Raw genomic sequence first — 49,527 nt, 5'->3', positions numbered from 1 at the left:
GGATCGGTGAACTTGACCGCTGTCCCCGGATACTTGGCGAGCGCGGCGGCGACCATCGCCGAAGGTGCTGCGCGGATGATGTTTTCCTGGACGGCGACGCGCTTCAAATCGCTATGCACGATCGCATCGATCTCATCGCGGAACAGATAAAGCGCGCCGGTGACGGCGAGCGTGATCATGAAGGGTAGGACAAGCAGGCCTGCATAGAAATGCCAGCGCCAGACGGCGCGATAAAGGTCGGACGCGGATCGCATGGCTGCGCCGCTACTGTCCCGACCGAGGGTCAGATCGGACATGGGAATCTCTCCAAACGTAGGTTCTTGAATGGGAACGGACGTCAGAGAGACAGCGGCGGCGCCCTTGGCTCGCCGATGAGGCCGCGAGGAAATGACCGCTGGACACCGGAAAAGACGGTATCGAGCTTGCCCGCGCCGGAACGAAACACCGCCGGCACGCTGGGCGCGCCATCGAGGATTGCCGGGACAGCGCCCGACGCAATCTGGCAGAGCGAGGCGCAAGGACATTCCGGCGCCTTCTTTTGCGGCTGGCCATCCTGCTCTTCAGCCTGAAGCGCAGCGGCCCCGTCCGTCGTGCAGATGACGTGGAGCGGATCGGCCGCCGAAGCCGCCATGGCGCCCTGAGCCAGCGCACCAAGCAGGCTTTGCAGCACCAGAAGCCACGCAATCAGCAAGGCAAAAGCGCCTGCCGACAGCCTGTCCTTCAAAAGGTGCCGCATATGTTGCATGACCCAGTCTGCCAAATTGTCGCCAGATTGTCAGTGCGTCAAAAGGTGCGTTTGTCTTGATTGACATTTACTGAGCGGACGCAATGTCTTTCATGGTTGATCCGGGCCGGACCATTCCAGAAAATCCTGCATTATCGAGGCGCCATGGACGATCGTCCCACCACTGCCCCTTCCCCAAGCACCGGGCTGGAAGCGCTCCGCAAGCAGCTGCGCTTGCTTTATCACGGCCAGTCGCGCGGCGCCGTGCGTTTTCAATATGCCGTGCTTATCATTGATCTCCTGATCGTCGTCTTTTTCATCACGCATCAGGTCTTCCGCGAACAGCCATCCTTCCTCTGGATAGACTATTCGATCGCAGCGCTCCTAACCCTCGACATTGCTGCACGCGCGTTGGCGTCCACGAACGTTCTACGCTGGCTGCGACAGCCGACCAGCGTCATCGACATATTTATTCTGATCACGCTGCTCTTTCCGCTATGGCTCGCCAATCTGGGCTTCCTGCGCGTCATGCGTCTATGGTCGCTTTCGCGCAGCGGAATGTTCTGGCGGCCATGGGTCCGGCGCGGTTACGGCTCCTGGCGCGAGGTCGTTCAGTCGGTCGTCAACCTGATTACCTTCCTCTTCGTTGTCACCGGCTTCGTCTATACATTCTTCTTCCGGGAACGGCCCGGCCTCACAGGCTATATCGACGCCCTCTATTTCACCGTAACGAGCATGACGACAACCGGTTATGGAGACATCGTGCTGCCGGGACCCTGGGGCAAGCTGACGGCGGTCGTCATCATGCTGGCGGGCGTCACTCTTTTCATTCGGTTGGGACAGGCAATCTTCCGGCCACAGAAAGTCTTATATCCTTGTCCACAATGCGGGCTGCAGCGCCATGATCAGGATGCCGTCCATTGCAAGGCTTGCGGTTACATGCTGAAGATACCAGACATGGACGACTGAAGCCGAGGCTGGGGCGGCGGCTATTCCCTCCCAGCCACTCATATGGGTGGCTTGGATCAATGCGGGCGCGACGCCGCCAGGATAAAACGACGATAAAACAGCGTCCTCAGCTTGTTGCGTAAATCCGCATTCCTGCGCTGCGCCGCGGCAATCGCATCGCGCGGAGGCAACGATATTGCTTCAAAACCGGCCTCCTTCACCAAGGGCACGAGCCTTTCCGCCGTCAATCCGTCACCGAAGGGAAGACGCTTCATGATATCGGCGTGCCGTTCGCTCATCGCCCCATCGTAGTGGGGATCGTGGCCGATGAAGCGTTCCAGCCCGCGAACCGCCAGGGAAGCGAGTTTTCCCAGCGGTGTCAGTTTCGCCCAATCTCCGTCGAAGACGAGCAGCCGGCCGCCCGGCTTCAGCACGCGGAACCAGTCGGCAAGCGCCTGCTCCGGTTCCGTCAGTGTCCAGACGAGATGGCGGCAGACGACCGCGTCATAGGTTTCGTCGGGCTCCATGATGCGTTCGGCATCGGCAAGAATGAAGCACACGCGCTCGTTGCCCGCATGCTTGGCGCGCGCGACCTCGAGCATCGCCTCCGAAAAGTCGAGCGCCGTCACCTCATGGCCGAGGGATAAAAGAACATTGGTCACCTCGCCGGTGCCGCAGGCAAGTTCCAAAACCTTCCGGGGCGCTGGCCCTATCGCATCGCGCACCGCCGCCGCCCAGGCATCCAGTTCCGGTCCCGGTGGGATTCGATGGCCGAATGCCAGATCGAAGGTCTTCGAACGCTTCGACCAGTATTCGCGAATGTCTTCCTTCAGATCATGGTTACGACGATCCATTGCCGTCCCTCATGATAACGCTGAGCACGCCTACGATATTCTCCCGTATCACGTCCAGCATTCTTCCGTATCCTTATCCTTTCCCGGGCGACGGCAGGCAATCGCCTTATGGCTTGCCGCCATCCTCAGGCACATAGATCATCCGTCCGTCATCGAGGCGATAGGTGATACCGGCGCGTGTTCCTTGCCCTTCGCCGATCTTTCCATTGGCCTCATAGCGGGTGAGCTCGCGGCCATCCTTGACGGTGATGCGTATGTCGGCCTCGCCGGGGTTCTCGATAACCGTCACCTTCCCCGACGAGAACGGATTGAGTGGATTGGTGACGATCACGATCATCAAAATACCGATCACCACCAGGAAAAGGTCGATCAGATTGACGACGGAGAGGATCGGATCGTCGGCATCGTCATGGTCGAGGAAGCGCATCAGGCGGCACCTCCGGCGCGTTCGAGCGAGCGCAAATCCTCAAGCAGCCAGCGGCGGCGGATCGTCAGGACGAAGAAGGTGATGCTGGCGGCGACAAGCGCAAGGATCACCGCGGAAAACGCCACGACGAGGTTGTTGCCGACGGAGGCCGCATTGCCCTCCCCCAGCGCCAGCAGCGCCGGTCCCATCGGGATCATCGTGGCGACGAGCCCCAGCATCGGCGTGGTGCGCGAGACGATGCGCAGCCATTCCAGCCGTTTCATGATCCTGAGCTCCAGATCATCGCTGTGGACACCGCCGCTCCCAAGCACGGAGCGATGGCTTCCGCGCCAACGCTGCACGGCTTCCAGCCCGAACATTCCGAGGACGATGAAGGCATAAGCCAGCGCCGCCAGGATCAGGACAAGGACCGGCACGAGAAAGAGACGGGAAATCTCGAACAGACTGAGTTCAAAACTGCTCATAAAGCACCATTTCTTGCGATTAATTATGTCCGGCGCGCATTCGCACGCCATTGCAGGCCAGCGCCGAGAAAGACGAGACCAAGCATGAGAAGAAGCGGCAGCCACTGCCGCCAATCATCGGATGTCTCGCTTTTTTGCGGGACCTGCTCTAGCACCCGCCCCTGTACCGGTTGCGGCGCATTCGCAGCCGGTGACGCATTGCTGTCCGACGCAGATGGGGTGGCGTTCTGTGCTGCCGTGGCCGGAGATGCTGAAAGGCCGAAACCGGCGGCGATTTGCTCGACGAATGCCTTCGTCACCGGCTCGCCGGTGTCTACACCGTGCTTGGCGGCGAGTTCCTGCCAGCGCTCGGCCAGCTGTTTGCGGGTCACATCGGAGGCATCCCAATAGCCTTTGCGGATTGCCTCGGCCATGCGCTCGATGAGCTGGGCCTGCGCGGTCGGGTTATGCTGCTCGAAATAGGCCTTCAGATCGAGATTGCGCGTGTCGGCCACATAGGTATCGAACATCGCCTGCCACTGGTCCGCCCGCACCGTTGAGGGATCGACCACCTGCCAGCCGAACAGATTGTTGGCGGCGCCCAGCATGGCCAGCGTCCCGGCATAGCCCTCCGCCTTCATGCCTTCGATCCAGTGCGGATTCAGATAGCGGACGCGCAACTCGTCCGAGAGGAAGCGCGCGAGCGGCGTGGTCGCCGGAGCTCCATTGCGCAGGTCCGAGACGTAAAGCGACGGGCTCTCGCCACCCAGATGACGGATTGCAAGCGACAGCCCGCCCATGAACTCGAAGGGATGGTCGGTGGAAAGCACGCCATGCAGGTTGGAGGAGCGGGACATGACGACCGCCTGTGCCCCCTTCAACTGCTCGCTCAGGAGATTGGCGCTCTTCGGAGAGATACCCCAAGCCCTCGCGCCATAGGCAAAACGGGTGCCGTCGAGAAAGCGTTCGGCAAGCGTGGAATCATCGTCCCATGTGGCGGAGCGCAGGGCCATATCCGGCAGGCCGGAGCCGTAGCTTCCCGGCGCATTGCTGAAAATACGCAACCGCGCTTGCTCTTGTGCCTCGGCGAGTGGGATGTCCTTAGCCGCAAGGGCGGCGGCGATACGCGCGCTGTTGGCCGCGACAAGATTGTCCTTCTCGTCCAATAGGGCGATCCGGTCGATGGCATCGGCCAGTAGCCGCATGAAACCGTCGAACTGGTCGCGATAGACGCTCGTCACCTGCACCACCACGTCGATGCGCGGACGGCCCAGCTCAGCCGCCGGGATGATCTTCAGCGCGCGCACCCGGCCGCCTTCGTCCCATACCGGTTTCAAGCCCAGCGCATGGAGCACCTGCGCCTCGGTGACACCGAGATGGCGCACCGCCTCCGACGACCACAGGCTGAAGGCGAGCTTCGTGGGCCATGCCCCGCCATGCTCCTTGCGGAAGGCTTCGACAAGCTGACCGAAGGCCTCGCCGCCTGCCTCGTACGCGGCCTTTGCCGGTATCCGGTCCGGCTCGAACGCATGGAGATTGCGGCCGCTCTTCACACCGGGATTGCGGATGGGATCGCCGCCAGCGCCGGGTGCGATGAAGCGTCCTTCCAGCCCCGCCAGCAGCGCCTCGATTTCATCAGGCGCGGCGAGATTGGCGTCCAGCGTGTCGGCGCGCGCAAGCATACCCTTCAGCGGCTCCGCGAGCGAAGCCCGGCCCGCGCCGTCGCGCAGATATGTCCGCAAGGTTTTGAACGGTGGCGTCTCCCTGAGCTTGGCGAAATCATCCACGAACAGCTCGTCGCCGCTTGCGCCCACAGCATCATAAAAGGGTTGGCTGAGCTGCTGCATGACGGTGGCCAACCGGTAATCCGGCTCGGCGGGCTGTCCGAAAGTATGAAGCCCGAGCGGCATCGCCGTTCGCGCAAGCTCGTGAAGATGGTCATGCAGCACCGGAAGGAAGCCGCCGAAATCCTGCCTCACCGCCTCCTGCACCCAGCCGAGATCGGAATGCATGTTCGCCTTGATCGCGGCATCGGCAATTTCCTTCGCAGTCCTGTCACGAACGGCGCCCTCATCAAGCTGGACGTAATCGTGAATCAGGCGGTGGATATCGCGCAGTTCGTCATAGAGGCCGGAGGGTGCGAAGGGCGGGGTCTGGTGGCTGATCGTGACCGCCCTGCCCCGCCGCCGCGCCTGTAGCGCCTCGCCGACATTGTCCTGAATATAGGGATAGAAGACCGGCACATTGCCGACCGCGAGAAACGGGTCGTCATCGGCGGCAAGCCCCCTGTCCTTGCCCGGCAGCCATTCCTGCGTGCCATGCGTGCCCAGATGGATAATGGCGTCGGCTCCGAAGGTCTCGCGCAAATAGAGATAGGCCGCCATATAGAGGTGATCGGGCGGGCTCGCCATGTCGTGGTAATGAGCGCCCATCGTCCCCGCGCGCGGTATTTGCGGCATGATGAGCAGCTTCCCGCGCTTCAAGGCTGGAATAATGAAACTCGGCCGGCCATTCACGACGCGCACGGCCCAATGTTTTTCCGGCTTGCCCCAATGGGAAAAGGCGCGGCGCTTTTCCGGGGTCAGCGTCGCAAGCCAGCGTTCATAGGCCTCGACCGGGAGAGTCACCGCAAGATTGCGCTTGATGAGGTCTTCCAGCGGCACCGTGCGGTAGAGACCGCCCAGCATCGCCTGCCCGGCGGCGATCATCTCCGCTTCCGAAAGCGGCCCGGTATCGTAGCCCGCCTCAGAGAGCCGTGCGGTGATGGCCTCGATGCTCGCGGGCACGTTGAGGTTCGAAGCGGCAAGGTTCTTTTCCCCGGCGGGATAGTTCCAGAAGAGAAGCGCCACATGCTTCATCGCGGCAGGCTTTCGGCGCAGGGCGACGAGACTTTTCAGCTTTCCCACCAGCGCGTCGAGCTGCGCGGGAATCGGCACCTCCGCCCCTTCCTCCACCGCCGTCAGCACCATCGGGTCGATCATGCCCCAGCTTTCGGGACCGGCGAGAAAGACAGCTGCCGTCCGCGCCGGAATGCCCGACTTCGCTGCGGCCCATTCCCGCCTGCCGCCTTCGCGGAAGCCCACCGTCTGGATGACGGGTATGTCGAGGTTGAGGAACTCCGCGCTGCGCGCCGTTCCGTTCTGCATATGGGTGAGATTGACGATAGCGTCCGCCCTTGCCGGCCGCGCCACTTTCGTCAGGCCCTCGGGATCAGCGCCATCGAACCAAAAAACGAGCGGCATCAGCCCGGCGGCCTCGCTGCGCGCGACAAGCGCGTCGATCAGCCCGGTCTGCATGCCGGAAACCGCATTCTCGTGGATGACGAAACCAACCCGGCCCGTCGTGTCCTTCCAACGGTCCGCGCTCCAGGCGAAATAGGCGTCGAGGGTTGGGAAGATATGCGGCGCTGCCGGATGATAGAAGCCGGTTGCCGGGAGCCGTTCCGCCGCCGCGAAACCGTCGAGGTTTCCGCCCCCCTTCCATGTACGGACAAAGGCGAAGAAGTTACGGAAATTCTCCGCGCCGCCGCCCGCATAATAACCGATGAGCGCCGAAGCCTCGCGCGGCGCGAGCCCCTGCCATGCCGGCCTGCCACCACCAATGGTAAGGGACGGAACCCTGGAGGCGGCAAGCCTTTCGCCCAGCGCCTGTTCGACGCGCGCGCGATCATTGGGCCTCGGCACGTCGAGAACGATCAAATCCGCGCCGGACAGCCAATCATCCGGCGAGGTTCTTGCCGTCTCTACATTGACGGATTCGAGCGAGACGCCTGCCTCCTCGGCGATGGGACGCAGCGCATCGAACTTTGAGGGCAGGACGAAACTGTCGGTGAGTACGCGCACGACCGGGCGAGAAGCGCGCGTGGTGTCCTGCGCATGCGCCGCTCCTGCAAAGAGAGCCAGCGCCAAAGAGATGAGGCACAGAATGCGCATGGTCAGAACTTCGCCTTGAGACCTACAAAATACCGCCTGCCCTCGTCGGCGAAGGCATAATCATCGGACTCGTCGGCCAGCCGGACATCGCCGATATTCTCGACGCCCAGCTGAAGGCTGGCATGGTCGTTCACGGCATAATCGCCATAGGCCGAGACCAGCGTATAGGCGGGCTGGCGGCCCGATGCCGCCGTCGTCTTCTGCGATCCGATATAATTGACGCGCAGCGAGGTCTTCAGCTTCTCCACCGGTTCCCAGCTCACCGTAGCATTGGCGGCATGGCGGGAACGGTCGGGCAGGCGTTCGCCCGTCGTTTTGTCTATTGGATCGAGCCAAGTATAATTGGCGTCGAGCCGCATATTCCACGGCAGCTCGACGCCGCCGCCGATCTCGACACCGCGAATGCGCGCTTCATCGACATTCTCATAAGACCAGATCGCGCCGGGTGCGCCCGAGCAGCGGATGACGCAGACCGTCTGGATGAGATTGTCGACATCGTTCTGGAACGCCATGGCGCGGGCCGACCAGATGCCCTCCTGATATTCGAAACCGGCCTCGAAAGAGAGGTTCGTTTCTGGTTCCAGATCAGGATTGCCGACGATGGTGAAACGGCCGCCGCCGGCAATCGCCTCGTATTCCGGCGAAAGCTGCTTCAGGGTCGGCGCCTTGAAGCCTGCGCCCACGCCGCCCTTGAAGGTGAGCGCGTCATTGAGATGATAGAGGAGATAGGCCCGCGGGCTCGCATGCCAGCCGAACGCCTCGTGATGATCGAAACGGCTTCCGGCCACAAACTCCCATTGATCGCCCAGACGGATTTCGTCCTGAATGAAGGCGGCGAAATGCGTCTGCTCCGCGCGCCCGGAATCGTTGACTGTCGGATCGTCAAGCCGCTCCCGGCGGATTTCGCCGCCGACCGTCACCTTGTGGTTCTCGATGGGCGAAAAGTTGACATTGGCATCGCCGGCCGTATCGGTGAATTTCTGCGGACCCGAGACTGGTGCGCCGTCGCTGCGCTCGTTCTCGCGTTCCAGCATGGAGCTGTAGATGCGAACCCGGCTCGCGCCCCAATCCCAATCGCCCTCATGCGACAGCGAGACACGCTGGCGGCGGATATCGTCGTCGGAGCGGTAGAAAGTGGGGAAGCGTCCCGCGCCTTGCGTGTTGCGCCAGCGCTCCTCGTAGCCAGCGCCATAGGAGAGATCGATGCGCTGCTGCGCGTCGGGCGTCCAGGTCAGTGTCGCATTGCCTGTGAAAGCGCCTTCGTCACCCATGGACGACAGCCTTGCATCCTGCGGAGAGGTGAGTTCCTCGCGCCCGCGATATTGGCCCCAGACATTGAGGCCCAGAATGCCCGGAACGAGGGGACCGCCAGCATAACCGCTGATATTATAGCCGTCACCGCCACGGCCATGTTCCGTGAACGAACCGAAGGTAGAGAAAGAGCCGCGCCATTTGTCGGTCGCCTGCCGCGTGATGATATTGACCACGCCACCCAGCGCCTCCGAGCCGTAAAGCGAAGACATCGGTCCGCGCACCACCTCGATCCGCTCGATTGCCTCGGGCGGCACCCATCCCAGTTCGTAATCCGAGTGGGCAATGGCCGAAGCCGAATTGCTGACACGCATGCCGTCGACCAGCACCAGCGTCTGTTCCGGCAGCATGCCGCGGATGGAGATCCCGCGGCGGCCAAGCCCGATGCCGGTGAGCTGGACGCCGGGCGTACCCTCGATTGCCTGCGCGAGGTCCTGGACGGGCCGCTCGCGCAGCTCCTCTCCGGTAACGACCGTGACGCTTGCCGGCGCATCCTTCAGGAACCGTTCGCCCGAGGTCGCCGTCACGACGATGGGTTCAAGCACGATCGCGCCATCTTCGGCTGTCTGGGCGAACACGTCGACCGGACCGGCCGCCGAAATCGCCAAAAGAAATGAGAATTTTCCCAACAGATGATCGCGCATTCGACACCCCCAGCCCCAATTGGTAATATTTGCTGTTATAACGTTTCATTATGTAACGAAATAACAAAACACAAGAGGGAAAGCGAGCGTTTGGGCATGCAATGTGGCGAGATTGGCTTGCGGCTTCCCCAATCCCACTGAGACAAGCCACGTGCCGGCCGCAGAAAGTCCTGTGCCCCTGTCCACAATGCGGGCTGCAGCGCCATGAGCCGGATACCGGCCACTGCAAGGCCTGCGGTTACATGCCGAAAATACCGGATATTGACGATTAAGCCTGCAATGGGACTTGCCGGACACGCTGGCAAGCGCCCGGCAAGTCATCTTTTTTGTCAATGCAAAGAAGCGCTGGCGGCCTGCCGCTCTTCCTTGTCGTGCAGTGCGAACCTGTCGACCATATCGGCGCTCGCCTTGTTGAAGCCGAGCACGCGCACGTCCACGCCCGCCCGCCGGAACTTGATCACGACCTTGTCGAGCGCGCCGACAGCGGTGATATCCCAGAGATGGGCGCCGCTGACGTCGATGACCACCTGCCTGGCGTTATCGGAGAAATCGAACGCGCCTACGAAACTTTCCGCCGACGCGAAGAATATTTGGCCTTCAACGATGTAGGTCATGGTCCCGGCGTCCATATCGGCCCGCCGCGTGACGCTGAAGAGCCTCGCTACCTTGCCCGCGAAGAATATGCCCGACAACAGGACGCCGACGACAACGCCCTTGGCGAGATCGTGCGTCGCGACCACCGTGACAACCGTCGCCAGCATGACCACCGAAGAGGGCAGCGGGTTGCGCCGGAGGTCCAGGATTGAGCGCCATGAGAAGGTTCCGATGGAAACCATGATCATGACCGCAACAAGGGCCGCCATGGGAATGATCCGGACGAGATCGTTGAGGACGACGATCAGGAACAGGAGGAAAGCGCCCGCGACGAATGTGGAAAGCCGGCCACGGCCGCCCGAGGTGACGTTGATCACCGACTGGCCGATCATGGCGCAGCCCCCCATGCCGCCGATAAGGGCGGAGGCGATATTGCCAGCACCCTGGCCGATGCATTCCTGGCTCTTGTTGCTGGGCGTGTCGGTCATGTCGTCGACGATCTGCGCCGTCAGCAGCGATTCCAGCAGTCCCACGGCGGCCAGCGTCACCGAATAGGGAAGGATGATCTGCAATGTCTCCCAGGTGAGCGGCACCTGCGGGAATGTCAGGACGGGCATTGCCGAGGGAAGCTCGCCGAGATCTGCGACCGTGCGCAAGTCCATGCCGGTCCACCAGGCAATAAGAGTCAGCACGGCGATGGCGACGAGCGGCGACGGAATGGCCTTGGTGACGAACGGAAGGAGGTAAATGATCGCGAGGCCAGCCGCGATCATGAAATAGGTCTCGCCCGGCACGCCGATGAGTTCCGGCAATTGCGCCAGGAAGATGAGGATCGCGAGCGCATTGACGAAGCCCGTGATGACCGATCGCGACACAAAGCGCATCAGCCTTCCGAGCTTGAGGAAACCCGCGGCAATTTGGATGAGCCCCATGAGCATAGTTGCAGCAAACAGATATTGAAGGCCGTGCTCCTTGACCAGCGAGACCATGACGACGGCTGTCGCTGCCGTAGCAGCGGAGATCATGCCGGGCCGCCCACCCGTGATCGCCGCGACACAGGCGATGGCGAAGGAAGCATAAAGGCCGACCTTCGGATCGACGCCCGCGATGACGGAAAAACCGATGGCTTCAGGGATGAGGGCGAGCGCGACGACAATGCCCGAGAGCACATCGCCACGGATGTTGGAGAACCACTCCCGGCGGTAGTTGGAAAGAGATGGCATATGGAAGTTTTCACAGTTGAATGCAACGGGCCGGGCTGGAGCCGGTCCTGGAAAGAGAGTTGCGTTGCTGTGTTATCTGGCGGATCGGCGGCCAGAGGAGCCACCCGGAGTTTCACCGGGTCCTTGCGGATGTTCCCTGCCTAGCCGAGAGTTTCGGGGAATGCAACATCCGATGCCAAGCATCACCGCACACATGCCACGCTCGAGTCGCTCCGGTGCCCGTTGGCACGACCTGCCCGAAGATCGCTTCGGCCCGTATCAGGCAGTCAAGACGATTGCCTTTGTCAGCGAGGCATAGCGGAAAATCACCCGCGGCACCATCTTCCGCTGGGCTTCGCGATCTTCCCAGCCCCAGGCCTTGCGCGTGGCCGCCCTCGCGAGCCTGGGGATCGCGCTTCTCCCCTCATTCATTGTCAAGATGGAAATAAATACCGGCAAGCTAGGGGAAGTCTTGCCGGAGAACATTAAGAGCGAAGGCGCCATCCATGCGATCTATCCTAGCCGCCGGCATCTTTCGATCCGCACCCGCAGCTTCATAGAGGGGCTGAGGCGCTTCCTCAGATAACCCTCTGCTACGTCCGTCCAACTCAGCTCAATCACGTGCATCATCACTGGCCTGCTGCGGCTTCGTTTAATAGGAATTTGTATTTTGTGCTGGGGAACTCAATATCATCACCGGTAGTGCTTTGGCGCACCGCATCGTATTGCCCGGTTATTATGGGATGGTATAGCGTAGGAACTGGTTGCGGGGGCGTCCACCCATCTTAGCTTGCGATCATTGCCGCCAGCCGATGATCTCCTAAGCATTCTGCTTACCGGCGACCGCAGCGGTCTATTTCGTACCGCGGCGTAGCTTCCGTCTTCAAGGCGCCGGTCAACTTCTGTTCAACCATCTCCTGAATGAAACTCTCTTCTCGTCACTGACGCATGCTCGATCAGCGCTTTCAGACTGGCGCAGCGATTACAACGATCATCGACCACACTCTGGACTCGGCTGGATGACACCGTCCGAATTCGCTCAGACAATCAACCCGCGACGTGTTGCGGTGTGCCGCAGCCGGAAAGGCTCCGCACCGCAACACGCCACTGCCGCACAAAATATAACATCCGCAAATGACCCTCCCCAGGCAGCATTGGACCAAGCTCCACTCGACCAATCCAATCGAGCGGCTCAACGGCGAAATCAAGCGCCGCACCGAAGTCGTTGACATCTTCCCCAACGGGGACGTCATCCACTCCTCGTCGAGGCGGAAACCTATATCAATGCGCGCGACAACCCTCCCGTCGCTCTGAATTCCTTGAATGCTTCGAGCGCGCGCAATGAGCGGCCATTGTCGATGGCGGCGAGATCAAGGATCACCGCATTGGCAATGGTCATGGGAACCACAAGTGATTGGGATTCTCCGGGATTGCCTCGCGAGATCGAGATTTGATGGTCGGGCGCCGGATCAAAACGCGCGTTATTCAAATCTGTCAGGGCTAGCGTCTTCGCCCTCGTTTTCGCAGCGATTTCGCGCACTTCATGAATCAGGGAAGATGCTTTTCTGAAGGCAAACAGCCAGACCACGTCGTTTTTCGACAGCGTCGTCAGAATTTCCGCTAGCTGGTGCATCTGGCTGGAAAGGTCGACGGCGTCATAACCCGAGCGATTTAGCCGCAGCGCGACAAGCGAGGAAATCGCTCCCGCATGACCGCGCCCCAATACGAAAATCCGTCGACTATCGACCAGGCATTTTGAGAACGCGCGAATATCGGCGTCGGACACGCGCAGCCGAACTTGCTGAAGAGCCGCGATCTCACTGTCCAGCACCGACGCCAGAAGCCCTCCATTTTCGGCTCTTACCAGACGGGCAGCCATTCGTGCTGCGGAACCCTCGAAATCGCCGCCGCCTTCCAGCAGATTGGCTTGGAGAAAGCTCCTGAACTCAGGGTATCCCTTGAATCCGAGCCGACGTGCGAGACGGACAGCGGAAGCTGGATGGACCCCCGCACGCAATGATACGTTTTTTCCATTTTCCATCGCAGCACGGACCGGATCCTCCATCAACACATCGAGCAGGCGCGTATCCGCTTCTGTCAATCGCGTGGAATTGCGGCTGATAAGATCCCCCAGAAACTGCGCGGTCCCCTCCTTGTTTTTCATGCTGGCAGGTTCGTCCTCTGGCTCGCTTCTGTGGGTGCCGGGTGGCTTTGGTCCGTCAGGTCGACGCGATTTCCTGTGTGATTGTCAAAAAACAGCGCCTGGGTCACGTCGTATGTTATCCAGAGATGATCAGTATCATGCGGCATATCCTTGCGCGCGATAATTGCGGTAAGCCGGCCCGCCGGGGTGTCGCAATGCAATGTGGTGCCAGACCCTGTCATTTCCGTAAGCACGACCCGGGCCGGAAGAGCCGGTTCGTTCGGCTTTTCGGTATGCACGCGCATCAGCTCGGGACGCAGGCCGATAGTCAGCCCTCCGTTTCCCGGCCAATCCTGCAATCGCTCGACTGGTAGAAAGTTCATCGCCGGCGTCCCGAGAAAACCAGCAACGAAGCGGTTCTGTGGCCGGTCATAGATCGCATCCGGCGTATCGAACTGCAACAGATGGCCATCCTTCAGAACCGCTATCCGATCGGCAAGAGACAGGGCCTCGGTCTGGTCGTGAGTTACGTAGATGATCGTCGCGCCAAGCCTGCGGTGCAATTCCTTGATCTCCGTGCGCATGGCGACGCGCAAGGCGTTGTCGAGATTCGACAATGGCTCGTCCATCAGAAAAATGGAGCTGTTGCGCGCCATGGCCCGGCCCATGGCCACTCGCTGGCGCTGGCCTCCGGAAAGCGCGCCCGGCTTGCGGTTGAGATAATCGGTGAGCTGGAGCATTGAGGCTACGCTTTCAGCACGCGCGTTCCGTTCCGCTTTAGGGATTCCCCGCAGCTCGAGGCCGAAGGCTATATTTTCGCGCACTGTCATATGGGGATAAAGCGCATAGTTCTGGAATATCATGGCAATGTCCCGGTCCTGCGGCGGGAGGTCGTTGGCGCGCTTGCCGCCAATCGTAATTTCTCCGTGATCGCATTGTTCCAGGCCGGCCAGCAGCCGCAAAAGCGTGGATTTGCCACAGCCCGACGGTCCGACGATGACGATGAACTCACCGGGCTGGATATCCATCGAAATGCCGTGCAATATCTCCGGGCCGCCGGCGTAGGACTTACGAATGTCGCGAAGGATGATACCGCTCATTGATTGACCTCACCGCACATGCGTTTGCGAATTGCGATTGCAAGACTCGGCCGGTCCGTCGTGAAAACCTTCACGCCAAGCATCAGCGCTTTTTCGATCTGCGCCGAGCTATGGGCGGCCCAGCAGCCGAAATCGAGGCCGGCATCTTGCACCATGGCCATCAACGCCGCATTGGCCGTGTCCACGTGGACGCCGATTTCCAGGATCCGATGCGCGCGCGCCAACTCGATCACAGCGCGCGCTCCAAGCTGGTGCAACACCGGCGGGCTGACCAGCCAGAGCCTCGGGCGCTCGCAGGTTTCCGCCAGCTCGTCCTGCGCCTCAACTAGAAAGGACGAAAAGGTGGTCCTGTGCAACATGCCGCAGCGCTCAAGCATGTCGACCACCCGTGGCACGAAATTCCGGTAGGGCGCCCCGCCTGCACCCGGTTTGATCTCGCAGCGGAAGTCCACCTTGCTGTCGGCGTAGAGCGAGCAGAGCTCAGCGAGCGAGAGCGGGTTTCCGCCGCTCCCGTAATTGATGACGGCCGCTCGAACCTCTGCCTCGGTAAGAGCGGCGATCTCGCCCGCTCGGTCGGTTGTGCTGTCGAGGGTCGGGTCATGGTGGACGATGATCGCCCCGTCTGCGGTTGGGTGTACGTCGAACTCGACCTCTTCCAGAGGCATTTTTGCCGTAGCGGCGAATCCTCGGGGCGTGCTGTCGCCAAATTCCAGCGTGCCGCCGCGATGAGAAGCTATGCGTGTCATTTCCATGCTTTCTTTATTTGACGGCGCCCATCGTGATCCCGCGCACGAGATGACGCTCGACGAGCAGGAAGCCGAGAAGCACCGGCAAAAGGGTGATGGTTGAGGCAGCCATGACGAGCGGCCAGTCGACGAGGCCCTCACCAGGATTGATCCGGTATAGCCTCGCAAGCCCCACCTGCAGTGTATAGAGGTCGTCCTTGCCGACGGCCACAAGCGGCCAGATGTAGTTGTTCCACTCGGCGATAAAGATGTAGAGGCCCATGGAGAGGATGGCGGGCCGGGAAATCGGCACGATGACCCGCCACAATACCTGGAGCGGTGACGCGCCATCCATATAGGCGGCTTCGTCCAGGGATTTGGGAATGCCCCGGATATATTGGCGCAGAAAGAAGGCCGCGAAGCCGTTGGAGATTGCGGGCAGCACCAGGCCGGCATAGGTGTCGAGCAGGCCGACCTTGGCGAGCGTCAGGTAATTTGGAATCAGGCTTATGTGGCTGGGGATCATCAGCGTCGCGACGGTTGCCCCGAACAGCAGGTTGCTGCCCTTGAACCTGAACCGGGCAAAGGCAAAGGCGGCCATGGTTGCAAAGGTCAGACCGATGACCATCACCAGGCCAGAGACGATGATGCTGTTCAAAAGATACCGCGCAAAATTATACTGGCCGATTGCGCGCGTATAATTGTCGATGGTGAAGTCGAAGCCGCCTGTGTAGTAGGCGTGGGCTGTCTGAAACGACATCCAGATGGAGTAAAGCACGGGGGATAGGAAAAGGATTCCCGCAAGGAGAAAAAGCCCGGCAACTATCGGATTCTCAGGCTTCATAATGGACCCTCCGGCCAATAACGCGGGACTTTATTATCGACAGCGCGATCAAAAAGATGAAAAGCAGCACGGCGAGCGCCGAACCGGTGCCGATGTCGAACAATACGAAACCGACATGGTAAAGCATGTTGACAAGCATATCGGTTGCGCCAGCCGGGCCGCCCCGCGTCATGACGTTGACGATGGTGAAGATCTGGAAGGCTTCAATGACCGAAACGACCAGCAGGAAATACGTCGTCGGCATGACGAGCGGTACGGTGACGCGGCGGAAGACATGGCGGCGGCGACCGCCATCGATGGCGGCAGCATCATAGAGTTCTTGCGGAATGGCCTGGAGGCCGGCGATATAGATGATTACGTCATAGCCCAGCTGCTTCCAGGTATTGACGAAGATCAGAACCCATAGAGCCAGTTGCGGATCTTGCAGCCAGGGCTGCTTGGCAAAGCCGAGCGCCGTGAGCAGTCCGTTCATCATGCCATAGTCCGTGGAAAATACCCAGGAGAAGACGACGGCGATGGATACTGAGGACGTTACGAAGGGTAGAAACAGGGCGCCGCGCAGAAGACGCGATGCCAATGTGCTGCGAGCCAGATAGTTTGCAATCGCCAGAGCCAACACTAGCCTCAGCGGCACCGAAATGACCGCGAAGATCGTCGTCACGCGCAAGGAGTTCCAGAAGTCGCGGGACTCCAGCAGCCGTATATAATTGTCCAGACCTACAAAGGGCATATCCGGCGAAAGAAAATTCCATTGCCGGACGCTGAGATTGAGGCTCGAAACGATCGGAATGTAGGTGAATACCGCGATAAAGACTATCAGCGGCGCCACAAACAGATAGGGAGTGATCTTGCGAAGCATGGCAATAATCATGTGGCCGATGGGCTCCGTCACGGTCCCACCGGCACTTGTTTGAGGATTCTGGCGCAGGTCCGCCTTTGTGCAACAGTCGCCGCCACAAAACGGGCGGCTGCGTCAATCGGGAGTTCTAGCGGCTTACGCGCGCGGCTTCATCGCGGGTCTGCTTGGCGAACTCTTTCATGGTTTCCTCTACGTTCCGCTGGCCAAGCGCCATGGCTTCCCACATTTTGTATTCCGTGGAACGCATCCATGTGACGACCGTCGTGCGTGCGCGGCCGCGGGCGTGTGGCAGTGAATTGATCGCGATGTCGATGCCGGGCTGGGTGGCCAGCGCTTCGACGGCAACCGGCTGCGCGGCGGCGTGCTTGTTGATGGGCAGATAGCCGGTGGCGGCGAACCAGATGGCATTTGCCTCAGGCGAAGCGGCGTAGCTGATGAATTTGTAGGCAGCGTCCTGCACTTCCTTCGGCGAGCTTGCCAGGATGCCTATACCCGCCCCTCCGATCGGGACCGAACATACCTTGTTGCAAGGCATGGGGCGGACGACGAGATTCTCGCCGATCGCTTTCTTCGCGCCGACATAGTTGCCGGTCGAATTCATCATGATACCCACCTTGCCGGCCAGGAACGCATCAAGGCCGTTATCCTCTTCGGTCACTCCATCGGGGGAGGCGACCTTATGCTCGCGCACGAGCGAAGCCATCCATTGGTAGGCTTCGATCGTGTTGGGGTTGTCGAGCAGGATCTCGCCGGACTTCGAGTCTACCAGATCGCTGTCATTGGCCATGACAAGACCCCAGCGGGCGAACTGGCCGGGGGCGGCGATACCGGTGATGCCTTCCGAGCCGAGTTTCTCGGTGATCGTCTTGGATACGGCGAGGATTTCGTCGAAGGTCTTCAGCGAGGGAGCCTCACTGATACCGGCGCGGGCGAGGATGTCCTTGTTATAATACAGCACCGGAGTGGAGGAGTTGAACGGAACGACATAGTCCTTGCCGTCAATGACGCCGACCTCGCGAGCATAGTCGTAGAGATCGTTCTTCAATGGATCAGCATCCAGATAAGGGGTGAGATCCGTGAGGACACCGCTATTTGCGAAGAGCCCGTAGCGCGTCACTTCAAGGATCACCGCGTCAGGCGCTCGCCTCGCCGGAATGGCGGCCTGCAGCTTCGCGACAATGTCATTGTAGTTGCCAATATATTCACCCTGGACGTCAATGCCCGGATTGGCAGCTTCAAACTTCTCGATGATCTTATCCAGGGCTTCGCCGAAATCCTTGTTGAAGCTGTGCCAGAACTTGACCACCGTAGCGGATTGGGCCGGGGCAACCGCGGCAAACAGGGCAACGATGCTTGCTGCGAGCGTAGTGTGCAATTTGCGCGACATTTCACCTCTCCTTTGCAAAAATAATTGCATGAGGCCCTCTCTAGTTCGGCTGCACGACAATTGCTTGAACCCTGTGCGAAGTTTTGATGACGTCGCCGCCGGCTTCGACCTATGGCGGCGACACAGCTGTCTTTGAATTTGCTGGAGAAAGCATACCGGCGTTTCTGTGAATATTGCGAAGTCATCATCCCAAGCTGCGGGGCGATCGCATCAGCGCGTTGCGCGCATACTGGAAAGCGTGGAACCTAGCGTCGTTCCGGCGGCTCTTACCCCATTTCCTCGGAAAATATCTGCCATGCCCGCCGCACAATGGGGGCCTGCGCCCTGCGTCTGGCAATCATGGCCAGTGACAGGCTCGGCAGCATTGCGTCGTGAATTTCGGCGTAGCGGACGCCTTCGAAGCGGATTTGCCGGATGGACTCAGGCAGCAATGCGGCGCCCAAGCCAGCGGCGACGAGGGAAAGCATGGTCAACGCTCGCGTTGCCTCTTGTACGATCCGGATCTCCACGCCTGCCCGCGTGAACGCATCGATGATTTGAGCATGCAGCACAGGCCCTTGAGCAGCAGGAAACAGGATCAAGCCCAATGCCGCCACTTGCGCCAGCGTGACCCCACCGGTCATGCCGTCATCCGGGAGCACGGCAACGCTTTTTTCAGGCGTGAATTCGACTACATTCAAGCGCTCAGCAGTTCCGAACGGCGGATGAGCGAAGCCGATGTCGATTTCGCCTTCCGCCAGGGCGGTCAGTTGCTCGTTCGTCGACAATTCCAGAAGCTTCGGTTGTATCGCGGGCAAGGTCTGCCGCAACCGGGTCAGCCGTTGCGGCAAATGCTTGTAGAGCGCCGCCGAGACGAAGCCGATGCGGATTTCACCAGCCTCGCCATGCTCCGCGGCTCGCGCAAGGGCGAGCGCGGCATCGGCATGCCGGATCGAGGATCGCGCTTCATCGAGGAAAACGACACCCGCCCTCGTCAAGGTCAACCGCCGGTTTGCCCGGTCGAAAAGGCGTACGCCCAGCTCTTTTTCCAGCCGGGCGATCGACTGGCTGAGCGGCGGTTGCGCCATGCCGAGGCGTTCCGCCGCGCGTCCCATGTGCAGCTCGTCGGCAACAGCCAGAAAATGACGAAGATGGCGAAGTTCCATATCGCAACGATATCAAAAAAATTCGGATACATCATCGATTTGTAGCCCCTCCCCGATCAATCATCCCGGCAAGCTGGTCGGAGAAGATGAAATGAAAAGATTGGTTATCCTGCTTATGGCAGGTGTATTCTTGGGGACGGCCGATGCAACGGCGTCACAGCCGGCGGTCGTCAGAACGGATCGTTTCGTAGAGCTGCAATCCGGCGGACGCCTTTTCGTTAGGGAGGTGCGCCGCTCCGGTGGTCCAGGCGATGTCACCTCGGCGGTCCTTCTGATCCATGGAGCGCGCGTACCCGGCGTTGCATCCTTCGATCTTCAGGTTCCGGGAGGTTCCCTCGCAACCGATCTCGCCCTTGCCGGCCATCTCGTCTATATCCTCGATCTTCGTGGCTATGGCGGATCAAGCCGGCCGGCGGCTATGGCAGCGGCCCCAGGCCAGTCCCCGCCATTGATGCGGACGCAAGACGCAATAGCGGACATTGCTGCCGCGACCGACGCAATCATCGAATGGAGCGGCGACCCGCAGATCGGCATCATGGGTTGGGCGACCGGAGGGCACTGGGCTGCGGCCTATGCCGTGAAATATCCTCGGACGATAGAGCGTCTGGTCCTCTACAACACGCTCTATGGGGGTGCGGACGAACATAAGTCGCTAGGTCGCGGCTCGCCGCTCGAAGACCCGAACCGGCCGGGAAATTTCAACATTTCGGCATTCGGCGCCTATCGCCTCAACACCGGGGCGAGCCTCCTCCCCGCGTGGGACAATAGCATCCCGGTTCCTGACAAGGCGGCGTGGCGGGATGAACGCGTCAAGCAGGCTTATGTCGACGCGGCTTTGGCATCGGACCCCACCTCGGCAAACCGCCAGCCTCCGGCTTTCCGCTCTCCGAGCGGCGCGATGGCCGACAGCTTCGAATTGGCTATCGGGAAGCGGCAATGGCCCGCCTCCGCCCTCTCCATGCCGGTCCTTGTGATCCGCTCGGAGAATGATTTCTGGAGCCGCCCGGAGGACGCGAAGGCAATCGTCGCCGAAGCTCCGCGGGCTAAGTTCCTCACAATCCCGCGAGCCACGCATTTCGTGCATCTCGATCGCAGCGAAAGCGGCCGTGCCCTTTTTGTCAATGCCATGACGCGCTTTCTGGAACCGTCTGCGACGTCGCAAGAGCAGGAGTAAGAGAATGAAAACCGGTTTCGTAGCTTTGTTATTCTCCGCCTTCCTCGCGATGAGCAGCCAAACGGCAGAGGCGCATCACGGCTGGACATATTTCGACACCAGCCGGGTCTTTTATCTGGAAGGCGAGATTATATCTGTCCGCTGGGGCAATCCCCACCCGGAACTCGTGCTGCGCCCGACACCTCGCACAGAGCTTCCCGATCTTTCCGGCATTGCTATGCCGGGCGCCGAAAGCGGTTTCCTTCGAACCATGCCGCCCTTGCCCCTTCCACCGGGACTACAGCCGCTCGCCACCGACGGCGCGGAGTATACTGTGGTGCTAGCCCCGCCATCACGGCTTGCAGAATGGGGAATGACTGAGGGTGATGCCGCGCCGGGGCGCCGACTTCGGCTGATCGGCTATCTCGCCTGCGACGATGACCGTGAGTTCCGGCCTGAAATCGTCATCCTTGATAATAACAGGGCAATCCGCCAACGCTCGGTTCCCGTTCCCCCGACCCCGTGCTCATAGCGTTGGCGCATGTTTGAACTGCTTCAGTCGCTTCCCATCGCAGCCTCCCTGCGCCGCTCGATATGGCTGTTTCCGGCAATAGAGATCGCGCATCTGGCCGGCATTGCCTTACTGTTCGGGACGGTCGTCGTTGCGGACCTGACGCTGCTCGGCGCCCTGCGCTCGCCATCGCTCAAGGCTTCCGTCCGGCCGCTTCTTGCAGTCACCAAAACCGGCATCGTACTGGCGGCTTGCTCGGGATTTTTGCTCTTCTGCTCGGATCCGCAAGAATTCTGGAACAACCCTGCCTTCCGCCTGAAGCTTGCCGCCTTTTCCTTGGCGATCGTCAACGCGTTGCTGTTTCAAAAGTACCTTGCCCAGAGCCACAGCACATCATCGTCACGTTTGCTGACCAAAATTTCTATCTGCATGTCGCTCATTCTATGGAGCGCCATACTGACACTCGGGCGCGCGATTGCATATGTTTGAACCGGTTAATTGCAAAGAAGCCGATCCAGCTTTTCCACGGTCGTCTCCTTCTGCATCGGCGTGTAGATGGCGAGTTTCAGACCGGAATCGTTGAGCACCGCAAGCCTCGTATGTTGAATACCATGCGGCTGACCGCGGGCTGGTCGATGCGCTTGAAACGGGCCTCCTTCCTGCTCACGCACCAGTTGGATACCCCTTAAGTCGCACCGCCTGGCCCGGATTGTAAACGTCGCCTCCGCCGCACATATACCCATCGTTTGACGCGCCTGCCGGAGGGCTGGCGCGTCACGTCCATGAAGCTCATCCGCCTTTACGAGGAAAGCGACCGCGGCTTGCTCGACCTTGCGGCTAAACGCGCGGCCAAGGGCGACTAGGCACTATCTGGCATTTGCCAGATCAACATGATGCACTCCGTGAGGAAGAGGAATCCGGCCCAGGCTTTTGAGGGCGGGTTTCTCTCCTTTGACGACCTGGAAAACTTGAAGTCCCGCGCCTTGATCGGAGCCAGCCTCTTCATGCCCTTGAAACACCGTCGCAAGAAAATGGTCGCCGGTCCGATCGAAAACGCCGCCTTCCGGCAGCACGCCCTCAAAGGGATAGTCGGCAATCTTGGTCAATTGTCCAGTTGCTCCGTTGAACGAGAGGAGCGTGACCGTTCCTTCGCGCTGGAACCGGGCGCTATCAACGGAAAAGGCGGTCCCGCGCATATTCACCGTGGCGATGAGTGTACCGTCCGGGCTGACGGAAATTCCTTCCGCCGCAACATCGGTCCCGACGCTGGTGACGCGAGTATGGCGCGCCTCGGTCGCACCGGGTTCCGCCAGACGGATCACGCTGATGGCCGAGGGGCGGTCCGGCACACGTCCCTCTAAATTGGTGGCCGCGAAGTTTCTGCCCCAGTCGGAGGTAAAATAATACCGGCCGTCCGGCGAGAACCTGCCGACGAACGGATCGCTTCCGACGTCAACGATATTGCCCCAAAGCTTTAGCGAGGGTTGTTCCAAGGTTCCCGTCACTTCGAAGAAGGCAACCCGATTCTGCGTGTTGATGTTCACGGCCAGATACCGCCCCGATGGATGCCAGTGAACATTGGTGGCGGTAATCCCGCCGCGCGGGCCGTCGGATGTCGCGCTCACACCGAGCCCGGCGAGGTTGAAACGGACGACATTCCCGAATTGTCCGTCATGGTAGCGGACGATTTGAACGAAACTACCATCGGACGTGTTGGAAACGACGGCTACCCGGGGCTGTGTCGGATCAAGGCCGAGCGCTTCCGGGAACGCGGCGATTTCCACCGTATCGACGAGGCGGGGCTGCGACTTGTTCGAAAGATCGACAGCAAAGAGGCGGTTGCCCGGGGGAAGATCCCGCACCGTCTCGGCCATTTCATTCCGTTCCCCAAGCCTTTCAGTGGCGAAGGCGGTATTTCCATCAGCGGACAGCGTCAGGATTTCCGGCGCTGATGTTACGGAGTTTGAAATCGGCAGCGTGCCGGTGACAAGCTTGCCGTCGGCAATCGAAAGGACGGACAGGAGATCGCGGTATCCTGCTTCCCGCGGCGCAAGCCGGCCGCTGGCATAGGTCTGCCCGACGAAGTCGCCATCCGATATGGCAATGATCGTCGAGGCGGAGAGACGTCGGATGAGATCGGCGGGTTCAGCTGCAACGGCCGTCGTGCTGCTCATCAGCATGGCGATCAACAGCGAGATGGCTTGGCGATGGTAGGTCATGGTGTGCTCTCCGTAAATCGATGGTGTGAGCATAAATTTTGCCGAACCCTGTGATTTTGATCCAATCGAATGATTCCCCTCTGTGATAAGATATTCTAATCAAGTGTCATGGATATTCGTTCGCTTGCCTGTTTTGTCGCCGTCGCCGAAGAACTGCATTTCCGCAGGGCTGCCGAGCGCGTTCACATCACCCAGCCCGCGTTGAGCCAGCGCATCCGCGCACTCGAGGAGGAAGTCGGAGCGGCACTGCTGGAGCGGGATCGGCGGCAGGTCTCCTTGACGCCCGCTGGGGCGGCATTTCTGGAACCTGCGCGCGCAGCCGTCGCAAACGCCATGCTGGCCAAATCGGCGGCGCAACGGGCCTTGCGCGGCGAGACCGGCCGGCTTCGCCTTGGCTTTACCGTCATCGCCTTTTATGGCTTTCTGCCCGCAGCGGTCAGAGTCTATCGGAGCCGGTTTCCGGACGTCTCCGTGGAACTGACGGAAGTGAACTCCCCCTCGCTAGAACGAGCGCTGGCCTCGGGGGAACTCGATCTGGGGATATTGCATCCGCCGCTCGAAATGCCGTCGCTTAACCATCAATCCTTGCCGCCGCAAAAACTCGTCCTGGCCCTGCCGGTGGACCATCCTCTGGCCGCGCGCTCAACCGTTCGTGTCGCGGAACTGCGGGATCAGCCTTTTCTGATCGCGCCAAGGCGGATCGGTCCGAACATTTATGACCGGGTAATCGCGCATTTTCGCAGCGAGGGCGTCAGCCCGGCGATCATACAGGAAGCAACGCCGATGACGACGCTCATCGGGCTGGTCTCCGCCGGTGTAGGACTCGGCTTCGTCACAGAAGGGCTGGCAGCAGCGGGCCGTCCCGGCGTGGTGTTTCTGACCGTGGAGCCTCCACCGCCCGAGGTGCCGGTCGCCGCCGCCTGGGCGGGCGACCGGCCGTCCATGCCGGCAATGCGATTCCTGGATGTGGTAAGGGAACTGAGCGGCGGCCGGGCGCCTCTCCACTCCTGATCAAGCTGGACCTTTGGCGGTAGCCGAACGGTTCGAAGCGCCCGGGAACGCCACGTTCCACCATTCAAGCGGGCTCATCTAACGGATGCTCGTATCGACTGGCGATCTCTGTGTACCGAGCCGTTTCTCGACCACCGTCCGCGGGATGCGATCTGCGAGGAAATCAACAAACGCTCGAATGCGCGCCGCGAGATGCTCGTGCCCGACAAAGACGGCATGGATCACCTGCAGGTCGCCTGGATTGAACCGCTCAAGAATAGGCACGAGCCGACCGCGCTCCATATCCTGATCGATATGGAAGGACGAAAGCCGGACGACTCCAAGTCCGTCAACGGCCAGCCGCCTGAGAGTCTCGCCGTTGTTGGCCTGAAAGTTTCCTCGGATGGCGAACGGCTTTGTGCTTGCCGTCTCAGGATCGAAGAACGGCCATTCGTTGAGCGCGCGCCGAAGGTTGAAGGCCAAGCAATTGTGGCTTGCCAAGTCCGCGGGGGCCTCCGGAACCCCGTATCGGTTCAAGTACTCAGGCGACGCGACCACGAAGTGGCGCGCCTCGCAGATTTTGCGCGCCTTAAGACTTGAATCACGTAACGCGCCGACCCGAATGGCGACGTCCGAGCGATCCTCGACCAGATCCACCAGCCCGTCGCTGAGAGACAGGTCGAGCTCTACGCCGGGATAGGCCGCCAAAAATGCAGGAACCAGCGGAACGATGTTGCGAACCGCAAAGGATACGGACGCATTTACGCGAAGTTTCCCCCGCGGGGCGGCAAGCCCGCCATGGGAGACCAGCCGCTCCGTCTCATCAATGTCCGCGACGATACGCAAAGCTCTTCCGTAATAGGTTTCGCCTTCCGCTGTCATTTGGAGCGTGCGGGTTGTGCGGACGATCAGGCGGGTGCCGAGCCGGTCTTCCAGACGGGCCATAATCTTGCTGATGGCCGACGGTGACAAGCCAAGGCTGCGCGCCGCGCCGGCAAAGCTGCCGGCTTGCACCACCCGCATAAAGGCTTCCATCTCTCCGGCGCGGTTGTCCATAGCTCACCATTCATGAATTTTCGTCATCTCACTGTGCACTATTGATGTGCTATCTTCTCCAATAAAATTTTTCATAATAACGCGCAAGAGGCGTCGAAGGGCGCCGCGTCCACTAACATTTTTCATGCAAATGATGAGGACTCACAGCTCATGACAACCGCCAAAACTCCGATCGCCGTATGGGCACTAACAATCAATTCATTCGCGATCGGGACGACCGAATTCATCAGTGTCGGGATTCTTCCGACCATCGCCGACGGCCTGTCGGTCACGATCGCCCTTGCAGGTCTTGTGGCGAGCGCCTACGCGCTCGGCGTGACAATCAGCGCGCCGATTATGACGGCACTGACCAGTCACCTGCCGCGAAAACCCTTGCTGCTTGGCACCATGATCGTGTTCACCCTTGGCAATGTGCTGGCGGCGATGGCGCCCACATTCGAAGTGCTCTTGCTGGCACGGGTTTTGACGGCGCTTGGGCATGGCATCTTCTTTGGCATTGGTTCCATCATTGCTGCCGATCTGGTCGCGCCGGAGCGGCGAGCTTCGGCCATTGCTTTGATGTTCTCGGGGTTCACGGTCGCGATCGTTACCGGCGTCCCGCTTGGAACCTTCATAGGGCAGCAGTTCGGATGGCGCGCCACCTTCTGGGCCGTGGCGGCCTTAGGAATTCTCGCCCTCGCCATGAGCGCAGCCCTACTCCCGGCAGAACTGGGCAAGGGTGCCAAGATGAGGATTCGCGATCAGTTCCGCGTCCTGGCCAACGGCCGGCTGCTGCTTGTCTACGCCATGACCGTCCTCGGCTACGGCGGCACATTTGTGGCATTGACCTACCTCTCGCCCATCCTTCAAGAGGTCACCGGGTTCTCCGAAACTGCCGTCAGCACCATTCTCGTCGGGTTCGGCGCCGCCATCGCAATCGGCAATATCGGCGGTGGGTGGGTGGCCGACACGAACCCCGTCCGGGCGCTGCTCGGGATGTTCTTCTTGCAGAGCATCACCTTGGTGGTTTTCACTTTCACCTCAGCCTCCCCGACATGGGCCTTGCTGACGCTGGTGCCGTTTGGCCTGTTGACTTTCTCCAACGTGCCGGCGCTACAGATCTATGTTGTCCAGCTCGCCAAGCGGCACACTCCGGACGCGGTCGATGTCGCCTCGGCGTTCAACATCGCTTCGTTCAATCTTGGCATCGCCATCGGGTCCTATGTGGGTGGACTAGTCTCCAACTCGTCGTTGGGTTTGCATTCCACCCCGTGGGTCGCTGCAATCTTCGTCGGCTCGGCGATTCTTCTGACGCTGTGGAGCGGTGCTCTCGACCGGCGCTCTCCTGTCAGCGCTTCGCTTTCCACAGGCAAGCGCCCTGAATACAGTCACTGATTTGAGGACCGCAACCCTTTCGCCACGCCGGAAGGGTTCGTCCGTTTCCAAAGTTCCGACCAATGACATGGCTCCTTCCGAGCCGCGCCGATTTGTGCGTGCACTCCGTCCAAGCGCAGCCGGCGACAAGAGCCTGAGCCGTGGCGCAACTGGGCGGCTGGCCTCCACATGATGCGCACCGCGCCATCCCTTCCGGTGGAGACCTGGCGGCCAAGACCATATTCCGACTTCACGTCTTATGTGCTGACACGCATATAGAGTTCTTGACCTGGCTGCCCGGTCTTTCGTATCTAAAATTGTGGGGATTGCGGCTCCCAAGGCCAGCCGAAGATCGCGTTCCACATAAACCCCGGCGATGGAGGAGCGCCCGTGCCTGCGCCTAATTCCATTTCGTTCGACAAACTCACCTGCATCGCGACCATTGTCCGCGGCGCAGATACCGCCCGGCTCGATCTCGCACCCGAAGCAGCCGGTTTCCTCGCGGCTTTGCTCGGACTTCGCGGGTGTATTCCGACGATCTGAAGCAACTGGAAGCCGGATTGCTGCTCTTGACGCCTTATCGCTGGGCACGGGACGCAACCGGCGAGCCCCACGACTGACCCACGAACAAGCCGAAGGCAGAATGATTCAGGAACGCGCATATCCAACTCTGGTCGCGGCCACTCGGGTCTGGGCCCGCATTGGCTTGCTGAGCTTTGGCGGTCCGGCCGGCCAGATTGCCCTCATGCACCGGATTCTCGTCGAAGAGCAGCGCTGGCTGGGCGAGAAACGCTTTCTTCATGCGCTCAATTACTGCATGCTGCTGCCGGGCCCGGAAGCAATGCAGCTCGCCGTTTATATCGGCTGGCTCATGCACCGCACGCTGGGCGGCATCATCGCAGGGATCCTGTTCGTGCTACCGGGCGTCGTGGCGATCATGGCACTCAGCTGGATCTATGCGCTCTACGGCAATGTCGGGCCCGTTGAAGCCCTGTTCTTCGGGCTCAAGGCCGCGGTGCTTGCCATCGTGATGCAGGCGGTCATCCGAATCGGGTCGCGCGCGCTGAAGAACCGGGCGATGGTCGCCATCGCCGCCGCATCCTTCGTGGCGATTTTCTGCTTCGCCATTCCGTTCCCGCTCATCATTCTGACGGCGGGCCTGGTAGGATTCTTCGGTGCCCGTGCGGGCCTGCCCGCCTTCCATGGCGGCGGCGGCCACGGCAAGATTGGCAAAGTCCAGGTCGATGATGCCGATACCCTGCTCGGCGAAGAGTCGCCGGATCACACGCAGGTCAACCGTGGCTGGGCGTTTCGCATCTCGGCGGTGTTCCTGGTGCTCTGGTTGGTTCCCGTCGCCCTGCTGTTTGCCGTCTTCGGTTCGGCCAATGTTTTTGCCCAGATCGCGGGCTTCTTCAGCGTCATGGCCGTGGTGACCTTCGGTGGCGCTTATGCGGTCCTTGCCTATGTCGCGCAAGAGGCGGTGCAGCACTACGGCTGGCTCGCCCCCGGTGAGATGCTGGACGGGCTCAGCCTGGCCGAGACCACACCTGGGCCACTTATCATGGTGACCCAGTTCGTGGGCTTCATGGGCGCCTTTCGCGATGCGGGCGGCATGTCACCGTTGGTGGCGGGGACGCTGGGGGGCCTTCTGACGACCTGGGTGACATTCACGCCCTGCTTCCTCTGGATATTCCTAGGCGCCCCCTTTATCGAGCGCTTACGCGACAACAAAGTGTTGACAGCATCTCTGACGGCGATCACGGCCGCCGTCGTGGGTGTGATCATGAACCTTGCGGTCTGGTTTGGTTTGCATGTTATTTTCGACGAGCTACGGAGGATCACGTCCTTCGGTCTCAATATCGAAGTGCCCGTCTGGTCCACATTGAACCTGTCTGCTGCTGCGCTGGTGCTAGCCTCCCTTATCGCGATGTTCCGCTTCAAGCTCGGCCCGGTGACGGTTCTCGCTGGATGCGCAGCGGTTGGCCTGATTCTTGGGACAGCTAACCTTACATAACGCGAATGCCCGCTACTCGATCACGATCGGGATCAGGGAAACGATGAGCAGCGCGGCCATCGCGATGTTGAAGACGCGGATCGAGCGGCGCGAGGACAACAGGCGTCCGATTGACGCGCCGAGCGCTGTCCATCCCAGCACGCTGATGAAGGTTGCCATACCGAAGACGGTAGCGAATAGAAAGGCGAGGTTCATACGTCCGGCATTGGCTCCTTGGCCGTAAGTGACGACGGCGCCGCTCACCATCACCCATAGCTTCGGGTTCACCAACTGAAAGAGCGCTCCGTCGAGGAACGATAGTGGCGACCCGTCGCGAGCCGGCTTCGTTGTTTCCTCTTCATGCACCACGGGCTCGGCGTTTCCGACCTTCCAGGCCAGCCAAAGAAGGTAGAGGACGCCGATCCACTTCAACATTGCGCCAATGCGCGGGTCTGTTACCACGGCCGAGCCGAAGGCTGCGACCACGAGCATGATCGCAGCGACGCCAGTTGCGATCCCTGCGCTCAACGGCAGGCTGCGGCCCATGCCGTAGGTCGCGCCGGATGCCGCGGCCATCATGTTGTTCGGTCCCGGCGTTGCCGCCATAGCTATGGCGAACCCCAGCAATCCCACTAACCATCCCAGATCCATGCCGTTTCCTCATTCTGTGTGGTCGTAAGAATAGGTTACCTTGCATGACATCGGGTTGCGTTTAAGGCTCAGAGAATGCAATTGTTGGCATCAGAGATGCATAATCAGATTGATAGAAGCATGAAATGCCATGAAATTGGATAATATTGACAGGCGCATTCTGCGCGAGTTGCAGCGCGACGGGCGCCTTCAGAATATCGAGCTCGCCAAGCGCGTCGGCCTATCGCCGTCGCCTTGCCTGCGACGGGTAAAGCTCTTGGAGGAGGCTGGGGTTATCAGACGTTACGTCGCCGTCGTCGACCAGGCAAAGGTGGGCCTGCGCCTTTCCATGTTTGCGCGGGTCTGGCTCACGGCGCAGGATGCCGAGACGATCGACCTCTTCATAGCCGCCATGCGCAGCCTGCCGGAGGTCGTCGAATGCTATATCATGCTGGGCGAAAGCGATGCGCTTCTGCGGGTGGTCGTGTCCGGCCTCGATGACTACCGTCGCTTCCAGTCGACGCATCTGACGCGGAAGAACGGCATCCAGAACGTCAAGACTGACGTGCCAAGCGAAGTGGTAAAACAGACCTTCTCACTCCCCGTATAGGCGGCTGCTCAACCGATGGATGCGGAAGGTGCAGTGTGGACCGGACGGTTCTTTCCCCAGCTTGCTTCGGCGAAGCCATTAACGGATCGCTCCTGCTGAAGCGGGATGATCGGCGACGACCCTCATCGCACAGACCATGGGGTTGGCGATCCAACGTGGCGTGGATCCGGCGGCCGTAACTCCGGAGCAATGGGGCAAGGCGATCGAACTCCAGCCGCGCTGTCTGCTCGCAGCCGGGCTCAGTGCGCCACCTGAGAAGGACCTCGGCGAGAAATCCGATAGACAGCAGCAGGCGGAACGTTGAAGAATGTACCACCAATTCGCCTCGCCTTCAAACCCAGGCGGTCAAGCACAGGCCTTGGAATCGGACATCGAGGCCCGTAGGTGAACTGGTAAAAGGCTCCTCCCCGCTTCAGGTAGTAAAAAGAACCGCGCAGGATGGCGATGACTTTGCGCGGCGGCATGGACAGGAGCGGCAGTCCGCTGACAACCGCTTGGGCTTGCGGTCCTTCGTAAAGAGCCTCCCGTGTAAGATCCGCCGCGTCCATGTTTATTATCCTGGCCGACGGGAAACGCTTTCGTAGCAGCGCCGCAAAATCGGGATCGAACTCTATCAAGGTTAGGTCGCGCTCATCAACGCCGCGACCCAACATAGTGCGCGTAAACACACCGGTACCAGGGCCGAGTTCGATCACCGGTCCCCTGCCTGGCAGGACGTCGGCGGTCATCAGTTCGGCCAATGCTCTACTTGATGGCGAGACGGCTGCGATTTTCAGAGGTTCTGCAGCCCACGCCCTAAGAAAGCGAAACAGGTCGCCCGACGAGCATGTGCTCTCCAAACATGGTCGAGAGCCGCCCCTCTGCCGGAGGGCCACGTCATCGCCGTCCAAATTCGTGCCGTGCGCTCCATCCGCGCTATCTGTGGTGATCATCTTGCTTGTCCGCTGCTCGGCGCGCCCGGAGATGAACGTCGAAAGTTGCTGGGCAGAGCGTCTGGCCTTACCCCGTGGCGATTTCCTTGACTATCGCCACTTACCACGGATTGTGCGGCGACCCTTTCCGCCCCTTCCAGCTAACCTGCGTAAAGATTTTCCGCCACTGCCATCGACTCCTTGCGTTTGAAGTACCCGTAGCGCGCGTGCCTTGATACACCCATATTTGTGCAGCCAACTCCCTACTTGCATGTCCGTAGCTTGTTGGCGGAATATCCCGGATGGCTGCGGCGATCACCTTTCGTATACGCCTATGCGAGCAATATTGACACTATTGTCGCTATTGTCAACTATCGAGATCTTCATTCTTATATCGCCAGACGCGGGCGCGCATCGTGCGCCAATCCGCCGACATCTCGACTGGCGAGGGCTGTCAGGAGCGTGACGTGATGTAACAGCGACGCAGACGATATGTTTGCCGCGCCGGACTTTCGGATAGGTGGCGTGATCCTACGATAGGCCAGTTGCCTTCGATGGGCGGACGATAGCCTTCACTTCGTCGTCGAGCGCTTCGAACAGCCGGCGAATCGAGGAGCCGGGATCCCGGATTCCGCATCCCAAACTCTTCCGCCGCGAACGACTTAACGCGTGGCCACCGTCTGTATGTTATCCAGAGTCCGCCGCATCATCTCGGCGTATTCGCGATCGAGGAAGCTCACACGAAACAGGAAACGTCCGAGAGCTCCGAGGTTGCCGGGGAACCGTTCTCGGTTCAATTGAAAGGCGTACGTCCATTCGATGCTGGTGCTGTCGGGAGAAAGAGGACGATAGATGAATGTTCCCACCGAGTAATCAATCGCTCCTGCCTGCTCGCTAGTGTAGTTCCAGACCACGTAGCGAAAAGTATACAAGTCGCTCGCGAGGGTCCGTTCCAACACCTGCTCGACCAGCGTCGAACCATCGCTTAGGCAGACCAGACGTCGCGATCCAGCCTTCCCGAACTGACCCTTTGTAAGATTATAGGTGCCTAGCACCCGCGGCAGACTACCGCGCTCGTCGATTATGTCGCCCAGGTCCGCCGACTCAACCTTTCGGACGACGTCCTGCAACCTTCCTTTGACGTCGACCGCCTCGGTTCGCGCCACCCAAGCCTCGTTCGCTGCTGCTGGAACCGAGCTGTCTTTAAAACTCGCAGGCGGTACGCAGGTAGCGGCGATTGTCGTAGTCGCACCGAGCAGCAGCAGCGAAATAATGGCGAAGGTTCCTTGAGCAATGTTCCAAATGGGACGGATCGGAATCGGCATTACTTGCTCTCGTGTTACTGCACCCCGGAGCGGAATCTCGAGGAGCGCTGAAACGCCATTGAAGCAGGCCTTGATATTGACAAATATCACAAAACTGTCAAGAGTGTCACGGAAATCCACGGAACAAAGACATCGTCGCTGCGGCGGCAGCCACGGCAACAACCCAGAAGGGGAACGACCATGAGCGAAGGAAAAACAACGCAGGGCCTCAAACGCCGAAGTGTGCTCGCTGGTATGGCGGCGACGATGGCCGCAGTTCCCGTATCCGCCTCGGCGAAGCCGGGAGAGGCGGACGCTCGCCGTTTCGAAAACAAAGTCGTGGTCGTTACCGGAGGAACCTCTGGCATCGGTCGCGCCACTGTGCTTGCTTTTGCACGTGAGGGAGCGAAGGTGGGCTTCTGCGGTCGACGCACGGCGCTTGGAAGGCAGGTCGAGGCGGAAGTCCGGGCTCGAGGCGGCGAAGCGACCTACATAAAAGCAGATGTGCAGATAGCCGCCGAGGTCAAACAGTTCGTCGATAGGGTCGCTGACGCTTATGGTGGCCTCGATGTGGCTTTCAATAACGCGGGGATCAATTTCTCAAGGCCTCTGCACGAAATAGACGAAGAGGACTGGAACAGGCTGAACGACACCAACGTTCGCGGCGTCTTCCTCGCTATGAAATACCAGATCCCGCATCTCCTGAAGCGAGGAGGCGGCACTATCGTCGTCACTTCATCGGCACAGGCCGTAGCGACAAGAGCCGGCGGCTCGGCATACACCGCGAGCAAGCGGGCCCTCGTCGGCCTTGTCCAGGCGGCTGCCCTGGACTACGGACCGCGGGGAATCAGGGTGAACGCCATAGCGCCCGGAACAGTCGATACTCCCATGGTGCGTGAGATGGCTGGCTCTGGTCTTGACGATGCCGCATGGGCCGCGCTGGCCCGCAAATGGGCGGAAGCAAACATTCCTACGTTGAAGCGCATGGCAACCCCTGAGGAAATTGCCACCGCCGTGCTTTCATTAGCCTCCGATGAGTTCCCATTCCTCACGGGTTCAACACTCTCCATCGACGGCGGCATGACGGCTCAACTCTGAATGAGGTACGCCCCCTAGTTGTGAACGAAGTGCGGTTTGTAGACCCTGGGAAGGCCGAAGCGAAGCCCGTCATCGTTGAGAACTCAGGCCGAAGGCGCCAGCGATCATCACACCGACAAACTGTTTGAGATCAGGTGCGAACACCTCTGGCCGAGGCGGAGGGACCGTGCTCTTGAGACTTTTGGCGCCAAGAAAAAGGTAACGGGCGAGTGTCTCCGGTGTAAGGCCATTGGCGAACGCTCTTCCGCGCCGGCTCGCCTCGCGACCCAAGCGCTCGGCAAGGACGGCTTCGAAGCGGCGTCCGTATTCCGCGGTGATGGCGCCGCAATGTCGATCATGCTCCTCCAGCAATTCGACGGCATAGGGCGAGACAGCCAGCCGGCTGAGGATATGGCCAAATCGCGCTTGCAACCCAGCAACGGCGACGTCAGCCAAGTCAGCATTTTCGCTTGCGGCGACCTCCATCGCTTGAATTGCCGCGTCGAGGGCGCCGGCATGCAGCATTTCCGCCACGGCTGCAAAGAGCGCCTCCTTGCTTGCATAATGGCGGTAGAGCGCCTGGCGTGTGACACCCACGTTTTCGGCAACCAGCTCCATGCTGGTTTGGCGAAAGCCATGATGGCTGAAAACATTTAGCGCGATGTCGAGGATGCGGGATTTGGTGCTCATAGAGACATGTTGACAGAATCTACGACTGTGTCAACATAGAAACACGCCGTGACCCCTTTCATGTCGGCAACCTGCGGGGTCAGCCATGGGGTCACTATGTCCAATTTCATTGCGCTCTCCCTTCCACATTCTTCCGGCCTTGGCGCCAGGCTTGTTCGGCACCGCTGGACAGTCATCGCCTCGAGCATTCTCCTGCTCGTGATAGCAGGCTTCTTGGCTTCAGGCGCGCTGAGGGCGCTGTCCTTGTCGCGGTTCGAGGCGCCCGGCTCCGAGTCCCGTTTGGCTGCAGCTCAAATGCTGGAAACCTTCGACCTGGGCGCAGCCAACATGCTGCTGCTGGTCACTGCCCGGGACGGCACGTTGGACGACCCGGCGATCAGCGCCGAAGCCAGGGCCATCGCCGAACGCCTTGCCGGTGAGCCATTCGTTGCGGCGGTGGAGACGCCCTGGACCTCGCCCGGCAAGCTCGGCATCGTCTCCGCCGACCGGCGGCATGCGCTGATATTGGCGCGCCTGCCGGGAAACGCCACCGAAACACGGTCGTTCATGCGCGAGCTTTCGCCCAGCTATACGATCGAGACCGAGCGTCTCACCATCGGAGTCGGCGGTGGCGACGAGGTGTTCCGTCAGGTCGGCGTGGAAGCCGCCAAGGACTTTGTGCGCGCCGAGATGATCATCCTCCCCGGCGTGTTCCTACTGTTGCTGGTGTTTTTTCGTAATGTCGCGGCGGCGATCCTGCCAGTCGCCGTCGGGCTGTTCGCGATGGTCTGTACCCTGGCGATGCTGCGCCTTCTGGCAGGAATAACCGAGGTCTCGACCTTCGCGCTCAACCTGACGCTGGTCCTGGGCCTGGGGCTGGGCGTCGACTACGGCCTCTTCATCTTGGCGCGTTTCCGAGAGGCGCTGGGGCGCGGGGCGCCGATTGCAGATGCCGTTACCGAAAGCGTGGCCACGGCGGGACGAACCGTGCTTTTTAGCGGCATTACGGTGGCGGCCTCTCTCGCCGCGCTGCTGGTCTTTCCGTCGTCCTTCCTTCGATCCTTTGCCTATGCGGGCGCTATCGTGGTACTTTTCAGCATAATCGGCGCGACGGTGCTCCTGCCAGCTCTGCTGGCCGTGGTGGGGCGATGGATTCCGCCAACGAAAGCGGGGGTTGCCGCCGGCTTCTGGCACCGCACCGCATTTGCCGTCATGCGACGCCCGCTGGTTTTCGGCCTCGGCGCCATCGCCATCCTAATACTGCTTGGCTCACCGGTACGGGACATCGCTTTCGGTATGCCCGATGACCGAATTCTTCCAGAGGGCATATCGAGCCGCACCGTTCACGAGACCATCCGGCAAAATTTTACTGCCGAAGTGACGGATTCCTTCCTGATCCTCGGCTCGGGCGACGACGGCATCGCGCCGCGCGCCGCCGAGATTGCCGCCTATGCCACCGAGTTGTCTCGCATTCCGGGAATAGCCGAAGTGGAGTCGGCGGCCGGGGCCTTTTCCGGAGGTAAGCAGGTGCGCCCGGCTCCGGCCGACCTGGATGGCTGGATCAGCGGCGGACACACCTGGCTTGCCGCAATTCCGCTCTCGGAGCGTCTCGAGAGAGATCACCTAGCCTTCGTTCAGGATATACGCGCGGTATCGGCATCCTTCGATACGCAGGTCGGCGGCTATCCGGCCGATCTTGCCGATTTTCGCCTGATGGTGATGGCCTGGTTGCCGCTGGGAGCGACGATCGTTTTCGGCACCACTATCGTCATTCTGTTTCTGATGACCGGCAGCGTGCTGCTGCCGCTCAAGGCCACCATACTCAATCTCGTCAGCCTGGCAGTCTTGTTCGGCGCCCTGGTCTATGTCTTCCAACAGGGGCATTTCGCGGGCCTGTTGGGGTTCACCCCCACCGGCACGCTTGAAAGCTCGATCCCCATCCTGATGTTTTGCATCGCGTATGGACTGTCGATGGATTATGAGGTTTTCATGCTCTCCCGCATCAAGGAAGAGCACGACCATGGCCGCGACAATGCCAGCGCCGTCGCCATCGGTCTGGAACGCAGTGGCCCGTTGATCACGGCTGCTGCCGTCATCCTGGCCTTCTCCTTCCTCACATATCTCAGCTCCGGCGTGGTCTTCCTCAAAATGCTGGGGCTTGGCCTAGCGTTGGCGATCATCGTCGACGCGACGCTCATTCGCGCCGTGCTCGTTCCGGTATTCATGCGGCTGGCTGGCGATCTCAACTGGTGGTCCCCGGCGCCGCTACGTCGCCTCTACGGGCGGTTCGGCCTGAGGGAATGATCTGCAGCCATGGCCAGGCGGTGTTTTGATCGTCAGGTCCGCGTCGAATCACAAGTGAAGGCTTCTTGCCGGCCTGGGACCTTGGTCTGGCAAACCTGAATGTCGGCACTCCCAAAGGTGCACGCAGAACATGGACCGGCTGCTTTCGCCCTCGATGCGCAGGTTCCCCGCATCTATATCACCGTGACAGCGCGGCACATGGGAACCTTGGGCCGTAAGGACGATACGAGGTGTTCCGGAGACAGAGATGCCAACATATGTGCCTTCCCAGCCTGATCCGCGTCTTCTCGTGAACTCGCTGCGGTTGTCACTGACGATCGTCTTCGGCTTAACGACCGCCGGTCATCTCTTGTGTTTCCCTCCGGATGGGTTTGTATTTGAAGGCGGCGCAGACCACGCCGTGGTCGTTGGTGCCGGTTTCCTTATGGTCGCTGAAATTGAGATGGTCGTTGTGAACGTTCATTCCGTCGAACATCCATACGCGCCGTTGTGAGTTGTCGTAAAACTCTTCGCTGACCAGAATATGGTCGAGTGACTCCATGATGTCCTGATGGATGTGCGTATAGTAAACGTCGCGCGTACTGCGGTATTCTTGCAGGGTTTGCGCCGAATAGAGGCTTACGTCCCCTCCTCCCACGGAGTCGCCTACCAGATATCGCGGCTGCTCGGTCAGAATGTTCGCGGTGTTGCTGTGCTGGCCGTCATTAATGTCGCCCAATACAATCACGGGCGTCCGGCTCCCCTTCATCTGTTCCGTCAGGATAAAGCGCAGCGCGGCTGCCTCAGCGGTGCGCCGGATGGTGGAGATCGCAGCTCCCAGATTGGTCGCATGCTTCTTGTATGCAGCCTCGTCGGCTGTGAACCAGTCCTCCCGAAAGATCTGTGTGGGTGCCTTCGATTTGAAGTGACAGACATAGACATGCACCGGCTCCTGGTCGTCGCGCGGCTGTATTATAAAATGCAGCACGGGGCGGGAGAAGGTGCCGATCGCCACGCTGATGGCCGGGGTCTGCGGATCGTCCCCGGAGCTCCTCAGCGTGAATTTGTCCGGAAACTTGACGATCCAATCCGGTATTCCCGTCAGAAGCCCCTTGCGGACAATGGCGGCGCAGACGATCCGGGTGCCGTCGGCCTCCACGGGAGTAACGAGGTCGTACTCGTCCGTCAAACCGGAATCTTCGAGAGCGCGTGCGATCGAGTTCCTGTGCCATAGCTCCTGGAAGCCCATAACATCGGGCCGCAGGGTCCGGATCATGCGTTGCGTCCAGTCGACTTTGCGCTCGTATTCCTCTCTGGACCACCCATTCGCGTCAGAATAAATCGGGAGGCTGGGCTCGTTGAGATTGTAAAGATTGAATGTACCGATGCTCAGCCGTTTCAGATTCATCTTGCCCCACCAATCGTCCTCACCGCTCCGACGAATATCAAAATAGCAGAAGCGAAGCGATGCGCGGATGACAGCTTCTAACGCTGTTGATTTCCACTGAGAGCTGACCCGGCACAGCCTGATATTTCCAATGAGAATTGACCCATATTTCAACCGTCCCCTGGGTTTTCAGCGAGGGCTCTGGAGTGATCGACATGACGTTACCCACCACGGCCACATCCTCGAAACAGGAAACGACAGCTTCCGCTTCAAAAACAGCTCGGCGGATGAGCCCAAAACAGCGAAGGAAAAACGAAGGAACTTGACGACCACGACTAACACGAACGATACCTAAGGCGGGTCACTTCTCGGTGGGAATGCCGGGCCAACTCTCAGTGGAAATCAACAGGCCGCCAGCCACCCGATCCATCCGCATCTTAGCCTTTGTGAGCGTGCCGCCCGATGGCGCCATCCTCTCATAAGCGGTGAGGGGAGGTGCGTTCGGCAAAGGCACGCTCGCACAAGCGGAAAGCAATGCGAGCAGAGCCACTCCGAGAACCGGCCGTGAACGCATGAGGCGGATGCGAAACCTTGAGATCATTACCGAACCTTCCGAACGGTATCTCCGGTTGAAGGCTTAACGATTTCAGGGTTAACCGCGGTAAAGTCGGTGTAAGTTGGTTAAAACCTGCCGTCAGGCGGCGGTATCGACCGGCGCGAACGTCAGCGGCTGGCGGGGAAGCTCCAGCGTGACCGCGAGCCCGCCGTCCGGCGGCAGGGAGGCGTATACGCGCCCGCCATGGCGCTCGACGGCCTGCCGGGCAATCGCAAGGCCAAGGCCATATCCGCCGCGCGGCATAGCATTCGTCCCGCGGGAGAATGGCTGGAAGATCCGCTCGAGTTCGTCCCGCCCGACGCCCGGCCCCTGATCCGTGACGCAGACCCGAAGAAGCGCACCCTCCGTTTCGCATTGCACGGATATTTGCGAATGTTCGGCGGTGTATTTGACGGCGTTGCGGATGATGTTTTCCAGCGCCCTGTAGACCAGTTCGCCCTCAACCGCGGCAAGGAACACACCATCGACGCAGGCCGTGATCGACACCTCGCGCGCCTGGGCCTCGAACGCCGCATCACCCAGGATTTCGTTGAGAAGCTCGATGACGTCGAGCGTCTGCGTCTTCAGCGGCAGGCTGGAGCGGATCGTCAGCCTGGCGAGGGTCAGCACCTCGCCCACCAGCATATCGAGCCGTTCAACTTCCCGGTCCATGCGGTCGAGCATGGCGTCGAGTTTCGCCGGGCTCTGCCTCAAAACCCCCACAACGGCCTGCAGGCGGGACAATGGTGAGCGCAATTCATGGGATACATCGTGGAAAAGCTGCTGCTGGACCGCCTGCAACTCTTCCAGCCGGGCGGCGGTAGAATCGAAGTCATGCGCAAGCGCCGTAACCTCATCCTTGCGCCCCGCCATCTTGTCGCCGATGCGCACGTCGAAGCGGCCATGGGCCAGCGCGCTTAGCCCATCGCGGAGATGGACGACCGGACGGATGAGATAGCGGGCGAGGGCGGCTGCCGATATCGTGCTCGATATCAAGATCGCGAACCAGAGCATGAACGGGGCAAGCCTGCCGGAAAAGCTCGTCTGGGGCGACACGGAGATGCGATAGCAAACGCCGTCCTTCGGCACGTCCCTTGTCTCCGCCGTGTTCGCCCGTGTGCATGCGCCGGACTCCGCGACCCGGGAAATCACAAGGCCGAGCGGCACCGTTTCCTCGCTGGTCCGGGCAAAGCGCCGGGCAACGGCTTCGCCCTCCCCTACGAGGATGTTTTCAGTCAGGTTGAGGACGATTTCCCGCTTCTGGCGTTCCAGCTTGGCGGCGAAGGGCTGCGTCTGCAGGAGATGGACGATCAGGATGATGACCGCAACCGAGGCGGCCAGCGTCAGCCAGATGATCACGAAGAATTTCTTGAAGAGCCGGGGCATTTCAATCCAGAAGCAATTGGTAGCCTTGGCCGCGGACAGACCGGATCCAGGACTGGCCGTCCGCCCGCAGCCCGAGCTTCTGGCGCACGCTGCTGATATGCACGTCGATGCGGCGGTCGAAGGGGGTGAGCGGCTTGCCGAAAGCCCGTTTCGATATCTCCTGCTTGGAAACCAGCTGACCGGCATTGCGGGCGAGAACTTCGATGAGGCTGAACTCCGTGCCGGTCAGTTCCAGCGGCTCTCCGTTCCATTCGGCGGTACGATTGCCGGGATGGATGACCAGACGCCCGGCCCGCAGCGTGCCGGTGGAGGCGCCCGCCGCCGGCTGGTTTACCCGCCGCAGGATTGCACGCACCCTCGCCGCAAGTTCGCCCGGGGAGCACGGCTTCGTCACATAATCGTCAGCCCCGAGGTCCAGCCCCGATATCCGGTCGATATCGTCGCCTCTCGCCGTCAGCATCAGCACGGGAACCTGGCTCAGCTTCCTGATCCTTTGCAGGACCTCGATTCCGTTCATGCGCGGCATCATGATGTCGAGCACGATCAGGTCCGCCGCGTTGCGGGCGGCAGCGGCGATGGCGGCGCGCCCGTCCGTGTCGGTCGCGACATCATAGCCCTCTTCTGCCAGATATTCCTGCAGCAGCGTCGTCAGTTCGACATCGTCGTCGATAAGCAGGACCTTGTTCATCTGCATCGTCCGTCCTTCATGCCGGCCACCCATAATGCAGAAATGCGGGCGGGCGGCGGATTTTTACCCAGTTTAACACAAACTTGACGGCGCTTAACGTTCACCCGGCTAGTCGTGGACGGACAATGCCGGCCTCATGCGGCCAAACCGAAGACGATGAGGAATGATTGGTGAAAGCACCTTCCCTTTCGCTCGCCGCCGCCCTTGCCGCGGCGGCCTTTTTTCTGCCGTCCGGTAGTGCCGGGGCTCAGCAGCCCGAGGCCCCTGCCCTCACCGTCTCCCTCATCCGCCCTGTGCAGCGGGAATGGCCCGAAACGGTTCCTGCCGGGGGCTGGCTGAAGCCCTGGCAGGAAGCAACGATCGCTTCGCAGATCGGCGGCCTTCGCATCACGGAGATTCTGGCCGATGTCGGCTCCGTCGTGACCGTGGGGCAGCCGCTCGTCCGGCTTTCGCAGGACAGCGTGCTGGCGGATGTGCAAAAGCAGGAGGCGGCCGTCGCGACCGCCAGGGCAAATCTGGCGAAAGCGAAGGCGGATGCGGACCGCGCGAGAGAGCTTCGCCCCTCCGGCGCCGTTTCCGACCAGAGCATTGCCGATCGCCTGACCGCCGAGCAGACGGCAATGGCAAGCCTAGACGCGGAAGAGGCAGGGCTCGAAAGCCAGAAGATCAGGCTGGCGCAAACCACCATCACCGCCGTCGATGACGGTCTCATCACCGCACGATCCGCCGAACTGGGCGCAGTCGTCGCCACCGGCACAGAGCTGTTCCGTATGATCCGCCAGAACAGGATCGAATGGCAGGCGGAGGTCTCAGTGCGCTATCTGCCGCGCATTTCGGCAGGCCTCGTCGCCCGGATCGACGGCTTGGACGGCCATCCCGTTGAGGGCAAGGTGAGGCTCGTCGGCCCTTCGGTCAGCAGTGATACCGGCCGGGCTATCGTTTATGTCACGCTGCCTTCGAACCTCCATCTGCGCTCCGGGCTTTACGTGACCGGCAGGATCGAGCTCCAGACCACAGCCGCCCTCACGGTTCCCGAAACGGCCATCGTGTTCCGCGACGGCCTCACTTATGTCTTCACGGTTGACGACGCCAGCCGGGCGCGCCGCGTCCGGGTGGAGACGGGCCGCCGCAACGATGGCGATGTCGAGATCGTCTCCGGCCTGGACCGCGCCGCCAGAGTGGTGGCGTCAGGCGGCGCCTTCCTCTCGGACAATGTGCTGGTGAGCGTTGCGGAGGAACACCGATGAACTTCTCCGCATGGTCGATCCGCAACCCCGTTCCGGCGATATTGCTGTTCGTGATGCTGACCGCGGGCGGGCTGCTGGCGTTCCAGCACCTGGCGGTGCAGGATTTCCCCGACATGGACCTGCCGACGATCAGCGTCACCGCCAGGCTCGATGGCGCCTCGCCGCCGCAGCTCGAAACGGAAGTGGCGCGCATCATCGAGGACAACCTCGCCTCGCTCACCCATCTCGACCACATCACCACGACGATCACCGACGGAACCGTCTCGATCCGCGTTTCCTTCAAGCTGGAGAAGAACAGCGAGGAGGCGCTGAACGAGGTTCGCAATGCCGTGGACAGCGTCCGGGCCGATCTGCCGGCGCAGATGGAGCCGCCGAGCGTCACCAAGGTCACCCTGCAGAACGCCGCGCTCGTCACCTATGCGGTCCGCTCGTCGCGTCTCGATGAGACCGAACTCTCCTGGTTTATCGACAATGACATGACCAAGGCGCTCCTGTCGGTGCCGGGCGTGGGACAGGTCAGCCGCGTGGGCGGCATCGACCGCGAGGTTCATGTCGATCTCGACCCCGTAAGGATGGCGCAGCTCGGCGTGACGGCGGCCACGGTGTCAGCGCAGCTAAGGTCGGTCCAGGCGGATATGTCGGGCGGCGTCGGAGAGGTGGACGGCACCCGTCAGACCATACGCACGCTCGGCGCCGTGCCGTCGGTGGAAGCCCTGAAGGCGCTCCACATTCCCCTCGCCAACGGGCGGCAGGTTCGTCTCGACGATGTCGCCACCGTCACGGACAGCTTCGCCGACCGGACCTCGATGGCCTCTCTCGACGGCCAGCCGGTGATTGCCGTCGAAATCAAGCGCTCGAACGGGTTCTCCGACACCAGCGTCGCCGCCGGGGTAGCGAAGGCGATGGATGCGTTCGCCGCCGCGCATCCCGATGTGCGGATCGAGGAGGCCTATAGCACCGTCGGGCCGACCCTCGACAATTACGAGGGCTCGATGCACATGCTGTATGAAGGGGCGATCCTCGCGATCGTGGTCGTATGGCTCTTTCTTCGCGACTGGCGCGCGACGGTGCTCTCGGCCGTGGCGTTGCCCCTGTCGGTCATACCGACCTTCCTCGTCATGGATATGGTCGGCTTCAGCCTGAATGCCCTCACGCTGCTGGCGCTGTCCCTCGTGGTCGGCATCCTCGTGGATGACGCCATCGTCGAGATCGAGAACATCGCCCGCCATCTCAGGATGGGCAAGAAGCCGGTCGATGCCGCGCTGGAAGCGGCAGACGAGATCGGCCTCGCGGTCATCGCCACGACATTCACGCTGGTGGCCGTCTTCCTGCCAACGGCTTTCATGAGCGGCATACCGGGGCTGCTGTTCCGCCAGTTCGGCATCACTGCCGCCGTCGCGGTCCTTGCCTCGCTCGTCGTCGCGCGTCTGCTGACGCCGATGATGGCGGCCTATTTCATGAAGAATCATCCGGTCGAGGAAAAGGATGGCCGCATCATGAGCGCTTACATGGCGCTGGTAAAGGCGGCCCTCAATCACCGCAAGACGACCGCGCTCCTCACCGCCGTCACCGTCGCGCTTTCGCTTGCTACCATCCCCTTCCTGCAGTCGGGCTTCCTGCCCGCCTCCGACGATGCGCGCACGCAAATTACGCTGACCCTGCAGCCCGGTGTCACCATCGCGCGGACGGAGGCGACAGCCGCAAGGGCATCGGAGATCGTCCGCAGGCTCCCCGACGTGACGCATGTCTTCACCTCGGTCGGATCGACGTCTTCGGGCGGCGGCCCCGGTGCGACGACAACAAGCAATATCGCAGCCGCCACGCTGGTCGTCATGCTGACCCCTATCGGCGAACGCGACCGCACGCAGTCCGAAATCGAGCAGGACATCCGGCAGGCGCTCTCCGTGCTGCCCGGCGTGCGGGTTGCGGTTGGCGGCGGCGGCAATGGAACCAAACTCGACATCACTCTGGCAAGCGACGATCCCGTTGCCCTCAATGATACAAGCTCCGCGCTTGAAGAGCAACTCCGGACGCTTTCCGGCATCGGAGCCGTGACATCTACCGCATCGCGGCAGGCACCGGAGATTCAGATCGCCCCCGATTTTGCCCGTGCCGCCGCGCTGGGCGTGACGTCGAGCGCCATCGCCGAGGCGGTGCGGGTGGCAACTGGCGGCGACTATTCCTCCGCCCTGCCGAAGCTCGACCTGCCGCAACGGCAGGTTCCCATCGTCGTCCGCTTCAATCCCGAAACACGCGCCAGCCTCGACGATATCAGGAATTTGCGCTTACCCAGCGCGAATGGCAGCGTCGATCTCGGATCGGTCGCCGATATCCGCATCGGCGGCAGTCCGTCCCAGATCGACCGCATCGACCGGATGCGCAATGTCACGCTGTCGGTGGAACTCAATGGCCGTATCCTCGGCGAGGTCTATGACGAGGCGAAGGCGCTGCCGGCGCTTCGGAACCTGCCTAATGGCGTGAGGATTGTGGAACAGGGCGAACTTCAGCGCAGCACGGAACTGTTCCAGAGCTTCGGGATTGCCATGGCAATCGGTGTGTTCTGCATCTATGCCGTTCTCGTCATGCTGTTCCACGACTTCCTGCAGCCTTTCACCATCCTGATGGCGCTTCCACTGTCACTGGGCGGCGCGCTGCTGCCGCTTGTGGTGACCGGGACCAGCTTTTCACTGCCTGTCGTCATCGGGTTGCTGATGCTGATGGGCGTGGTGACGAAGAACTCCATCCTCCTCGTTGAATATGCGATCATGTCGCGGCGTCAGGGAATGGCGCGGTTCGACGCGCTCGTCGATGCCTGCCACAAGCGGGCGCGGCCCATCGTGATGACCACCATAGCCATGGCAGGCGGCATGCTTCCCGTCGCCCTTAGCCTGACGGGAGGCGATCCGGGCGTCCGGCAGCCGATGGCCATCGTGGTGATCGGCGGCGTGATAACCTCGACATTGCTCAGCCTCATCGTCATCCCCGTCATCTTCACCTTCGTCGATGATTTGCTCGGGCTGCTCAGGCGGCTCGCGCACCGAACCGGAGCGAGGCAGGAAAGCGTTAATCGGGAAACCCGCACCTCCTGAAACCGCCCTGCGAGGGCAATGGCAAAAATCAAGCATACATCAGAATCGAATTCCTGAACTACAGGTAATTTGTTTTGCAAGTGCGATATAAAATATGGCGACTTTTACGCCGCCGCGTGAGTGTTATTTCAGGGCTCCGAACGCAGGTTAACAGAGTGCAACTGATGGCTTTTCGCACCTCTAGCATCAGCTGAAATTAGTTTCGCAGAATGTACCATGGAGTTTGAGATTCTCGGCCTTGGATGGAAAACCCAATTAGCGGGAAAAGTAGCGATCCTGATGGCCGCGGGTATCCGACAAGGGCACTTTGCGGGGGAAACAATTGTCTAAAAGTCCGTTTGACAACTTCAATGAGTAATCCGCCTTATGAGTAAACTGGTCATTACGGCATAGATCATGGCTCGGACACGTCGATGCGTGCTTCATAATCGCGCACGAGGCGGCGATAGCGTGTCAACCAGCCGAAGGTCCGCTCGACTACCCAGCGCTTTGGCAGGACTTTGAAACCTTCGTCGATGCGCCGGACAATCTCGACCGTGAAGTTGAGGAACTCCGCTTTGTCGAGCAATCGACGGCGGTCATAAGCCCCATCTGCGAACAAATGCTTGATACCCGGCCATCGCTTGCGGATCGCATCGAGGATGGCCTGTGCGCCGGCGCTGTCGGAGATGTCGGCGGTCGTCAGGTTCACCATGAGCAGGCGGCCACCGGTATCGACGGCGATATGGCGTTTGCGTCCGACGATCTTCTTGCTCCCATCGAAACCGCGCGTGCCGCCGGCGGCGGGCGCCTTGACCGACTGGCTGTCCATCACACCGGTGCTGGGCTGCGGATCATTCCTTTAGTTGTACTCAGCCAGTCTTATCAATATTATGACCCGATTTGAAGGATCTACTGGAAGCTTGTTGCCCCTGTCGCTATGTTGAACCCATGCTGATCGATCTGGAACAGACTAGGCGAGAATTACACACCGGTTCATATGAATGGTCGGGAGGCGCGTCTACGTTTCTCAAGTCCGATCCCGGCGAGGGTGGGTTCCGCTTTCAGCGTGTGACCGTGGGCGTAGTGTTGACGCCACTTGGAAGCCATCATGCCGCTTATGGAAGTGACCGCCGCCGGGCATTGCCATTGCTGCCAGGCCAAGGGTGGGTCTTCCCCATCGGCTTCGAGGGCTGGTGCCGATGGGACGAGCCAAACGAATTCCTCAATGTCGAGATTGACGACGGCCTCCTCTCCGATGCCGGTATGCTAGCGCTTTCCTTTGCGCCGCGGTCGGGAACAATCGATGCCCTGGTGGCCCAACTGGCCGTCAATCTTCACGCTGCTGGCAATGCTGCGCCTCGGCTTTATCGCGATGCCTTGGCCGTTGCACTCGCGGCGCAGCTTGCGCATGTCACGGGCCGACCGGCAGCCAAACCGCTTGCAGCCGAGCCGCGTGTCCTGCGAGCGCTTGATTATGCCGAGGCGCATCTTGCGGACGATATATCGCTCGATGATCTAGCGGCGATAGCGGCTATGAGTCGGTTCCATTTCGCGCGCGCATTCCGTGAGGCGGTAGGCATGCCGCCACATGCCTATGTCGTCTCCCGCCGGATAGAGCGAGCGAAGGATTTATTGCGTTCGACTCGACTCTCCGTAACAGAGATAGCGTGGCGGGTCGGTTATGCCAATCCGGGAAAGTTCGCGGCACAGTTCCGCAAGCTCACCGGCGCTACGCCGGGAGCCTGGCGCGGGCACTGAAGCGCAAGAATGCGGTGAGCCACAGAAGACTCCGCCAGCCAGCGGGAACAGCAAGATCGGATTGGTAAAGCGCAAGAACGGGCGCTGACAATCGGAAATCATGAGGCGATGCTGGAGGAAGACTTGTCCTGAAGAGGTCTTCCTCATGTCTATACGCTCATCACTTATCACCGCGACGGTTTCCATATTCTTCGCCGGGGGTGCGTTTGCCGACGATATCCAGACCCGCCGGGTCTTTTTCAACAATGAAGGCGTGCCCCTGGTCGGCACGCTTTACCTGCCCGCCGATTACCGGCCCGGCGAGAGGCGTCCCGGTGTGCTGGTGACAGGCGCCTGGACCTCGATCAAGGAGCAAATGTCCGGCCTCTATGCCCGGGAAATGGCAGAGCGCGGCTACGCGGCGTTGGCCTTTGACTTCCGCGGCTGGGGGGAGTCAGGCGGGACAATCCGGTTCAAGGAAGATCCCGTCTCCAAGACGTCGGATATTGTTGCCGCCGGTCGCTTCATTGCGAGTTTACCCGAGGTCGACGCGGGCAGGATCGCTGGCCTCGGAATATGCGCCTCAGCCGGCTACATGGCGCAGGCCGCATCGGGCAATGCGAATTTTGTCGGCGTAGCGTTGGTCGCGCCCTGGCTGCACGATGCCGGTATCGTCCAGCAGATTTATGGTGGCCCGGAGGGCGTGGCCGCTCTGATTGCCACCTCACAGGAGGCCGAGGCCGCCGAGCGTGACGGCCAGCCGCGAATCATCGCCGCCGCTAGCATGACTGACCAGAATTCGCTAATGTACCAGATCCCCTACTACACAGAGAGCCACCGGGGCCTCATTCCTGCCTATGACAACAAATTCAACGTGGCCTCATGGGAGCCGTGGCTAACCTTTGATTCAGTGGCTATTGGCGCGCGGCTCGACAAGCCGACGCTCATCGTCCACTCGGAAGCCGCTGCGGTCCCGCAGGGTGCGCATGCCTTCTTCGCGCTTCTCCAAGGGCAAAAATCCGCACTCTGGCTGGAAGACGTCTCCCAGTTCGACTTCTACGACAATCCCGAAGACGTGACGCGGGCCGTCGAGGCCGTTGCCGCGCATTTCCACCGGATCAATAGCGGTTTCTGACGCTGCACTTCTAACCGGTTCGTCACCCACAAATGAAGATTGAGGAGAAGCTCATGTCCAAGCTCAAGAGTCTCGCTATCGGCATTATCCTGCTCGCCTCGGCCAATGCCGCGTCCGGGCAATCACCGGAAGCCAATATCCAACTCATCCGCGACTATTACACCGCTTACGCGAGCGGCAACCCGGAAGCCGTCCGACCATTCCTCGCAGAAGACGTGGTCTGGCGCGTTCCCGGCCATCACCCGCTGGCTGGCGAAAAGCGTGGCCAGGATGAGGTCGTCGCGTTCTTTTCCGGCCTTGCCAAAGGAAAATTTCAGGCTGAGCCGATCTTCTTTCAGGCCGATGGCGACCTCGTCGTCGATATCCATCGTGGCTGGAGCAATATCGGCGGCGGTCCCGAGATCGACCAGCTCTATGCGCTGATGTTTCGCATTGAAGGCGGCAAGATTGTGGAGGCAACCAACTTCCTGACCGACATGCACCAATCCGACGCCTTCTACTGGGCGCATTATCCGCTGAAGCCGCTGTCAGAGCGCCTTGCGGATTGAGCGGGCATTCAGTGATAGCCCGGCTCAATACCCGTCGGGCACCAGTCGGGGCGGTGAAACTTTCGTTAATGAGGAGAACGCCATGGACCTTTTTCATCTTAGCTCACCAAGGCCGCCGTTCGGCCAAAAAATCCGACGTACGAAGGCCGCGCTACTGGCTGCCGGGTTGCTTACAATAATCGGCGCGGACACGTCCTTTGCTTCACCCGTTGATGAAGCCCGCGTCGCCAGTGTGATTGCCGCCATTGCCGTTTACGCTGACAATCAAGATTTTCACCCTCTCGAACGCTTCTTCGCGCCGGAAACGACGATCGACTACACGTCCTTGTGGGGTGGCGAGCCGCAGCGCTTCGCGCCCTCGGCGTTGATGAGAGCTTGGGCTGGTTTACTGCCCGGCTTTGATGCCACCCGTCATGAGCTCTCCGACATTCAAGTTCGGATCGGCGACAACGCGGCCGCGGCACAGGCCAAGGTTCGCGCAACGCATTGGCTCGGTGATCGCACATGGGTTGTGGCGGGAGCTTATGACTACGCACTTGTCCGGTCTGAAGCCGGTTGGCAGGTATCTCGGATGACGCTTCGCCTTGCCGACGAAAGCGGAGATCGCAAGCTCGTCGAAGAGGCTGCCGCCAAGGTCGCAGGCACCAAATGACGGGTGTTATGATGATAAAGAAGAACGGAAACACGATCTTGGCGACACCGGCGCTCTCTCTTCTTGCGGCCTGCTTCCTGCTGGTCGCTCCGTCGAACGGGAACGCGCCGGCTGCTGCTGCAGACAGTTCCTTCTTAGCGGTCCTGTCCGACACTGATATGGCGCCGACCGTCTATGAAACCGGCAATCTCGGTCCGGTCGACCCGTACCACAGTGACACGCTTTCGATCATTCCTCTTCCTGTGGATCACGGTCGCGGGCCAGTCGCTATCGAAATTTCCAACTCCACCAATGGACCGCCCGGTGCACTCGAACTATCGGGCGACGGTCGCTTCGCTTATGTCGCCGAAACGTATCGGCAGCGCCCCAAAGGTGCGACCCGCCTTGATCAATTGCCGCAGGGCAATGTCATTCGTTCTGTTGATTTGCGTGCTGAAGGAGGCGCTGCCATCATCGATACCGTCGAGATCGGCACGCAGCCGCAGGCCATCGAGCTTAGCCCGTCCGGCGACCTCATGGTTGCGATCACGGTCGATGCCGACCAGGAACTATCCTTCGTGCATGTGCGGGACGGCAGGTTCGGCACGGTCGCACGGTTCGGTCTCGATCTGCCGCCCTCAAGCGGCTTCATCCCGCTCAAAGCGACCTGGGTGCAATGGCATCCAAGTGGCCGCTACATCGCGGTCAATCTCGTCGATCGCGCGCAAATCGCCTTCTACGAGATCGTGCGCGGCGACGACGGATCGGTGTCGGAAATATTGCCGTGGGGCAATCGGATCCAGACCAACAAATTTCCCTTTTGTCGGCCGTTTCTCGCCGGACGGGCGTTATTACATCACGTCCGACATCCAATGGGGCGTTGATACGAAAAGTTTCTACGGTGTGCAGGAGGTGACCTGAGACCCAACTTCCCTCCATTTTTCGGGAGAGTCTTGGGTTTTTAATCTGGCCTCATGCGGCCTGTTTTTCCATAGCCATCTTCATTGCGAACTCTCCGGGTGTGATGTTGCCCAGCGACGAGTGGGGTCTGTTCCTGTTGT

Annotated in this window: 42 protein-coding genes, 5 pseudogenes and 1 other annotated feature; of the genes and pseudogenes, 22 read left to right on the top strand and 25 right to left on the bottom strand. The window is 60.6% G+C overall.

Annotated elements, in window-relative coordinates:
• Nucleotides 1-296 (bottom strand): PepSY domain-containing protein (locus tag ACOWVG_RS18250; protein WP_420963777.1); only part of this gene is annotated, 296 nt, incomplete at its 3' end.
• Nucleotides 297-337: 41 nt separating this feature from the next.
• Nucleotides 338-736 carry a DUF2946 family protein gene (locus tag ACOWVG_RS18245; protein ID WP_420963775.1) on the bottom strand — a complete coding sequence of 133 codons (399 nt, stop codon included), beginning with the start codon at nucleotides 734-736 and terminating at the stop codon, nucleotides 338-340.
• 153 nt (nucleotides 737-889) lie between these two features.
• Between ACOWVG_RS18245 and ACOWVG_RS18240 the strand changes: the two genes are divergently transcribed.
• A complete protein-coding gene (locus tag ACOWVG_RS18240) occupies nucleotides 890-1,693 on the top strand; it encodes a potassium channel family protein (RefSeq protein ID WP_420963774.1) in 804 nt (267 codons plus the stop codon).
• A gap of 56 nt (nucleotides 1,694-1,749) precedes the next feature.
• Here the strand turns inward: ACOWVG_RS18240 and ACOWVG_RS18235 are convergent, their stop codons facing one another.
• The 6 genes from ACOWVG_RS18235 to ACOWVG_RS18210 form a co-directional block, all read right to left on the bottom strand.
• A complete protein-coding gene (locus tag ACOWVG_RS18235; RefSeq protein ID WP_420963772.1) occupies nucleotides 1,750-2,526 on the bottom strand; it encodes a class I SAM-dependent methyltransferase in 777 nt (258 codons plus the stop codon).
• Nucleotides 2,527-2,632: 106 nt separating this feature from the next.
• Nucleotides 2,633-2,953 (bottom strand): DUF2149 domain-containing protein, encoded by a 321-nt coding sequence (locus ACOWVG_RS18230; RefSeq protein ID WP_420963771.1) that lies wholly within the window; start codon nucleotides 2,951-2,953, stop codon nucleotides 2,633-2,635.
• Nucleotides 2,953-3,417 (bottom strand): MotA/TolQ/ExbB proton channel family protein, encoded by a 465-nt coding sequence (locus ACOWVG_RS18225; protein ID WP_420963770.1) that lies wholly within the window; start codon nucleotides 3,415-3,417, stop codon nucleotides 2,953-2,955. The genes ACOWVG_RS18230 and ACOWVG_RS18225 overlap by 1 nt, the downstream gene beginning before the upstream one ends.
• 23 nt (nucleotides 3,418-3,440) lie before the next feature.
• The gene (gene cobN, locus ACOWVG_RS18220; protein ID WP_420963769.1) at nucleotides 3,441-7,328 is read right to left on the bottom strand and encodes a cobaltochelatase subunit CobN; all 3,888 of its coding nucleotides are present in this window, start codon (nucleotides 7,326-7,328) and stop codon (nucleotides 3,441-3,443) included.
• 2 nt (nucleotides 7,329-7,330) lie between these two features.
• The gene (locus tag ACOWVG_RS18215) at nucleotides 7,331-9,283 is read right to left on the bottom strand and encodes a TonB-dependent receptor domain-containing protein (protein ID WP_420963768.1); all 1,953 of its coding nucleotides are present in this window, start codon (nucleotides 9,281-9,283) and stop codon (nucleotides 7,331-7,333) included.
• Nucleotides 9,284-9,612: 329 nt separating this feature from the next.
• A complete protein-coding gene (locus ACOWVG_RS18210) occupies nucleotides 9,613-11,100 on the bottom strand; it encodes a SulP family inorganic anion transporter (RefSeq protein WP_420963767.1) in 1,488 nt (495 codons plus the stop codon).
• A gap of 70 nt (nucleotides 11,101-11,170) precedes the next feature.
• Nucleotides 11,171-11,226: a sequence feature (sul1 is cis-regulatory element that is thought to sense ions involved in sulfur or methionine metabolism; They are found in Alphaproteobacteria), on the bottom strand.
• Nucleotides 11,227-11,404: 178 nt separating this feature from the next.
• On the opposite strand from ACOWVG_RS18210, the gene ACOWVG_RS18205 reads away from it, so the two are divergent.
• The 3 genes and pseudogenes from ACOWVG_RS18205 to ACOWVG_RS18195 all read left to right on the top strand — a co-directional run.
• Nucleotides 11,405-11,665: a LysR substrate-binding domain-containing protein gene (locus tag ACOWVG_RS18205; RefSeq protein WP_420963780.1), complete on the top strand. Its 261-nt coding sequence runs from the start codon at nucleotides 11,405-11,407 to the stop codon at nucleotides 11,663-11,665.
• A gap of 268 nt (nucleotides 11,666-11,933) precedes the next feature.
• Nucleotides 11,934-12,215 (top strand): annotated as a pseudogene (locus tag ACOWVG_RS18200) (integrase core domain-containing protein); the annotation flags it as partial.
• Nucleotides 12,214-12,321 (top strand): annotated as a pseudogene (locus ACOWVG_RS18195) (transposase); the annotation flags it as partial. The pseudogenes ACOWVG_RS18200 and ACOWVG_RS18195, both read left to right, overlap by 2 nt.
• Before the next feature lie 34 nt (nucleotides 12,322-12,355).
• Here the strand turns inward: ACOWVG_RS18195 and ACOWVG_RS18190 are convergent.
• The 7 genes from ACOWVG_RS18190 to ACOWVG_RS18160 form a co-directional block, all read right to left on the bottom strand.
• Nucleotides 12,356-13,243, bottom strand: a complete 888-nt coding sequence (locus ACOWVG_RS18190) for a MurR/RpiR family transcriptional regulator (protein WP_420963766.1) — start codon at nucleotides 13,241-13,243, stop codon at nucleotides 12,356-12,358.
• On the bottom strand, nucleotides 13,240-14,322 hold the full coding sequence (locus tag ACOWVG_RS18185; protein WP_420963765.1) for an ABC transporter ATP-binding protein: 1,083 nt from the start codon (nucleotides 14,320-14,322) through the stop codon (nucleotides 13,240-13,242). The genes ACOWVG_RS18190 and ACOWVG_RS18185 overlap by 4 nt, the downstream gene beginning before the upstream one ends.
• On the bottom strand, nucleotides 14,319-15,068 hold the full coding sequence (locus tag ACOWVG_RS18180) for a glycerophosphodiester phosphodiesterase family protein (protein WP_420963764.1): 750 nt from the start codon (nucleotides 15,066-15,068) through the stop codon (nucleotides 14,319-14,321). Before ACOWVG_RS18180 ends, ACOWVG_RS18185 begins: the two co-directional genes overlap by 4 nt.
• A 13-nt stretch (nucleotides 15,069-15,081) precedes the next feature.
• Nucleotides 15,082-15,891: a carbohydrate ABC transporter permease gene (locus ACOWVG_RS18175; protein WP_420963763.1), complete on the bottom strand. Its 810-nt coding sequence runs from the start codon at nucleotides 15,889-15,891 to the stop codon at nucleotides 15,082-15,084.
• A complete protein-coding gene (locus ACOWVG_RS18170) occupies nucleotides 15,881-16,750 on the bottom strand; it encodes a carbohydrate ABC transporter permease (protein ID WP_420963762.1) in 870 nt (289 codons plus the stop codon). Before ACOWVG_RS18170 ends, ACOWVG_RS18175 begins: the two co-directional genes overlap by 11 nt.
• Before the next feature lie 127 nt (nucleotides 16,751-16,877).
• Nucleotides 16,878-18,137, bottom strand: a complete 1,260-nt coding sequence (locus tag ACOWVG_RS18165; RefSeq protein WP_420963779.1) for an ABC transporter substrate-binding protein — start codon at nucleotides 18,135-18,137, stop codon at nucleotides 16,878-16,880.
• Between the two features lie 266 nt (nucleotides 18,138-18,403).
• The gene (locus ACOWVG_RS18160; RefSeq protein WP_420963760.1) at nucleotides 18,404-19,282 is read right to left on the bottom strand and encodes a LysR family transcriptional regulator; all 879 of its coding nucleotides are present in this window, start codon (nucleotides 19,280-19,282) and stop codon (nucleotides 18,404-18,406) included.
• 91 nt (nucleotides 19,283-19,373) lie between these two features.
• On the opposite strand from ACOWVG_RS18160, the gene ACOWVG_RS18155 reads away from it, so the two are divergent.
• The 3 genes from ACOWVG_RS18155 to ACOWVG_RS18145 are packed head-to-tail and all read left to right on the top strand — an operon-like array spanning nucleotide 19,374 to nucleotide 21,435.
• Nucleotides 19,374-20,456 (top strand): alpha/beta fold hydrolase, encoded by a 1,083-nt coding sequence (locus tag ACOWVG_RS18155; protein WP_420963758.1) that lies wholly within the window; start codon nucleotides 19,374-19,376, stop codon nucleotides 20,454-20,456.
• Nucleotides 20,457-20,460: 4 nt separating this feature from the next.
• On the top strand, nucleotides 20,461-20,967 hold the full coding sequence (locus ACOWVG_RS18150; protein WP_420963757.1) for a DUF6152 family protein: 507 nt from the start codon (nucleotides 20,461-20,463) through the stop codon (nucleotides 20,965-20,967).
• A 9-nt stretch (nucleotides 20,968-20,976) separates the two neighbouring features.
• Nucleotides 20,977-21,435, top strand: a complete 459-nt coding sequence (locus tag ACOWVG_RS18145) for a hypothetical protein (RefSeq protein ID WP_420963756.1) — start codon at nucleotides 20,977-20,979, stop codon at nucleotides 21,433-21,435.
• Nucleotides 21,436-21,812: 377 nt separating this feature from the next.
• Here the strand turns inward: ACOWVG_RS18145 and ACOWVG_RS18140 are convergent, their stop codons facing one another.
• Nucleotides 21,813-23,165 (bottom strand): hypothetical protein, encoded by a 1,353-nt coding sequence (locus tag ACOWVG_RS18140; protein ID WP_420963755.1) that lies wholly within the window; start codon nucleotides 23,163-23,165, stop codon nucleotides 21,813-21,815.
• Nucleotides 23,166-23,273: 108 nt separating this feature from the next.
• On the opposite strand from ACOWVG_RS18140, the gene ACOWVG_RS18135 reads away from it, so the two are divergent.
• The gene (locus ACOWVG_RS18135; RefSeq protein ID WP_420963753.1) at nucleotides 23,274-24,176 is read left to right on the top strand and encodes a LysR substrate-binding domain-containing protein; all 903 of its coding nucleotides are present in this window, start codon (nucleotides 23,274-23,276) and stop codon (nucleotides 24,174-24,176) included.
• Between the two features lie 78 nt (nucleotides 24,177-24,254).
• On the opposite strand, the gene ACOWVG_RS18130 is transcribed toward ACOWVG_RS18135, so the two are convergent.
• Complete coding sequence (locus tag ACOWVG_RS18130) at nucleotides 24,255-25,211, bottom strand: LysR family transcriptional regulator (RefSeq protein ID WP_420963752.1); 957 nt, start codon at nucleotides 25,209-25,211, stop codon at nucleotides 24,255-24,257.
• Between the two features lie 150 nt (nucleotides 25,212-25,361).
• Between ACOWVG_RS18130 and ACOWVG_RS18125 the strand changes: the two genes are divergently transcribed.
• The 3 genes and pseudogenes from ACOWVG_RS18125 to chrA all read left to right on the top strand — a co-directional run bounded on the left by ACOWVG_RS18125 (nucleotide 25,362) and on the right by chrA (nucleotide 28,578).
• Nucleotides 25,362-26,585, top strand: a complete 1,224-nt coding sequence (locus ACOWVG_RS18125; RefSeq protein ID WP_420963751.1) for an MFS transporter — start codon at nucleotides 25,362-25,364, stop codon at nucleotides 26,583-26,585.
• A 411-nt stretch (nucleotides 26,586-26,996) separates the two neighbouring features.
• Nucleotides 26,997-27,184: pseudogene (locus ACOWVG_RS18120) on the top strand (chromate resistance protein ChrB domain-containing protein); the annotation flags it as partial.
• A gap of 23 nt (nucleotides 27,185-27,207) precedes the next feature.
• The gene (gene chrA / locus ACOWVG_RS18115) at nucleotides 27,208-28,578 is read left to right on the top strand and encodes a chromate efflux transporter (protein WP_420963749.1); all 1,371 of its coding nucleotides are present in this window, start codon (nucleotides 27,208-27,210) and stop codon (nucleotides 28,576-28,578) included.
• Between the two features lie 12 nt (nucleotides 28,579-28,590).
• Here the strand turns inward: chrA and ACOWVG_RS18110 are convergent, their stop codons facing one another.
• Nucleotides 28,591-29,190: a LysE family translocator gene (locus tag ACOWVG_RS18110; protein WP_420963748.1), complete on the bottom strand. Its 600-nt coding sequence runs from the start codon at nucleotides 29,188-29,190 to the stop codon at nucleotides 28,591-28,593.
• 148 nt (nucleotides 29,191-29,338) lie between these two features.
• Here ACOWVG_RS18110 and ACOWVG_RS18105 point away from each other — a divergent pair, with 148 nt between their 5' ends.
• The gene (locus ACOWVG_RS18105) at nucleotides 29,339-29,797 is read left to right on the top strand and encodes an Lrp/AsnC family transcriptional regulator (protein WP_420963747.1); all 459 of its coding nucleotides are present in this window, start codon (nucleotides 29,339-29,341) and stop codon (nucleotides 29,795-29,797) included.
• 239 nt (nucleotides 29,798-30,036) lie between these two features.
• On the opposite strand, the gene ACOWVG_RS18100 is transcribed toward ACOWVG_RS18105, so the two are convergent.
• Together ACOWVG_RS18100 and ACOWVG_RS18095 are read right to left on the bottom strand one after the other, a co-directional pair.
• On the bottom strand, nucleotides 30,037-30,525 hold the full coding sequence (locus ACOWVG_RS18100) for a class I SAM-dependent methyltransferase (RefSeq protein ID WP_420963745.1): 489 nt from the start codon (nucleotides 30,523-30,525) through the stop codon (nucleotides 30,037-30,039).
• Nucleotides 30,526-31,370: 845 nt separating this feature from the next.
• On the bottom strand, nucleotides 31,371-32,033 hold the full coding sequence (locus ACOWVG_RS18095) for a hypothetical protein (RefSeq protein ID WP_420963743.1): 663 nt from the start codon (nucleotides 32,031-32,033) through the stop codon (nucleotides 31,371-31,373).
• Between the two features lie 180 nt (nucleotides 32,034-32,213).
• Between ACOWVG_RS18095 and ACOWVG_RS18090 the strand changes: the two genes are divergently transcribed.
• The gene (locus tag ACOWVG_RS18090) at nucleotides 32,214-33,110 is read left to right on the top strand and encodes an SDR family NAD(P)-dependent oxidoreductase (protein WP_420963742.1); all 897 of its coding nucleotides are present in this window, start codon (nucleotides 32,214-32,216) and stop codon (nucleotides 33,108-33,110) included.
• A 69-nt stretch (nucleotides 33,111-33,179) separates the two neighbouring features.
• Here the strand turns inward: ACOWVG_RS18090 and ACOWVG_RS18085 are convergent, their stop codons facing one another.
• On the bottom strand, nucleotides 33,180-33,779 hold the full coding sequence (locus tag ACOWVG_RS18085; protein ID WP_420963741.1) for a TetR/AcrR family transcriptional regulator: 600 nt from the start codon (nucleotides 33,777-33,779) through the stop codon (nucleotides 33,180-33,182).
• A gap of 96 nt (nucleotides 33,780-33,875) precedes the next feature.
• Here ACOWVG_RS18085 and ACOWVG_RS18080 point away from each other — a divergent pair, with 96 nt between their 5' ends.
• Complete coding sequence (locus ACOWVG_RS18080; RefSeq protein ID WP_420963739.1) at nucleotides 33,876-36,062, top strand: MMPL family transporter; 2,187 nt, start codon at nucleotides 33,876-33,878, stop codon at nucleotides 36,060-36,062.
• 328 nt (nucleotides 36,063-36,390) lie between these two features.
• On the opposite strand, the gene ACOWVG_RS18075 is transcribed toward ACOWVG_RS18080, so the two are convergent.
• Nucleotides 36,391-37,449: an endonuclease/exonuclease/phosphatase family protein gene (locus ACOWVG_RS18075; protein WP_420963737.1), complete on the bottom strand. Its 1,059-nt coding sequence runs from the start codon at nucleotides 37,447-37,449 to the stop codon at nucleotides 36,391-36,393.
• A 199-nt stretch (nucleotides 37,450-37,648) separates the two neighbouring features.
• On the opposite strand from ACOWVG_RS18075, the pseudogene ACOWVG_RS18070 reads away from it, so the two are divergent.
• Nucleotides 37,649-37,783 (top strand): annotated as a pseudogene (locus ACOWVG_RS18070) (ATP-binding protein); the annotation flags it as partial.
• Nucleotides 37,784-38,122: 339 nt separating this feature from the next.
• Here ACOWVG_RS18070 and ACOWVG_RS18065 read toward each other — a convergent pair.
• Complete coding sequence (locus ACOWVG_RS18065; RefSeq protein ID WP_420963735.1) at nucleotides 38,123-39,409, bottom strand: HAMP domain-containing sensor histidine kinase; 1,287 nt, start codon at nucleotides 39,407-39,409, stop codon at nucleotides 38,123-38,125.
• A 1-nt stretch (nucleotide 39,410) separates the two neighbouring features.
• Nucleotides 39,411-40,097 carry a response regulator gene (locus ACOWVG_RS18060; protein WP_420963778.1) on the bottom strand — a complete coding sequence of 229 codons (687 nt, stop codon included), beginning with the start codon at nucleotides 40,095-40,097 and terminating at the stop codon, nucleotides 39,411-39,413.
• A gap of 170 nt (nucleotides 40,098-40,267) precedes the next feature.
• Between ACOWVG_RS18060 and ACOWVG_RS18055 the strand changes: the two genes are divergently transcribed.
• On the top strand, nucleotides 40,268-41,344 hold the full coding sequence (locus ACOWVG_RS18055) for an efflux RND transporter periplasmic adaptor subunit (RefSeq protein WP_420963734.1): 1,077 nt from the start codon (nucleotides 40,268-40,270) through the stop codon (nucleotides 41,342-41,344).
• On the top strand, nucleotides 41,341-44,433 hold the full coding sequence (locus ACOWVG_RS18050) for an efflux RND transporter permease subunit (RefSeq protein WP_420963732.1): 3,093 nt from the start codon (nucleotides 41,341-41,343) through the stop codon (nucleotides 44,431-44,433). Before ACOWVG_RS18055 ends, ACOWVG_RS18050 begins: the two co-directional genes overlap by 4 nt.
• Before the next feature lie 347 nt (nucleotides 44,434-44,780).
• On the opposite strand, the pseudogene ACOWVG_RS18045 reads toward ACOWVG_RS18050, so the two are convergent.
• Nucleotides 44,781-45,268 (bottom strand): annotated as a pseudogene (locus ACOWVG_RS18045) (IS5 family transposase); the annotation flags it as partial.
• A gap of 95 nt (nucleotides 45,269-45,363) precedes the next feature.
• On the opposite strand from ACOWVG_RS18045, the gene ACOWVG_RS18040 reads away from it, so the two are divergent.
• The 5 genes from ACOWVG_RS18040 (at nucleotide 45,364) to ACOWVG_RS18020 (ending at nucleotide 49,350) form a co-directional block, all read left to right on the top strand.
• Nucleotides 45,364-46,173, top strand: coding sequence for a helix-turn-helix domain-containing protein (locus ACOWVG_RS18040; RefSeq protein ID WP_420963730.1), 810 nt, complete (start codon nucleotides 45,364-45,366; stop codon nucleotides 46,171-46,173).
• Between the two features lie 145 nt (nucleotides 46,174-46,318).
• Nucleotides 46,319-47,287, top strand: a complete 969-nt coding sequence (locus ACOWVG_RS18035; protein WP_420963729.1) for an alpha/beta hydrolase — start codon at nucleotides 46,319-46,321, stop codon at nucleotides 47,285-47,287.
• Between the two features lie 53 nt (nucleotides 47,288-47,340).
• Nucleotides 47,341-47,835: a nuclear transport factor 2 family protein gene (locus ACOWVG_RS18030; RefSeq protein ID WP_420963727.1), complete on the top strand. Its 495-nt coding sequence runs from the start codon at nucleotides 47,341-47,343 to the stop codon at nucleotides 47,833-47,835.
• A gap of 82 nt (nucleotides 47,836-47,917) precedes the next feature.
• Entirely contained in the window at nucleotides 47,918-48,487 is a 570-nt protein-coding gene (locus ACOWVG_RS18025) for a nuclear transport factor 2 family protein (RefSeq protein ID WP_420963726.1), read from the top strand.
• Between the two features lie 8 nt (nucleotides 48,488-48,495).
• Complete coding sequence (locus ACOWVG_RS18020) at nucleotides 48,496-49,350, top strand: hypothetical protein (RefSeq protein WP_420963725.1); 855 nt, start codon at nucleotides 48,496-48,498, stop codon at nucleotides 49,348-49,350.
• The last annotated feature ends 177 nt before the right edge of the window (nucleotides 49,351-49,527 follow it).

Source organism: Brucella sp. IR073 (genome assembly GCF_049065735.1).
Taxonomy (GTDB): domain Bacteria; phylum Pseudomonadota; class Alphaproteobacteria; order Rhizobiales; family Rhizobiaceae; genus Paramesorhizobium.
The sequence above is the reverse complement of the archived record's forward strand: the minus strand, read 5'-3'. Positions and strand labels throughout refer to the sequence as shown.

Excerpts from the sequence above, each read along its gene's own strand:
- ACOWVG_RS18165 (WP_420963779.1), bottom strand. The coding sequence starts at position 18,137 with ATGTCGCGCAAATTGCACACTACGCTCGCAGCAAGCATCGTTGCCCTG.
- ACOWVG_RS18125 (WP_420963751.1), top strand. The coding sequence starts at position 25,362 with ATGACAACCGCCAAAACTCCGATCGCCGTATGGGCACTAACAATCAAT.
- chrA (WP_420963749.1), top strand. The coding sequence starts at position 27,208 with ATGATTCAGGAACGCGCATATCCAACTCTGGTCGCGGCCACTCGGGTC.
- ACOWVG_RS18170 (WP_420963762.1), bottom strand. The coding sequence starts at position 16,750 with ATGCTTCGCAAGATCACTCCCTATCTGTTTGTGGCGCCGCTGATAGTC.
- ACOWVG_RS18090 (WP_420963742.1), top strand. The coding sequence starts at position 32,214 with ATGAGCGAAGGAAAAACAACGCAGGGCCTCAAACGCCGAAGTGTGCTC.
- ACOWVG_RS18185 (WP_420963765.1), bottom strand. The coding sequence starts at position 14,322 with ATGAGCGGTATCATCCTTCGCGACATTCGTAAGTCCTACGCCGGCGGC.
- ACOWVG_RS18130 (WP_420963752.1), bottom strand. The coding sequence starts at position 25,211 with ATGGACAACCGCGCCGGAGAGATGGAAGCCTTTATGCGGGTGGTGCAA.
- ACOWVG_RS18230 (WP_420963771.1), bottom strand. The coding sequence starts at position 2,953 with ATGCGCTTCCTCGACCATGACGATGCCGACGATCCGATCCTCTCCGTC.
- ACOWVG_RS18085 (WP_420963741.1), bottom strand. The coding sequence starts at position 33,779 with ATGAGCACCAAATCCCGCATCCTCGACATCGCGCTAAATGTTTTCAGC.
- ACOWVG_RS18065 (WP_420963735.1), bottom strand. The coding sequence starts at position 39,409 with ATGCCCCGGCTCTTCAAGAAATTCTTCGTGATCATCTGGCTGACGCTG.
- ACOWVG_RS18105 (WP_420963747.1), top strand. The coding sequence starts at position 29,339 with ATGAAATTGGATAATATTGACAGGCGCATTCTGCGCGAGTTGCAGCGC.
- ACOWVG_RS18025 (WP_420963726.1), top strand. The coding sequence starts at position 47,918 with ATGGACCTTTTTCATCTTAGCTCACCAAGGCCGCCGTTCGGCCAAAAA.
- ACOWVG_RS18140 (WP_420963755.1), bottom strand. The coding sequence starts at position 23,165 with ATGACCTACCATCGCCAAGCCATCTCGCTGTTGATCGCCATGCTGATG.
- ACOWVG_RS18040 (WP_420963730.1), top strand. The coding sequence starts at position 45,364 with ATGCTGATCGATCTGGAACAGACTAGGCGAGAATTACACACCGGTTCA.
- ACOWVG_RS18060 (WP_420963778.1), bottom strand. The coding sequence starts at position 40,097 with ATGAACAAGGTCCTGCTTATCGACGACGATGTCGAACTGACGACGCTG.
- ACOWVG_RS18100 (WP_420963745.1), bottom strand. The coding sequence starts at position 30,525 with ATGACCGCCGACGTCCTGCCAGGCAGGGGACCGGTGATCGAACTCGGC.
- ACOWVG_RS18180 (WP_420963764.1), bottom strand. The coding sequence starts at position 15,068 with ATGACACGCATAGCTTCTCATCGCGGCGGCACGCTGGAATTTGGCGAC.
- ACOWVG_RS18075 (WP_420963737.1), bottom strand. The coding sequence starts at position 37,449 with ATGAATCTGAAACGGCTGAGCATCGGTACATTCAATCTTTACAATCTC.
- ACOWVG_RS18245 (WP_420963775.1), bottom strand. The coding sequence starts at position 736 with ATGCGGCACCTTTTGAAGGACAGGCTGTCGGCAGGCGCTTTTGCCTTG.
- ACOWVG_RS18210 (WP_420963767.1), bottom strand. The coding sequence starts at position 11,100 with ATGCCATCTCTTTCCAACTACCGCCGGGAGTGGTTCTCCAACATCCGT.
- ACOWVG_RS18150 (WP_420963757.1), top strand. The coding sequence starts at position 20,461 with ATGAAAACCGGTTTCGTAGCTTTGTTATTCTCCGCCTTCCTCGCGATG.
- ACOWVG_RS18145 (WP_420963756.1), top strand. The coding sequence starts at position 20,977 with ATGTTTGAACTGCTTCAGTCGCTTCCCATCGCAGCCTCCCTGCGCCGC.
- ACOWVG_RS18160 (WP_420963760.1), bottom strand. The coding sequence starts at position 19,282 with ATGGAACTTCGCCATCTTCGTCATTTTCTGGCTGTTGCCGACGAGCTG.
- ACOWVG_RS18235 (WP_420963772.1), bottom strand. The coding sequence starts at position 2,526 with ATGGATCGTCGTAACCATGATCTGAAGGAAGACATTCGCGAATACTGG.
- ACOWVG_RS18035 (WP_420963729.1), top strand. The coding sequence starts at position 46,319 with ATGTCTATACGCTCATCACTTATCACCGCGACGGTTTCCATATTCTTC.
- cobN (WP_420963769.1), bottom strand. The coding sequence starts at position 7,328 with ATGCGCATTCTGTGCCTCATCTCTTTGGCGCTGGCTCTCTTTGCAGGA.
- ACOWVG_RS18175 (WP_420963763.1), bottom strand. The coding sequence starts at position 15,891 with ATGAAGCCTGAGAATCCGATAGTTGCCGGGCTTTTTCTCCTTGCGGGA.
- ACOWVG_RS18030 (WP_420963727.1), top strand. The coding sequence starts at position 47,341 with ATGTCCAAGCTCAAGAGTCTCGCTATCGGCATTATCCTGCTCGCCTCG.
- ACOWVG_RS18020 (WP_420963725.1), top strand. The coding sequence starts at position 48,496 with ATGATGATAAAGAAGAACGGAAACACGATCTTGGCGACACCGGCGCTC.
- ACOWVG_RS18135 (WP_420963753.1), top strand. The coding sequence starts at position 23,274 with ATGGATATTCGTTCGCTTGCCTGTTTTGTCGCCGTCGCCGAAGAACTG.
- ACOWVG_RS18240 (WP_420963774.1), top strand. The coding sequence starts at position 890 with ATGGACGATCGTCCCACCACTGCCCCTTCCCCAAGCACCGGGCTGGAA.
- ACOWVG_RS18225 (WP_420963770.1), bottom strand. The coding sequence starts at position 3,417 with ATGAGCAGTTTTGAACTCAGTCTGTTCGAGATTTCCCGTCTCTTTCTC.
- ACOWVG_RS18190 (WP_420963766.1), bottom strand. The coding sequence starts at position 13,243 with ATGAAAAACAAGGAGGGGACCGCGCAGTTTCTGGGGGATCTTATCAGC.
- ACOWVG_RS18050 (WP_420963732.1), top strand. The coding sequence starts at position 41,341 with ATGAACTTCTCCGCATGGTCGATCCGCAACCCCGTTCCGGCGATATTG.
- ACOWVG_RS18155 (WP_420963758.1), top strand. The coding sequence starts at position 19,374 with ATGAAAAGATTGGTTATCCTGCTTATGGCAGGTGTATTCTTGGGGACG.
- ACOWVG_RS18080 (WP_420963739.1), top strand. The coding sequence starts at position 33,876 with ATGTCCAATTTCATTGCGCTCTCCCTTCCACATTCTTCCGGCCTTGGC.
- ACOWVG_RS18215 (WP_420963768.1), bottom strand. The coding sequence starts at position 9,283 with ATGCGCGATCATCTGTTGGGAAAATTCTCATTTCTTTTGGCGATTTCG.
- ACOWVG_RS18095 (WP_420963743.1), bottom strand. The coding sequence starts at position 32,033 with ATGCCGATTCCGATCCGTCCCATTTGGAACATTGCTCAAGGAACCTTC.